Source organism: Streptococcus sp. 2022WUSS135 (genome assembly GCF_044427045.1).
GTDB classification, from domain to species: Bacteria; Bacillota; Bacilli; order Lactobacillales; family Streptococcaceae; genus Streptococcus; species Streptococcus hashimotonensis.
In genome coordinates, this window is the sequence record NZ_JAOTGL010000006.1 from 1 (window position 1) to 57,671 (window position 57,671).

A 57,671-nucleotide genomic window follows, 5' to 3' on the forward strand; every position below is an offset into this window, starting at 1 on the left:
AGAGGCTAGTGACGAGTCAAAAGCAGTGAGGCTTGAACAAAGTGAAAGCCAGCGTCTTTAGGCGCTGGCTGGTGATGTGGGCTTATAGCCCTTGTTCAAACCACCCGTTTGACGGGTGGTCATGATTGCTATAATCTATTTCTCAATTCATCAATATCTGCTTGACTAGTTGACCAGCTGGTCGCAAAGCGGATGATACTGTGGCTATCGTCGTATTTTTCCCAGAAGCCATAGGCAATTCCAGCTTCTGTCAATCTAGTCAATTCTTCATTCTTAACAATAACAAATTGCTGATTGGTTGGAGATTTGAGATAGAATTTAAAACCTTTCTCTTCCAAAATCTGGGTCAGTTGCTCTGCCATTGCGATAGCATGACGCCCCAATTCAAGATACAAGTCATCAGTAAATAAGCAATCAAACTGGACACCCGCCACTCTTCCTTTCGCCAACAAGGCACCATGGTGTTTGACGATCGATACGAAATTCTTAGGCTGGTTGTTCTTTGTAAATACCAAAGCTTCCCCCATCAAGGCACCGAGTTTTGTCCCACCAATGTAGAAAACATCTGTCAGCTCTGCAATTGTCTTCAAATCAAGATCCGTTTCACGAGCAGCAAGACCATAACCCAAACGAGCTCCATCTAAAAAAAGCGGGATGTTGTGATGACGACAAACTGTTGACAAGGCTTCTAACTCTGACTTGCTATAAAGTGTACCATACTCTGTTGGATGGGAAATATAGACCATACCAGGATGAACCATATGAGCATGATTAGCATCTGCGTAGAAATCGGAAATATAGTTCTCAACTGCATTTGCGACAAGTTTGCCATCCGTATGCGGTAAAGCCAACACTTTATGGCCTGTGAATTCAATTGCCCCCGCTTCATGAACTGCAATATGCCCAGTATCCGCCGCAATGACTCCTTCATAGGAAGCTAACATAGACGAAATGACAATTTGATTGGTCTGCGTGCCACCTGCTAAAAACGTAACTTGTGCATGAGGACAGTCCGTAGCAAGTCTGATTTTTTCGATAGCAGATTCAGTATATTTATCAGTGCCATATCCAGATAACCCTTCTTGGTTGCTTGCAACTAAGGCTTCTAGCAAGGTAGGATGGGCACCTTTATTATAGTCATTTTCAAAATGTAACATATCATGCCTCCTTGATATAATATAACAAAAAAGCCTGTTAATCCAGGCTTTTCAATTTAGTCCACCCTGAGGGAATCGAACCCCCATCTCAAGAACCGGAATCTTACGTGATATCCATTACACTAAGGGTGGAAAGGAAAAACTTGCACAAGGCAAGTTTTTATATGAATTACAATTCAATGTCACCGAAAAGGTCAGCCATTGAGAATCCAGATTGAGTTTCTGGCAATTCGTAATCACGTTTTTCTTCACGTTTTTGACGACGTGGACGTGGAGCACGTTTTTCAGCTTTTTCTTCACCTTCAACTGCTGCTGGACGCTCTTCCAAAGCTTTGATAGAAAGTGATACACGCTCATCAGCTGCGTTTACTTCAAGAACTTTAACAGTTACTTCTTGACCTACTGACAAAGCATCTTTTGGATTTTCAACACGTTTGTGTGAAATTTGTGAGATATGTACCAAACCATCGATACCTGGCAATACTTCAACGAAAGCACCGAAGTCAGTCAAGCGTTTTACTTTACCTTCGATTACATCGCCAGCTGCCAATTTTTGCTCAACGCCATCCCATGGACCAGGCTGTGTAGCTTTCAATGACAATGATACGCGACCTTCAACTTCGTCGATTGCAAGAACTTTAACTTCAACTTCTTCACCAACTGTTACAGCTGATTTAGGAGATACGTTACGCTCGTGTGACAATTCAGTCAAGTGTACCAAACCATCTACACCACCAAGGTCGATGAATGCACCAAAGCTTGTGATACGTGCAACTTTACCAGTCACAACTTCACCAACTGCCAATTTACCGAATACTTCAGCACGTGTAGCTGCAGCTTCTGCTTCAACAACGTCACGACGTGACAAGATGAAACGGTTCTCAGCAGGATCAACTTCTTTGATTTTAGCATCAAATTCTTGACCTACAAAACGCTCAGTGTTACGAGTGAAACGGCTGTCGATCATTGAAGCTGGGATGAAACCACGAAGACCTTCAAATTCAACTGCAAGACCACCTTTAACGGCACGAGTTACTTTAACTGTAACAACTTCTTCTTCACGACCAACAAGCTTGTCCCATGCTTTACGTGCTTCCAAACGTTTTTTAGATACAAGATAAGTAACAGTGTCTGTATCTTTACCAACAACTTGGCGAAGTACTAACAATTCAAGTGTTTCACCAACTTTTACAAGGTCGTTGATATCAGCATCACGGTCGTTAGTCAACTCACGAAGAGTCAATACGCCTTCAACACCAGTACCTGAGATAGCTACGTTTGCTTGACCAGCATCAACTGTCAATACTTCTGCAGTTACCACATCACCAGGTGTAACTTCGCTTACACTGTTCAACAAATCTTCAAATTCGTTCATTATAAAAAAACCTCCGACAATCAGGTCTTTCGACCCAACATAAAATATATTTTATTTAAGGCACACGCAAGGACAACAACAATTAGACATCTTTGACGAACTAGACTATATCTAGTACCTTTACTGGGGTAGCTGGATTCGAACCAACGCATGAGGGAGTCAAAGTCCCTTGCCTTACCGCTTGGCGATACCCCAAAACATTTTCTAAGATAGTATTCTGAAATGAACTCGGGCTAAACGCTGTGTAAAAAAGATAAGTCGCCTAGCAAATCAGGATTTGCAGTCAACTTCCTATTTTTACTATGCGTTTGACGCCCTTAGTATCTTAGACATGGAGAGAGAGGGATTCGAACCCCCGAACCCGAAGGAGCGGATTTACAGTCCGCCGCGTTTAGCCTCTTCGCTATCTCTCCGTGCACTAACAGTCACTATTCTAACATAAAATAGCGACTATTACAAGCCTTTTAGTGACTTAAATTATAATTTTCAATAATATTTCCGACTGCTTTTTCTAATTTTTTGTAAAAGCTTTCGGTATTTCCATTTTTAATAACTGCAAAGTTATTTTCAGCCAATTCTGCAATTTCTCCAATTACTTTTTTACCTATAACAAGGCGGTAGCCAGGGAACTCTTCTCTATTGACAAGAACTTTGCTATCTTCAATCTGAATTTCAATTTTTTTATCTTTTTTACTCATTTTCAAACCTCACTTTTACTATTCTACAAAAAAAGAGAAGAGCTTGCAAGTGCAAGCCTTCTGAAATTATTCTACTTCGACAATCCAGCCTTCTGGCGCTTCAATATCACCAAACTGGATACCTGTTAATTCGCCATATAATTTACGAGTGACAGGTCCTACTTCTGTTTCACTATGGAAAACATGGAGTTTGTCTGCAATCTGGATACCACCAATTGGTGAGATGACTGCAGCTGTTCCGCAAGCTCCTGCTTCGACAAACTGGTCTAATTCTTCGACAAGGACTTCTCGTTCCACTGCCTTCATTCCCAGACGATGCTCTGCCAAATACAAGAGAGAATACTTGGTAATGGACGGCAAGATTGATGGCGAAATCGGTGTAACAAACTCGTTATCAGCTGTAATACCAAAGAAATTAGCAGACCCTACTTCTTCAATCTTGGTGTGGGTAGCTGGGTCCAGATAGATGACGTCTGAGAAGCCCTGCTTTTTAGCATATTGGCCCGGCAAGAGCGATGCTGCATAGTTGCCACCAACCTTAGCCGCCCCTGTTCCATTTGGTGCCGCACGGTCGTACTTGTCCTGAATGAGGAAGTTGGTCGGAACCAAACCACCCTTGAAGTAGTTTCCGACCGGCATGGCAAAAATGGTGAAAATGTACTCTTCTGCTGGTTTTACGCCGATGATGTCGCCGACACCAATCAGGAGCGGGCGGAGATAGAGCGTGCCACCAGTTCCATAGGGAGGAACGTAATCTGCATTGGCTTTGACCACCTCTTTACAAGCCTTGATGAAAAGGTCAGTCGGTACAGGCTCCATGAGCAAGCGGTCAGCTGTTCGTTGCAGGCGCTCAGCGTTTTGGTCTGGACGAAAGAGCTGGAGTTTCCCCTCCTTGGTGCGATAGGCTTTAAGGCCCTCAAAGGCCTGCTGACCGTAGTGAAGGGCTGGTGAGCTTTCTGAAATGTGCAGTTCCGCATCTTCGGTCAATTGCCCTTCAGACCATTGGCCGTTTTTGAAATGAGCGATGAAGCGGTAAGGTAGTTTCATATAAGAAAAACCAAGGTTTTCCCAGTCGATTGTTACTGTCATAGGTATTCTCCAAAGGTATTTTTTACTATTTTACTACTTTTGAAAGTGATTTTCAATTAAAAATTCAGAAAATTTTGTGAATATAAGAAAAAGCCTGGTAAACCAGACTTTTACTCTTTAAAAACAAATTCTAGTTGAATTTCAGGTGAGATAGCATTAAATAAATTTTGATAGTAGTTTTTGGCTGACTCTTTTATGTCTTCCTGATAATCTGCTAGAAACGTTTCTTGTTCTGCTGACTGAAATTCATCGGTGATGAGTTGGGCAGTATCGATTTCTTCCGTCGCAAAACTCAGTATCTCGCCACTCTTATCGTATAAAGTATAAGGTTCTTCTGCATCTAATTCCAATCCAATAACTTCAAAGGCTGGAAGGGAAATTTTGTACCGATTTTCAGAAAGATGTTCAATGGATACAGGACTTTTGATACCAAATTTTGCCTTGTACTTGATAATTAAGAGGGCTGATTTTTCTGAGAAGGGCATTTCTTGACCAAATAAGACCGTGTAGTTCTTAGCGGTCACAATTTTCTGGACAGCTGTATTTAGAAATACCAATTCATTGACTTGCTCGACAGACTCAATAGCCGTATGGACACTCACTTCCTGCTGACTGCTCTTCTCACCAGAAATGTAGCCGTATCCCCATACACCACACAATAACAGAAGGAAGGACAGAACAAGCCATAGATAGACTTTTATACTGAAAAATAATTTGATAATTTTCATAATATGTACCTCCCCTACAGTATAGCAAAAAGACTGCTTTGCGAGCAATCTTTTCATCTTTTTAGTCTATCCAGGTTCTGAAGACTTCTTCATCGGAAATGGTATCCGAAATGAAGCTGCCGTTGCTAGTGCGTTCAGACAGGCTAAGCTGGGTCACATCAACCTCATAGAGTTTGCCCGTTTTAGACTGCACGTGAAGCACTTGACTTGTTGTTTCATCTTCATTTGCTGTACTAAAGAGGTCAAAATCTCCCTGATCCGTCAAGACTGGACCAGCCGCAAAGACACGGTGAGGCTTAGCCTTGAGTTCGCGAAGCACCTGCAAACCACGCTTGGCACGGCTGGTCACAGGGATTTCCTCCGCCGCCATCCGCTTCAAACTACCACGCTGGGTCAGGAGATAAACAGAGCTGGTATTGCTGATAAAGGCCGCAGCCACCACATCCCCATCCTTGAGGTTGACCGCCTTGACACCGGCCGCCTTGGCACCGATGATTGGCACTTCTTCAATGTTAAATCGCAGAGCGTAGCCCTTTTCTGTCATGAGCATGATGTCATCCAAGACTACAGGCGATACGGTAATGACCACATCATCCGCATCTTTGAGTTTGGCATACTTGGTTGACTTGGACTTATAAGTCCGCCATGGCGTGAACTCCTTCCGCTCCACACGCTTGATTTGACCGTATTTAGTTACCGCGAAATAAGTTCCCTCTTCAAAATTCTCAACCAGTTCAGCGAAGATAACCTCTTCATTGGTATCAAAGTTCATCAAGGTCTGACTCAGGTGTTCACCGATGTCTTTCCAACGAATATCTGTCAGTTCATGGACAGGTCGGTAGATAACATTTCCAAGATTGGTAAAGAGCAGGAGATGCTGAGTTGTCTTGGCATTTTGCAAGAATATCAGCTGATCATCATCTCGCTTGCCCATTTCTTCAAGGGTTGAGGCATTGAATGAACGAGGACTTGTCCGTTTGATATAGCCTGCCTTGGTCACGCTGACAAAAGTTTCTTCTTCGACAATCAAGCTGGCGGTGTCAATCTCAATCGTTTCTGCCTGATCCTGCAATTCACTCAAACGAGGATTGCCAAACTGCTTCTTAACCTCACGCAGTTCCTTCTTCATAAGATTGAACATGGTGCGCTCATCGCCGATAATAGCTGCCAAGGTCTGAATCTGCTCGCGTAAGCCTGCTTCTTCATTTTCCAAGGTCACAATGTCGGTATTGGTCAAGCGGTAGAGTTGCAAGGTCACGATTGCTTCTGCCTGTTCCTCGCTAAACTCATAGCTGACTTTCAAGTTTTCCTTAGCATCCGCCTTGTTTTCAGAGGCACGGATAAGGGCAATGACCTCGTCCAAAATAGAAATAACACGGATCAAGCCTTCTACGATATGGAGACGTTTCTCTGCTTTTTCCTTGTCAAACTTAGAACGAGCAATGATAATCTCACGGCGGTGGGCGATGTAGCTAGACAGAATCTTCTGCAAGCCGACCTGACGTGGTGTGAAATTGTCAATGGCCACCATGTTGAAGTTGTAATTGATTTGCAGGTCGGTGTATTTGTAGAGATAGTTGAGAATGGTTTGCTCATCGCTGTCTTTTTTCAGCTCAATGGCAATCCGCAGACCTGTACGGTCTGACTCATCACGCACCTCAGCAATACCAGGCACCTTGTTGTTGACACGGACATCATCAATCTTCTTGACCAGAACAGCCTTATTGACCTCGTACGGAATCTCGGTTATGACAATCTGTTTCTTACCTGCCTTGAGTTGCTCGATTTCACAACGGCTACGGACAACGACACGACCCTTACCAGTTTCATAGGCCTTCTTGATTTCGTCAGCCCCTTGGATAATGGCACCTGTTGGGAAGTCTGGCCCAGGCAGGAACTCCATTAGCTTTTCTAACTTAGCAGTCGGATGATCAATCATGTAAACAACGGCATCGATGACCTCCGCCAGATTATGCGGCGGGATGTCAGTCGCGTACCCAGCCGAAATTCCTGTCGCTCCATTGACCAAGAGATTTGGGAAGGCAGCTGGTAGCACCGTGGGTTCTTTTTCCGTATCGTCAAAGTTCCAGGCAAATGGCACCGTCTTTTTCTCGATGTCGGCCAAGAGATAGCCAGCCATTTCCGACAGGCGAGCCTCGGTGTAACGCATCGCTGCAGGCGGATCGCCGTCCATGGAACCGTTGTTTCCGTGCATCTCCACCAAAATCTCGCGGTTCTTCCAGTCCTGACTCATGCGGACCATGGCATCATAAATAGAGGAATCACCGTGCGGGTGGAAATTCCCCATGATATTCCCGACTGACTTGGCAGACTTACGGTAGCCCTTGTCAAAAGTGTTGCCGTCCTTATTCATGGAATAAAGAATCCGACGTTGCACGGGCTTGAGACCGTCACGAATGTCCGGCAAAGCCCGCTCCTGAATAATGTATTTGGAGTAGCGACCAAAGCGCTCTCCCATGATGTCCTCAAGGGACATGTTTTGAATGTTAGACATAAATTAAGATACAAAGGGACGATTCGGCTTGCCGAAAAATTCCGTAGGAAAATAGGAAATCGACCGACGATGAGAGACATCTAGGGAGATTTATCTTTTTCACTAGGAATTTAGTCCCGTGTTCAGTTAGATAAGCTAGCTGAACCTTCCTTTCTTTGTTTCTTGTCGAAAAATTTTCTTTTTTACTTTTTTTGATAATCGCCTTAAGTAGTGAGAACGGAAGAGACCTTACAATTTCTATTGCTATATCCTTAGCTAAACATTAGTTCTTTACCTAAGTTCTCTGATAAAAGAAAGCAATCATATCCCCTACTCTATCATAAAGATTATCATCAACATATGCTAATTTCTCAATTTCTAGTTCCTCATCATCAATCAAATTTTCTTGATAAGCTTGAGCATATTCACCACACGATTTTAGATAATCCATTATTAAAACTAACTCTTGCTTCTGTTGAGAAGAAAGGACTTTTCCTTTATAGAGAGTCTCCTTTATGAATCGACAGTAGTTTGAGTACTCTTCACACCAATTGACATTGCCATTTGCTTGAGCTTCCCAGCGAAGTTTTTCTAATTGTCGAAGTAATTCACCTTGTAAAGTAGAAGAAATCCCGTATTTAGGCACATCTGCTCGCCAAATTGAACGTAGATCCTCTGTATGCTGAGAAGCATACGGAACTTTCTTAAGTTGCTCGATAGTTGGCTTTTTTCTTAAAAACTTTATCATAGCTACTCTTCTGCCTTCCACTGGCTTGCTTGCCAGCTTCTAAAGTCATCGACATCTGTTTTGATTAATTTCAAACAGGCATTAAGGACAAAGGCATCGTCAAGTAGCCCTGCTCCAAGGATGAAATCTGGCAAGGCATCAATAGGACTGAAAAAATAAATCAAAGCACCTATAATTGCGAGGATTGTCCCTTTAGGTAACTTGCTGTAATCTCTACGGATATAGCTTCGCACCATGGAAATCAAGCCTGGAATAGCCGCAAACTTATCTCCACCAAAAGGCATACGAGACAGTTTCCGTTCCGTGCCATGTAAAAAATGTTCTAATTTTCCTTGCTCAGATAGCAAGTTTTCTGCATGTTGCCGAGTTTTGGAAGATTGCCAAATCTTCAATGCTTGGTCAAATTTCTCTTCCAACTCCTGTTTATTTTTAAATGGCTTGCGCTTTCGAGCCCATTCAGACAACCGTTTTTGAAAACGGTCAGTTAATTTTACTCTTAATGGCATAAAACACCTCACATAGTTTGTCTGTGCTAGATTTACAAATCCTCAGTACGATAAAGGTTATAACCCTCATAGTAATAAGAATGGTCGATGCCTTTGAAATATGTTGCTTGATCAAGATTCTCTGTTAATGCCTTCAATAATAAATATTTAAGCTCGCCTGTTGATACATGACTTCTAATCATGGCATTGAAATACTCATCTTTATCAATGCTATTCCAATCAACCACCTTGCCCAAACTATCCCGTAGCATACAATCCAACCAGATACGCATACTGCGTCCATTTCCTTCACGGAATGGATGTGCAATGTTCATATCCGCATATTTTTCAACGATTTCGTCAAAGGTTTCATGAGGTAGCTTGTCGATATAGACCAAAGACTGCTCAAGAAAAATCCGGGGAGCAAATTGAAAATTATCTTTGGCAATGTTGACATCACGAATTTTACCTGCAAAGTCGTAAATATCCTCAAATAAAGCCTGATGAATGTGTGCCAAACCTGCAAAAGTCCCAACTTCTATCTGGAACAGTTGACCAGTTTCAAATAAGAGGGCTGCTTTTTTCTTGCTGATTTGTTCTTCAAGACGAGCTAATTCAGCCGAATTTTCAATCCCCAATTTATTTTCTAAAACCATACTGCACCTCAACTTCCCTGAGATTATTTAGTAAAAGCTGTCGCTTCCTCCAAGGTAAACTTCACATTGTCTTCAATCCACTTGCGGCGTGGCTCGACCTTGTCGCCCATGAGGACGGATACACGGCGTTCAGCACGGGCTAGGTCTTCAATGGTGACACGGATGAGGGTACGGGTTTCAGGGTTCATGGTTGTTTCCCAGAGCTGATCGGCATTCATCTCACCAAGTCCCTTGTAGCGTTGGAGGATAAAGCCCTTGCCAAAATCCTTGCGGAGATCTTCTAATTCCCCGTCAGACCAGGCATAAGCAATCTTTTCTGTCTTGCCCTTGCCTTTTGACATCTTATAAAGGGGCGGAAGGGCGATGTAAACCCGGCCTGCTTCTACTAACGGTCGCATATAGCGATAGAAGAAGGTCAGCAAGAGGGTCTGAATGTGGGCACCGTCCGTATCCGCATCGGTCATGATAATAATCTTGTCATAGTTGACATCTTCGATAGTAAAATCTGACCCAACACCTGCACCAATGGTGTAAATCATGGTGTTGATTTCTTCGTTTTTAAGAATGTCCGCCATTTTTGCCTTGGCGGTATTGATAACCTTACCACGCAAAGGTAGGATGGCTTGAAACTTGCGGTCACGCCCCTGTTTGGCAGAGCCTCCGGCTGAATCTCCCTCGACCAGATAGAGTTCGTTTTTGGCTGGATTTTTGGACTGGGCTGGGGTTAATTTTCCTGACAGGAGGCCCTTGTCCTTCTTGTTTTTCTTACCGTTTCGGGATTCGTCACGCGCCTTACGAGCGGCCTCGCGGGCGTCACGAGCCTTAATAGCTTTACGAACTAGATTTGAAGCTAATTCCCCATTTTCCAAAAGGAAGAAGGTCAGCTTGTCCGATACAATGCCGTCCACCACAGGTCGAGCAAGCGGACTTCCCAACTTGTCCTTGGTCTGCCCTTCGAACTGCAAATGCTCTTCTGGTACAAGGATAGAAAGGACTGCAGACAAACCTTCACGGTAGTCAGAGCCTTCCAAGTTCTTGTCCTTTTCCTTGAGCAAGTTGGTCTTACGAGCATAGTCGTTCATGGCCTTGGTAATGGCTAGTTTGAGACCTGTTTCATGGGTACCGCCATCCTTAGTCCGAACGTTGTTAACGAAGGAGAGGATGTTGTCTGAATAGCCGTCGTTGTACTGCATGGCCACTTGGACCTGGAATCCTGCATCTTCTCCTTCAAAATAGAGGACAGGTGTCAGAGTTTCCTTGTCTTCGTTGAGGTAGGACACAAAGTCCTGGACGCCATTTTCATAATGATACTCTTCCTGCTCACCCGTCCGCTCATCTGTCAAGGTCATGGTGACTTGTTTGAGCAAGAAGGCTGATTCTTTCAGGCGTTCGGCAATGGTGTTGAACTTGAAATCAGTCGTTGAGAAGATGGTATCGTCAGGCATAAAGGTAACTTTTGTACCTGTTTTTGATTTTGGAGCGGTACCAATCTTCTCTAAAGTCGTAACTGGTTTTCCGCCCTGCTCAAACCGTTGCTTGTAAACAGCACCGTCGCGGGTAATCTCAACTTCCAACCAGCTGGACAGGGCATTGACCACCGAAGAACCAACCCCGTGGAGACCACCTGAAGTCTTGTAGCCACCTTGACCGAACTTACCACCTGCGTGGAGAACGGTGAAGATGACTTCAACGGTCGGCTTGCCTGTTGCGTGCATACCGACAGGCATTCCGCGCCCACGGTCGGAAACAGACAGGCTGCCGTCCTTGTTAATAGTCACGTCAATCCGATCACCAAAACCTGAAAGAGCCTCATCGACAGCGTTATCGACAATCTCCCAGACCATATGGTGCAAGCCATTTCCGTCTGTGGATCCGATGTACATACCAGGGCGTTTGCGAACGGCATCTAGGCCTTCCAATACCTGAATGGCATCATCATTGTAATTATTTATATCAATCTCTTTCTTAGCCAAAATTGACCTCCATACTTATCATCCTTTCTATATTACAAGTTTTTTAGCATTTTTGCAAAATATTTCTGCTACCTATCGGCTGAGACAGCTCACAAAATAAGATTTTGGACTAAATTAGATGAAAATATGCTATAATGAAAACATGTTAGTCAATCTTATTTTACTATTTATTGCATATTTATTGGGATCTATCCCGTCAGGACTTTGGATAGGTCAAACTTTTTTCAATATCAACATTCGTGAACATGGTTCGGGAAATACTGGAACAACCAACACATTCCGTATTTTAGGTCCAAAGGCTGGTACGATTGTATTTGTAATTGATTTTCTCAAGGGAACGTTGGCAGCCTTGCTTCCGCTGATCTTTCATGCCCAAGGAATTTCTCCGATTGTATTTGGGTTAATGGCTGTACTGGGACACACTTTCCCTATCTTTGCCCAATTCAAAGGTGGAAAGGCGGTTGCAACATCTGCTGGTATGCTTCTAGGCGTCGCACCTGCTTTCTGCCTCTATCTAGTCATCATTTTTGTGACTTCTCTTTACCTCACTTCGATGGTTTCCTTCTCCAGCGTATTGGCTGCTGCTTTAGCAATCTTAGGAGCTCTGCTATTTCCAGCAATAGGAATCGTCCTGCCAAGCTACGACTGGCTCTTTACAGTGATTATCGTCTTTTTGGGCCTATTTGTCATCGTTCGGCACAAGGAAAACATCCAACGAATTTTAAAAAAAGAAGAGAACCTTGTCCCATTCGGACTCAATCTAACCAAACAGAAAAAGCGAGTTTAACCACTCGCTTTTAATTTATAGTCTTTTAGTTTACTTTTAGTACTCGCTCCAAAGGTTCGGGGAACCTTTGGAGGTTGGAGATATAGCGAACAAAGTTCGCCTCAATAGCTGCAGACAGCTTGTACAGTCGAGTGACTGTGCAAGGTTGGAGATAGCACTTGCGGAGCAAGTTACCCCCTTCAGAGTACGGCAAAGCGAGTTCAAACAATCCAGTGGAATGTTTGAAGTTGGAAATAAGGAAACGGAGTTTCCTCTTGCGTCGAAGTAATAAAAGAAAAACTAAATGACTATATGTTGACTTCTACCACTTCAATCCTCTCCCCACCAAGCAAAATCAAATGACAGTCTACACGGTTTATCTTGTAGGCTTTTTTCAATGCCTCTGCATAGAGTTGCATTTGAGCTTGGTAACGTTGGCTGAGTTGGCTTGGTTGGTCATATTTGTCTGTCTTATAATCAAAGAGGACAATATGATCATCATATAGCAGGTAGCCATCGATAATCCCACGAAGGACAAATTGTTCCTGCGACAAAGAATCTGTCTGCAAACTTGCAAATGGAGCTTCTCGGTGGAGGTTGTCCGTATTGGCTAGAATTTCTCTTCCTAAGTCTGTATCAAAGAAATCCAAAATCATTTGAACATTGATTTTGTCTTTAACCGCTTGCTCAGTATGAACAGCTTCTAGGGCTTCTCTTACCGTATCTTCTGTCACCAACCAAGACAGATCTAAGCGTTGCATGAGTTCATGGACTGCTGAACCGACTTGGGCTCCAGTAATTTTTGGCTTCTTGGAGAAATCTGGCAAGTTGAATGTTTGTTTTGGCTGGTATTTTTCCATAACTTCCATGCCTTCTTGTTCCAAGATTGGTTCATAAAGTTTTTTTATCTGACTTGGAGTGCGTAAACTTGGTAATTCAATAGCAGCCTTATAGCGTTCGTTCAACTCTTGGACAGAAGATAATTGGTCCAAGGCCTGGGCAATGTCTTCTGATTGACGAATATCTTTAAGGCTAGCGTCTTCTAGCTTATTCTTCAATGTCAGTTTACCAATCTTCTCCTCTGTCAAATCCTCGTCCGTCACAAAGACTTTCTTGAAGTGCAAGTCTTCTCCTGAGAAGGCCTCATCAATGGCTAGAATCCAGTCTTGGAAGGTCGCCATACTTTCACGTGTTGATTGGGCAAGTACGCCATCTTCCTTCTTACCATCGTATTTTTCAGCTAACTTGTCAGCATTGCCCTTTCCAACCAGATACAGCTTCTTCTCTGCACGCGTTAGTGCAACATAAAGCAACCGCATTTGTTCTGAAAGATTGGCAATTTTTAGCTCTTGGAGATTATTTTGATAAGGAAGGGTGTTCATTAAGACTCGCACTTGAGGCAATGGGCTAGTTACCTTATCTTTCATATCCGCTAAATATTGGATACCCAGACCATTTTTCCGACTGATGATGACTGATTGATAATGGTCTTCCAAGTTGAATCGCTTATCGATGTTCATTAGGAAGACATACTTGAACTCCAAACCTTTTGACTTGTGGATGGTCATAAGCTGTACAGCATTTTGCGGTAGAAACTCTTGTACATCTGCCAAGTCCTTGTCATTTGCTAAGGCACGGTCAATCATGGCGATGAAGCGGGACAAGCCCTTGTAGCCTGTTTTTTCAAACTGGTTGGCACGCAGACCTAATGCATATAGATTGGCCTGACGCTTACTGCCATTTGGAAGAGCACCGACATAGTCATAGTAGAATTTTTCATTGAAAATCTTCCAAATCAAGTCATAAATAGAATGCAGTTTGGCATAGGCACGCCAGTTTTCCAAAATAGACAAGAAATCCGTGATTTTCTTCTTCAACTCTCCTGACATAAGTTCAGGATGTTGCCCACTTGCGTGCTGAGCTATTTCCATTTTCTGGTAAAAGAAACCTGTCCCAGCCTGCAAGGAAATCCGTGTCAGTTCATCTTCATCGAATCGGAACATGGGCGATTTAAGCAGGGCAACCAAGGCGTAGTCATTGAGTGGATTATTGATAACCCGCAAGGTATCCAGCATGATCATGACTTCTAAAGATTGCAGATAGGAGGCTGCTCCGCCATCTGCCACAATAGGAATCCCATGTTTTTCAAAAATGGACATAATGAGGTCATTGTGCGTCCGTTTTTGCACCAAGAGAGTGATGTCCTTGAAGTCTGCACCTTCTTCATTGTGAAGACGAATAATCTCCTTTGCAACGACCTCAATCTCACCTGCAGTAAGAAGAGCATCCTCCTCGGTATCCATTGAAGAATGTGCGCTCTCCTGCTGGTCGTAAATCAAGTATTCCATCTCATGCTTGGGCTGGGCAATTTTTTGACCAGGACTACCAGCCACTAGACTGTGGGTGTCGTCATACTTGATTTCCCCTACTTGACGGTCCATCAGGCGCGTGAAAATAGCATTTGTTGCCTCCAAGACCTCAATCTGACTACGGAAATTTTCCTTGAGCAAAATCAATTTCCCAGCCTGAGGATTTGCCTGATACAGTTCAAATTTCTCTTGGAAAATCATTGGATCTGCCTGACGGAATCGATAGATGGACTGCTTAATGTCACCCACCATAAAGCGATTATGCCCGTTAGACAGCAAGTCCAACATCCGCTCTTGGCTATGGTTGTTATCCTGGTACTCGTCCACCATGACTTCGTGGTATTTTTCTTGGAAAAACTGGCGGATGTCCGCATTTTCTTCTAAAATACGAATAGCGAAATGCCCAATATCGCCAAATTCAAAAGCCGCTTCCTTGATTTTGACATCCAGATAAGCCTGCGAAAAATCCAAGACAAAGTCACGTAATAATACAAGCAGTGGCAAAGCTTGAACCTGATAATCTTTCAGCAGGGTTAATTCATAAACTTCCTGACCCAACTCTCGTAGTCCTGAGATAATCTGGCTCTTGCCAGCATTGTATTCTTCTTTAAAAGCTATCAAATGCTCATCTTTTGGTCGATTGGCATTGGTCAGGCCCTTACCTCTGGACTGGTCATTGATGAGAAGGATTCTTTCAACCCGCTCCATCAAGTCCTTCTGGTCCAGACTATCTAAACCTGTCAACAAATCCAAGACTTCTTCCACATTGGCAAAATACTTGGCGGAACCAAAGTCATTTCTGCCCAATTCCACATGGTAGCGGAAGAAATCTGCTGCTTGATAGAGCTTGTCTAACACTTTTTCCTTAAAACCTTGCTCTAAGATCTGCTCTATACGCTCTTGACTGTACAAATCAGCTTGAACAGCCTGTTCTTTCAGCCATTTAGTTGGACTGCTAGTCGATTGGCTAAAATCATGCACCTGATAAACAACCTGACGAAAACTACTATTATCCTTACGGTTGCCCGAAAAATTGCGAACCAATCTACGGAATGCACCATTTCCATCCTGCTCAAGATAATCTGCAAAGAGCTGATCGAAGACCTCTTTTTTCAGACTCGCTTTTTCTGTCTCATCCTGTAAAATCCGAAACTGTGGAGAAATGCCAAGGCTATAACCGTAGGTTGTCACCAATTTCTGCGTAAAGGAGTCCATAGTCCCAATGTCCGCCTTGGTCAAATCCGCCAACTGGGCAGACAAATGTCGACGCAATTCCATATCGGTCGTCTCCGCAATGGTTTCATTGAGATTTTTCTCGATTCGCTCCTTCAACTCACCAGCTGCTTTGACTGTAAAGGTCGAGATAAAGAGCTGGTCGATTCCCACACCACGCTTCAACTTATCCAAAATCCGTTGAACCATAACGAAGGTCTTTCCTGACCCAGCCGATGCAGAGACCAGAACATTCTGACCGTGCGTGTAGATGGCTTCAATCTGCTCAGGTGTGCGTTTTTGTTGCTTATCAGAATTAGCTTCCGCCAGCTGCACAGCCTTGATCTCTTCCGCGCTTAAAAATTCTTCAAAAGCCATTAGTCCTGACCTCCTTTCATTCGTTCCATCCAATCTTGACGCTTGGCCTCTTTGACCAACCGCCGTGCCATGCCCATGTGCCGATCCGCCTCAAAACCAGTGATTGCCTTCAACTGCTCACCTGCCACCGAACGCCCATCTTTGGTATAAGGGTTAATAGCAAAGCGACCATCCAGGATGTCCTTGGCAGCTTGTTTGTAGAGTTCTTGGTTGTGGTTCAATAAAATCGCAAACTCATCTTCCGTGTAGAGTTGGTTACGAGTCTGATAAAAATGATTGAGCCCCAGACTTCCCTCCTTCAAGAAAAGCCCCTTGTAAACCAAGCTAGTATTGGCAGCTCCTTCTAGCTGTTCTAAATTCTTCGTATCTTTTAATTTGATAATCGGATCCTGCAAATGCAAATACATAGCTCCAAAAACAGGTTTATCCTTGGTTTCATCCAGCTCTTGTAAGGCTGCCAGGTAGGTCACCAACTGAGGTTTAAGACCATTGTAAAAATCCCCAACTGAAAAAGATTGGTCGCTGGACTTGTAATCCACAACACCGACAGCCTGATTGATTTGTAAGGTATCCAAGCGGTCAATGGTACCATTTACATGCACACTCTTGCCATTTTGAAGGTCAAAAACCAGCGCCTTATCCTGACGGAAACTCTTTTCCTGACCATCAATTTCCACCAAATCATTATCCCGCAAAATGGTTGCACTGGAACGAGCAATCTTATCCAGCACCTCCTCCGTATAGCGAGCATCCGCATCCTGGTTATAAAACATAGCAAATTCTGCCTCGTCACGCGTATGCAGGATGGCCTTGTCCACTTTTTGATCAAAATCTAGCTCAGATTGGTCCATGACCACTCGTTCAAAAATCCGATGCAAGAACAAACCATGCTGAAAGGCAGTCGGATGGATGGATTCCTGTTCCCGCAAGCGAAGAACATTACGAACAAAGTAAAGATATTGGTTATTGTAGAAATTGGTCAAGCTGGATGCAGAAAGATTGAGCGGCTTATCCTCTGGATAGAGAGCAGCCAAGGTATCAGCTGCAAGCTGTTTAGAAGTAATTTCGCCAGTAATGGTCGGAATTTCAACACCTTGCGACTCCAATTTTTTCTTCAAATGGCGAACCAAGACTGTCCAGAAGGCCGTCTGTCCTTCCCATTCTTCATTATCAAGAGACGGTCTTTCTGACTCAATCAAACGGGATAAGAGACTCTTGTAGTGACCGATGTCTTGTGGACTAAGTGTTTTAATCCGACCACGTTCTTCGGATTTCAGCCCCATTTTTTGGAGAATCTTGATATAAGGTGAGAGACTATCCTCGCCTTCATTATATATCTGAGGAGTTGAAATGACTAACTGTTCCGTCGCAGCATTAAGCAGAGACATCATGGCAGCATGGTTCTTCTTGATATTCTCTCGACTGACCAAATCGAAACGTGAAGAACTAGCCGAGACAAGATTGACTTTTTCCATCTCTTCTTCTGTCAAAAGACTGGTATTCTTGGCAACTTTTGGAAAATTGGACTGGCCCATTCCGATAGCATAAACATACTTAGCAGTGTGCGGCTCGATCAAATCATAGGATTTGACATTGACCACATCAACCGTTGCAGGAACGGTACGATAGTGACTAGCCTGCATGCCGGCCTGTAAAATAGCCAGAAAATCATCCATTTTCAATTTTTCTTTTCCGAAAATCTGATGAAAATTCTCTAGAATATGAGTAAAACTTTTCCAGACCTGCTCTTCTTTTTCTTGCTCTACTTCACTCAAATTTCGAGACATTTTTTCCATATTTTTAGGAAGCTCAATTGCCTCCAAAAATGCCATAAATTTCTCAAGCAAGGCAGTTCCAGATTGTGGTCCAGCCTTAAACAGCTGGTTCAAAGGCTCCATAATCTTAGCACGTAGGGGTTCCAAGACATTCAAATCATAGACAAGTCGCTTCTCCTTGACAGTCTCAACATCGTAATCCGCTCTGCCATTGACCGAAAAAGCCCTCGAAAAAGCAGCCTGCCCCTTCATATCCGCAAAAAGGATGTAAGACTCAAATAGGTCCAGCTCCTTTTGGGAAATGCTGGCGTACAAACCAGATTTGAGGAGATTGAGCAGGTCTTCCGCACGGAAACGATAGCGACGCAAGCGCTCCAAGGACTCCACAAAATGGACCAGGGGATGATGACTCATCTCCTCTGCCTTGCCGAAATAGTAAGGAATATCATACTTGTCAAAAATCTTACCAATCTGCAACTTGTAGCTATCTACATCACCCAAGAGCAACAAGATGTCTTTATAGCGAGCCCCTTGATGCACATGCTGACGAATCGCAGTCGCAACCTGCTCCACCTCTTCTTTTTGGTTAACAACCTCCCAGAGTTGGATTTTTTCTTGGTCAGCTGGAGTCAAGTCTATCATGGTCCCGCTGTAGTCATAATAGGCTTCCATATTCTTTGAAAATTTACCAATACTGTCCAAGACTGGCTCTTGACCAATATAAGTAGCCTTAGTCTGGAACTGCGCTGATAACTGACGTAAAAAATCAACGTTGGCTTGATAAACGTTCCCTTCCACATAGGTGGCTTGTACAGCTTTCTTGCTGGCATATACACCAATCAGGATTTCCGACACCTGTTCATTTAAAGCACTTACTAAAGCTTCTTCTTCTGCCGAAAAACGAGAAAATCCGTCTACCACCAGCACAATGTTCTTCAACTGCTCATCCAACTGACCAGTTTCCACCAAGCTAGTCAGCTGTGCTAACTTAGACTGATGCTCAAAGCCTTCTTTGGACAAAATGTCTGTTACAGCCAGAAAAATCTCTACCAAATCAGCCTGCTTATCTGGTGACTCCATGGCTTCCAAGTCCAAAACAGACATATTTGCCCGTTGCAATTCTTTGTATAAAGCAACTAGCTGGTTAATAAACCCAAAATCTGTCTGTAAACGACCATAGACTTTCAAGTCGCCGTCTTCAAATTGCGATAGAACACGAAAGAAAATCATGGCAAGACCAACATCATCCAGCGGTTGACCTGTTTCTTTCTTATCAATCATCAAATAGCGGACCAATTGCCCAAAACGGGTCACGATAATATCAAAAGTTGCCTGTTCAGGCAGGTATTCCAAGACCTTGCGCTCCATCTCAAAGGATAGAGAGTTTGGAGCAATGTAAAAAACACGCTTAGCTTCCTTAGCAAATTCTGCTGCGGTATCCGTTAAATACTGCGTCAGAGGATTGCGAATATCTGTATAGACTAATTTCATATCAAATTCTCATGCTTTCGTTGAATATACTATATCTAGTATATCAAAATAAGACAAAAATATGGAAGTGGAAAAGAACTCGACCGAACAAAAAAAGAGCTCGTCTCCCACCCCCACACAGCTCCAACAGTCAGAGTAGTGACTGTTGGAGGTTGGAAATGGAGCGAACTCTAAGATGTAGCTCTGGACTTTTTGCCCAGCCTCATTTTTTCGGAAAGGCAATCCTGCCTGTTACGTACAATTCTTATACTTTCTATATGGGGGAATAAAGTCTGTATAAAGAATTTTGACTAATCTTCGTTACGACGACGTTTTCTTGCAAACGCAAGTGTTGCGACAAGCATTGCTGTACCAAGCGCACCTGCCACAGATGAAGCCTCACCAGTATTTGGCAATTGAGCTTTACCTGAAGCGGTTTTACCTGCTTGAGGTTTTGCAGGAGTTTCCTTCTCAGGTGTTGTTGGTTTATTAGAAAGTTTGCGATAAATATGTGTCGTATTACCTTCTTCATCAACTACAGTACGCACATACTCGTAACCTGAAATTTGACGTTTTGGTGTTGACCCATCCTCTTTTGGTGCAACAGGGTTACCTTCTTCATCAACGTGGTTAGTCACGACTTTCTTAGCTGGTGTTTTCTTGTAGATGTGAGTTGTGTTGCCATCTTCGTCAGTAACAGTTTTACCTGTGAACTCGTAACCTGGGATTGATTTGTTTGGTTTTGTTCCCTCTTCTTGCGGTGCAACAGGGTTACCCTCTTCATCAACGTGGTTAGTTACGACTTTCTTAGCAGGTGTTTCAACTTTACGGTAAACGTAAGTCACAACTGTTTCACCTTCTACAACTTTACCATTTTCTGTACCATCAACACGAACCAATTCATACTCTTCATCTTTGAAAGTGATTGTCTTAGGTTTGTTGTCCGTAGTGTCGTATAGTGTACCCTCTGGGGAAGTCGGTGTATCTGTTACAGGAGCCTTGATAACTGTACCATCTTCTGTTACGTAGTTAACAACAACTGTACCGTTCTTAACTTCCGGAGTTTTCTTGTAGATATGAGTTGTATTGCCATCTTCGTCAGTAACAGTTTTACCTGTGAACTCGTAACCTGGGATTGATTTATTTGGTTTTGTTCCCTCTTCTTGCGGTGCAACAGGGTTACCCTCTTCATCAACGTGGTTGGTTACAACTTTCTTAGCAGGTGTTTCAACTTTACGGTAAACGTAAGTCACAACTGTTTCACCTTCTACAACTTTACCGTTTTCTGTACCATCAACACGAACCAATTCGTACTCTTCATCTTTGAAAGTAATTGTCTTAGGTTTGTTGTCTGTAGTGTCGTATGGTGTACCCTCTGGGGAAGTCGGTGTATCTGTTACAGAATCCTTGATAACTGTACCATCTTCTGTTACGTAGTTAACAACAACTGTACCATTCTTAACTTCCGGAGTTTTCTTGTAGATGTGAGTTGTATTACCATCTTCGTCAGTAACAGTTTTACCTGTGAACTCGTAACCTGGGATTGATTTGTTTGGTTTTGTTCCCTCTTCTTGCGGCGCAACAGGGTTACCCTCTTCATCAACGTGGTTAGTTACGACTTTCTTAACCGGAACATAAGGAATTGGTGTATCAACACCTGGATTTTCTGGTGTTGGTGGTACATATCCCTTACCTGGATCGTTTGGATCAACTGGTTCCAACGGTGTGCTGTCCTTAGGATCAACCGGTGTGTATCCTGGAACGTAAGGAATATTTGGAATCTCACCATTTGTTCCTGGTATCGTTGGATCGATTGGCTCATCTGGCTCTGTTGGGTCAAATGGGTAAGGTACTTTTGGACGCTCTGACTCTGGTACATTTGGAATCTCTGGAATCCAGTTTGCAACTTTCTGGTAAACATAAGTTACTGTGATTGTTCCTTCGATAACTTTACCATTTTCCTCACCATCTGTCTTAGATGGAACAAGGACATAGCGTGACCCATCTTTTGTGACGATTTCGTTTGGTTTCTTGTCAGTTGTAGTATAAGCATCTCCAACCGGTGCATCAGACACATCCGTTTCTGGATCTTTAATTACATTACCTTCTGTATCTTTGTAGTTTACAACTACAGAACCTGTCACTGCTTTATAGACATAGGTAACTTCTTTATTAACACCAGCTTCAATCTTACCTGTTGTTGGGTCAATACCTTTCGCAGTATTATTGCCAACTGCAATCAAGTTATTTCCCTTGCCAACTTTACCAACCGGATAATCACCAGCAGGAACAAGTTTGTACACCTTGCCTTCAAAAGTGATGGAAGCTAATTTCTGATCCAAGTCGGTATCATAATTATAACCAGGTTTCGCATCTTTTTCATCTGAAACAGGAGCTTTGATTACTTTACCATTGACATCAACAAAGTTAACATTAACGCTACCAGCTTTTTCGTAAACATAAGTCAATTGTTTGACTGTATCAGTCTTAATTGTTCCTGTTTCAGCATCAATTTTCTCATTTGAACGATAGTCTGTATCGGTAGTATCATTCACAACTGGGTGAAGATTTGCTGCTGTGGTATCAATTTGTTTGTAGTAGTAAACTGTACCGTCTGCAGCCGTGATAGTTGGGTAACGTACTGAAGCTGTATTGTAAGCTGAATCAGTGTCTCCGTGACCCACTATCGTTACCTTGTCTGCTACAGTTTTTCCATCAGAAATAGTGAAGTCAGTAAGAACCTTACCGTCCGAAGTGATGTAGTAAACCTCAACACCACCTTTTTCAGTATACCAATAGCGAGCATGTTGCTCATTTTTTGAGTTGTTGTTACGCATACCAAGTTCTAAACCACCAAGATCCCATCGAGAATCATCTGTAGCTCCTGGAATGACCCCTGTATCAACTAAACGTTTTTCTCCAGCAGCCGTCTTATAATTATATCCGAAATACCAAATTGCTTCAGGATATGAATTTGCATTCAAAGGCCCTGTAGAAATCGTTACCGAATCGACTCCAGCTTTTCCATCTTCATAAATACCAGGAACAAATTCATTAGCTGGTTTATATACATCCCAAAGAATTGGCGTGAGAACATTACCAGCAGCATCCACATAATTACCATTTGTATCTGTCTTATATACTTTATGGTAGTTAAGCAGATAGACAGTCTCGTCAGTACCTATTACACTTGAATCAGTTGCGCTAGCTACTGAAATTGTTGTACCAGTGTTTGTCGTAATAGTAGACTTGTCATCACTTAGGGTACCAAGAACATTACCATTTTCATCCAACACTTGGACAATGGTGTTCTCAAGTACCAATTTATCCGCTTCATAGAACTTCGCAGAAAATGTTCCTTCTTTGGTATTGTAAGCCCCTGGCTTAAGAACCTCAGAAGTAAACATTAATTTAAAGTAATCTTTCAAGTCAGAAAGAGTTGCTTTGTTCATGTTGGACTTATAAAATTTTGCCCAATCTGGATTATTTGGATCCAACATATAAAGTTGTTGTTGGACTGAACCATCAGCTCCTGTAATTGTTACCACACGCACTTCATTATTATTAGGTTGCAACTGAAGAATTTGAGTTCCGACAACATAATCAGATGCCAAAACACCCGAAGTTACGCTTGGTAACTCTGACTTAATAAGCTCATAATTGTCAAAGTCGATGACACCAGCAATAGTAAATTTATCACCAATCAGTCCACCCTTTTGAGCATACTTCGCTAACAATTCACGTGGTCGTCCAGTATCAGCATTTTCTTTTACAAAGTAAGAAGTGGTCTGTGTTGTTGAGCCTGTTACACCTACATCAGCGGTCGTAAAGGTTTCGCCAACACGTTTCGGTTCTAATTTACTATACAAAATGGTATTCTTATTACTACCATTACTATTTTTAGTAGAAATAGTTCTTGTTGTGCCACCATTTGCAGTCTGAACATTGTATACGAAACTGTAGGTAGTTTTATGAGTGGCATCTCCCTCTAACACTTTCAGTTCCTCAAAGTTATTTGCCACTCCTGGTGATAACTTAATAGTTCTAACAACATTATTCCCATTATCGGTTTTTTCAACCAATTTAGCATAAACAACATCCTCAGATGCACGTTCTGCTGCATCTGTAGACACAGAAAATGTTATGTAGTAATTATGGTTGACCCAATCATTGAAGTTCTGTCCATCGCCATAACCAGCAACCGTATCAAGGTTCAAAATAAGAAATGTATCACGGTTAGCATCTTGATCTCCAATGTAGCCATCTGGATACTTCCTATCAGCCTCTGTAATAGTTGCTTTCTGATCAGCAACTGGAAGCCCTGAATTGGCTGCTTTTGCTGGATTTGGAATTTCCCAAACGCCATTCTGAGCATAGTGAATAGAATTCGGGTTAGTAACATCAATAGTTGTTGCAGCTGGAGTTCCAGCAGCGGTATTCAATACTGCAGTGATTTCACCATCTGGATAGTACTTACGCAATTCTAGCACTAGAGCTTCTACGTTTGTACGAACTGCATTGATTTGAGCATTCACGGATTCAAGCGTTGCAGTTGAATCGTTCAATACCACTGTTGCTTCTGTTACAACCAATTTAGTTGCGGCAGCTGCTGTTTTCAATGCTTCATTTGTGCTATCTGCAGCAACCAAACGATTAGCTTCATTTGCCAATACTTCCGCTTCTGAAGTTACTTGCTCAAGAACTGTTTTAGCTTCTTCTACAGTTGCAGGTGTCGTAGGTGTAGTTGATGTAGCTGCTGTAGTTGTCGAACTAGCAGTTGCTACAGTTGTTGATGTTGTAGTTTGTGTGCTAACAGTTGCTGTAGCTTCTACTTTTTTGACAACTTTTACAGTTACAATATTTTCAGCATTTTCAGTCACTTCATACAAAACTGTTGCCGACTCACCAGATGCCAATTCATAACCTTCTGGTACAACCGCTGTTACTGTTGCTGTTGCTTTGGCAATTGCCTCTGTAGTTGTTGTTGGAACAGATTCTACCGAAGCACTTACGACTGAACCGTCCTCAAGGACATACTTAACAATGTAAGAAATATCAACCGTACGTTCAGAACTTGCAGCTGTTTCTGTTGGTAAAGCAACTGACTCTTTTGCATCTGCATTCAAGGAGTCAACCGATGTACTACTTGCAGTAGTCGCATCTGAGGATGCCGCAGTCTCTTCTGCTTTAACAGTTTGTGCACCTGCCCCCATCACCAATGACATACCAAGCAAAACACTTGCTGCACCAAAATGATACTTACGAATCGAAAATTGTTGTTTCGTGCCGTACCAGTCAAATGATTTTTTATTTGCTTTACGCATAAAAAATCCCCCATATAAATATTAATTTAATTACACAAATTTTCTACTCTTTGTATCAAAGCCTTGAAAACTCCTGCAATTATCTGAGGTATTATACTACAAATAACTTTAAATGCCAAGTAATATTATAAAATTCCTCAAAAAAACATTATGAATTCGCTTCAATTCGAGAAGAAACCAGTATATTCATAATTTTTTCATATTTTTTAAGAAATTTCACTTTTGAGAATTTCTATAAAATTACCGACACCGCAAAAATATTCGCGCCATATCTTGTATTCTTATACATATAGTCAATAATAAATAGTCAATAAATTTTAAAAAAAATCTGCCTGTTTTCTGATACAACAAGCAGATTTTGAATTTATTCCTTTTCTTGCTCTCTTGCCAAACGCTCACGTTCCAAACGGAATTTGCGATTGGGATTGAGCCTGTTAAAGAGTTCTTCTAATTTTTCAGCATTCCAAACATCGGCTGCTGAAACAAAATTCCCATCTTTATCCTTGAAGGATATTGGCTTATCACCCATACAGACCTCCAACTATTTTTTTTAGATTGCTCATAAACGACTGTCACCAACTGAACGAAATTTATAAAGCTATAGTCTGCTCTCGAATTTCTAAGTTCGTACTAGACTAACTTACCGGACAGGTTACGACATGGAGTACAGGCAGTCAATACTACTGCCTGTACGGAATAGTCCACCATAGCGGCTACCGTACTACATCAAGTCCTTTAGGACTTAAAGGTAGTTCCAACGTTACGACACGGAGCCCAAATGGTCGATACTACCATTTGGGTGAAGTTAGTAAGGTAGCTAGCCAAGGTCCCCTAGGACTTGGCGTAGTTTGACTAGAGGCTGGGCAAAAAGCCTAGCACCACTCTTCAGAGTTCGTGTCAACATCTCAGCACAGTGGTTGATTGGCAGATTTGTTCGTGTTTTACACTCCAAATCTGATCTAATCAACTGTGCGGGGGTGGGAAGACGAACTCTTTTTTAACTAGTCGAGTTCTTTCCCACTCCCAGTCAAACTGCTTACCTCGCTTGCGAGTTTTCAGGCTCGGGCTGAAAAAGTCCCCCAGACATGGTCGCTTTCGTATTTCAAGGCGACCAGCTGATACAGTTCCCCAAACTACCTCGCTTTCGAATTTTTAGGCTCGGGTTAAAACTGTCCCCCAGACAGTTTTAATCCACAAACTCAAATTCGAACTTACCAATACGGACGATGTCGCCGTCTTTGGCACCACGCGCACGGAGGGCTTCATCAACACCCATACCACGTAACTGGCGAGCAAATTTCATGACAGATTCGTCACGATCGAAGTTGGTCATGGTGAAGAGTTTTTCCAGCTTGTCACCAGATAGAATCCAACTTGCATCGTCTGCACGACTGATTGCAAATTCTGGTTCATCTGGATTAAAGCCATAGTAAGCCTCTTCTTCTTGGAAATCTGATTCGTCGTAGAGCAAGAATTCTGGCGTTTTCTCAAGCAACTCGGCTGTGGCTTCTAGTAGATTTTCCAGACCTTGGTGAGCAATACCAGAAATTGGGAAAATCTGTGGCAATTCTTCAAACTCATCATAGTTGGCTGCCAATTTTTTCTTGAACTCTTCCAGATGTTCTTCTGCCTCTGGCATGTCCATCTTGTTGGCAACGATAATCTGAGGACGCTCCATCAAACGAAGATTATAAGTTTCCAATTCATTGTTGATGGCTACATAGTCCTCATAAGGATCACGACCTTCACTTGCTGACATGTCCAAAACATGCAAGATAACACGTGTCCGCTCGATGTGACGGAGGAATTGAGTTCCAAGTCCCACGCCTTGACTAGCACCTTCAATCAAACCAGGCAAATCAGCCACTGCAAATGACTCGCCTGACTTGGTCCGCACCATTCCCAAGTTAGGAACAATGGTTGTAAAGTGATAGGCACCAATCTTTGGTTTAGCAGCTGTAATCACGCTAAGAAGCGTTGACTTACCAACTGACGGAAAACCAACAAGACCAACGTCAGCTAGTACTTTTAATTCCAATTCAAGGTTGCGCTCCTCACCTGGTTCACCATTTTCAGAAATCTCTGGCGCAGGATTCTTAGGTGTCGCAAAACGAATGTTTCCTCGACCACCACGACCACCATGAGCAATAACAAATTCCTGCCCATTCTCAACCAAGTCCGTAATGATTTTACCTGTATCAGCGTCACGCACAGTTGTTCCCTGCGGTACACGAACAATTAAATCTTCCGCTCCTCGACCGTGCATACCTTTGGTCATCCCTTTTTCACCATCATCAGCCTTAAAGCGACGGTTGTAACGGAAGTCCATCAAGGTCCGCAAGCCTTCATCTACAACGAAGACAACATTCCCACCATGACCACCATCACCGCCCCAAGGACCGCCGTTTGGTACATACTTTTCACGACGGAAGGCAACCATCCCATCGCCTCCCTTACCTGCCTTGACCTTAATCTTGGCGGTATCTAAAAACATACTCATAATTTACCTATTCTTTCCTAGAAAAAAACGCTTAAAAGCGTTTTAGACCTCTATTCACAAGCGAAGTGCTCATATATAAGCGAAGGTTTTTAGCTAATCAAGGTCGTTCTTTGAGAGAATACTGACTGTATTTTGAAAAAACTAACGATGAACAGCTTAAAAACCAACCTTAGATAAAAGTGCCGAACTGTCAATACAGGTTCTTAATTCATCAATGCATTAATAGCTGGTAAAATCAAGCCAGCCAATGTCGCGACAACCATCACGACAACGATTATTAAAGTCACTTTCTCAAATGTTGTTTTTTTGTGTTTTTCTTCACCAAAAGCCATTGCTTTCTCCTTATTTAGTCATTGATAGTTTATTCTAACACATTATGGGAATGTTTTCAAATCTCATCCTTTGAAGAAAGGCTTTCCTTGACCAACTCCGCCACCTTATACGGCACGCCAGCTTCTGCGATTTCTTGCAGGCTGGCCGACTGGATATTGCCAATAGACTTGAAATGCTTCATTAGAGCCTGTTTGCGTTTTGGTCCCAAGCCCTCTATGCCGTCCAATTTGGATGAGAAGGAATTTTTTGACCGAATCTGTCGATGAAACTCAATAGCAAAGCGGTGAACCTCATCTTGAATCCGATGCAGGAGGAAAAATTCCTGAGAATTACGGGGCAACTCAACTACTTCCAGCGGATTGCCAAAAAGCAACTCGTGCGTCTGGTGCTTGTCATTCTTCTGCAAACCTGCAATGGGAATGGACATACCCAACTCCTGCTCGATAACTTGCTTGGCGACATTGACCTGCCCCTGACCACCGTCAATGATAATCAAATCAGGCGGTGTCAAACCGTCCCGCAGCACCCGACTGTACCGCCGCTGCAAAACTTCCCGCATGGATGCATAATCATCTGGCCCTTCCACCGTCTTAATCTTGTACTTGCGGTATTCCTTTTTATTAGGCACCCCATTTTCAAAGACCACCATAGCCGACACAGGGCTGGTCCCCATGATGTTGGAGTTATCAAAAGCCTCAATTCGCACAGGCGTCGGAATCCCCAAAAGCTGACCGATATTCTCCACAGCACCGTAGGTCTTCTCCAGATTTTTCTCCAAAAGATTAAACTTCTGCTCCAGACTAACACGCGCATTCTTGGTCGCCAGATTGATGAGCTGCTTCTTCTCGCCACGCTGGGGCTTAAGCACCTTGGTAGCTACCAGAGCTTCTACGGCTTCTTGGTCAATATCCTGCGGTATTAAGACCTCCGACGGAATCAAATGTTGCTGGTCCCTGTAAAACTGACCGATGTAGGTCAAAAAATCTTCGTCCGCATCATTATAGTATGGAAACTGATTGACATTCCGCTCAATCAGTTTCCCCTGCCGAACAAAGAAAACCTGCACACACATCCAGCCCTTGTCCACATAGTAGCCAAAGACATCCCGATTCTGCAAGTCATGAGCCATCACACGTTGCTTGGTCCGCAGGGTGGAAATGGATTGCAGGACATCGCGATATTCCGCAGCCTTTTCAAATTCCAAATTGCCAGCAGCCACTTTCATCTTTTCCTGCACTTCCTTGACAATCTTATCATCATGTCCTGTCAAGAACTGGGCAACTTCCTTAGCCATCTTGTCATAGTCTGACAGGCTGGGCAGGTTTTCCCCATGGGCCAAACATTGCCCCAAATGATAGTAAAGACAATACTTGTTCACAGGCAATTTACATTTGCGGAAAGGATACAGACGCTCCAAGAGCTTGAGGGTCTGGTTGGCCGCACCCACATCTGGATAGGGTCCAAAATACTGACCGCCATCTTTTTTTATCTGCCGTGTAATCATCAACCGTGGATGACGTTCCTTGGTAATTTTGATAAAGGGATAAGACTTGTCATCCTTGAGCATGATGTTATAGCGAGGCTTGTTTTCCTGAATCAGATTGATTTCCAGTAAGAGGGCCTCGATATTGGAATCCGTCACGATAAATTCAAAGTCGGCAATTTCAGATACTAAGGCCTCTGTCTTGGTATCATGGGCACCACGAAAATAAGACCGCACCCGATTGCGCAGGTTTTTGGCCTTGCCCACATAGATAATTTTTCCGTACTTGTTTTTATGGAGGTAGCAACCCGGACTGTCCGGCAGCAACTCCAACTTATGCTTGATTAAATCGTTCATAGGTCTATTATAGCAAATTTTCTGATAATCGAGCTTATTGCATTCCTTTTTACACTCGACTTCTTGGAATATATCCGCATCCATACTACAAAAATATTGATAGAAACTATTGCTTTTGTACTAATTCAGCAGTATAATAAATGTAATTAATTGTATATATTATTCGAAGAACATTGGAATAAGGCTCGGAATACCTAGCAAGCTCCTACTTTTAGTTCACGAATAACAAGGAGGTTACTATGATACAATTTGACCATATCACAAAAACATACGGCGAAACAATCGCACTTGATGACCTAAATTTGACAATTGAAAGCGGCGAGATTTTCGGTTTAATTGGTCACAATGGGGCAGGAAAAACAACGACAATCAGTCTATTGACTTCGATAATCGAAGCCAGTTATGGAACTATCTCTGTTGATGGTTTAAACCTAGAGGAGAACCGCGATGAAGTCAAAAAACGGATAGCCTACGTTCCAGATTCGCCAGACATCTTCCTACACTTAACAGCTTTTGAATACTGGCACTTTATGGGCAAGGTCTATGGTGTAGAAAAAGATGCAGTTGATGACCGTATCGCTAAACTATCTAGTCTATTTGATATGACCGCGCGCCAGCATGAGCCTATTGATAGTTTTTCACACGGTATGCGTCAGAAAACCATTATTATTGGTGCATTGATCCCTAACCCTGATATTTGGATTTTGGATGAACCCCTAACTGGACTGGATCCTCAGGCCTCTTTCGACCTAAAACAAATGATGAAAGAACATGCTCAGTCTGGTCACACCGTTCTATTTTCTACACACGTCCTTTCAGTAGCTGAACAACTCTGTGACCGCATTGCTATTCTCCGAAAAGGGCAACTCATTTTCGTAGGAAGTCTAGATGAACTCAAATCACAGTATCCAGATAAAGATTTGGAGACCATCTATTTGGAATTAGCTGGACGCCAACAAGTGAAGGCAGGTGAGGAAGTATGAGTAAATCCATCATTTGGGAACTAGTAAAGATTAATATTCTTTATTCCAATCCTCAACTTCTAGCTTCTGTCAAGAAGAAACAAAGTAAGCGCAAAGACGCCTCCTTTTCAGCCTATAAAAGTGTCCTCTTGCAACAAGTATTTATGGTTTTGAGTTTCGGACTTCTCTATTCTGTCTTTTTCATGGGAGTAGATTATAGTCAGTCCATCGGTTTCTTTTCTCTGCAACTAGCGCTCTTTACCATTATTGCCATTGTCTACGGTTTTACAGGTTTCTTCTCCGTTTTCTACGATAGTAAGGATACAAAGTTGTATTTAGCACTTCCCCTGAAGCCACAAGAAGTCTTCCTCGCTAAAATCCTCTCTGCACAAGGGATGGTCTTACCCTTCCTCATGCCGTGTCTGTCTTTACTTCTAATCACTTACTGGCAAATTGGCGGTCCGCTCCTCGCCTTAGCTTCCATTCCTTCTTTTTTGATTCTCTGGATTTTAGCTAATTTAGTCAATCTGATTATCATGCACTTTGTTGGGGAGGTTCTAACAAAAAGCCCTCGTAAAACATTGATTTCTACAATCCTGATGACAGGTTCTTCCTTGCTGGCTTTTGCTGCACTCATGTTCCTGCAATCTCAGCAGACCGTTTCACTCGAAACTGGTGGCTTTGTTGATTTTCCTATCATACCTATATTTGCTGGATTCCATTACTTGGTCAGCCATACTATCTCACTAGAAACACTCCTTCATTTTGGACTTCCTCTCATTTTGATGATTGGACTTATTGTGTTTGCGTTTAAAACTGTCATTCCCAACTACTTTAATCAAGTTTTAGCGATTGAAAATGCTTCGACAAAACGGACCAATAATGCTAAATCTACCAAGATTCCTAGCAATCTCAATCAAGCTTTAGTGAAACACCACCTATCTACTCTTAAAGATAGCAACCTCATGGTCCAAACCATGATACAACCAATCATTATGGGAGTAGCGCTTTTTCCAAGTTTTAGCCGTTTCACAGAGAATGGTGGTCTGAGTTCAGTTGAATGGGATTTCTTTGGTATTGCTCTATTAGCTGGATTCTTGCTTGGCAGTCTATTTGCTGGTTCTACAACCTTCATCGGAGTGGCCATGTCATTGGAGAAGGAAAATTATCATTTCATTCGAACACTTCCTATAAGTTTCAAAAAATTTATCATCCAAAAATTCTGGGTATTGGCTGCCGTGCAATTTGCACTACCGACCCTACTTTACTTTGCTTTGGCACTAGGTTTCATGAAAGTCAAATTCATTCTAGCATTCTTCTTTACAGTCGGCATCATCATTTCAGCCCTGCTAACTGGTCAGATTTATTACTGGCGTGACCAACGACTCCTCATGCTCAACTGGCAAAATAGTAACCAGTTATTTGGTCGCGGAGCGGGTCAATGGTTGATTGCTGGATCAATCATAGGAACAATGTTTCTCGGAGCCATTATTCTAGTTTTCAGCATCATATTAGCTGGCACTATTGGTGCAGCTTATGTAAGCTCAGCCTTGATGACCTTACTGCTTATCCTATCAGCTACTCTTCAACTGTATATTTACAAAGCTTATTGGCAAAAACTAAAATAGATTGGACAATGTCCAATCTATTTTAGTTTTCTGCGTAATATTCCTGACCGTATCCTTCTACTTCAGCATTGATTTGCCAAGAGATACCAAACTTGTCTGTTACATTGCCATAGGCAGGAGACCACGGAACTGCTTGAAGTTCCATATTGATAGCAGTTGCATCTACGGATAACTTGCTATATAGTTCCTGCGCTGTTTCAGCATCATCTGTGATAAGCGCAACTGTAATATTGTCACCTACTGTATAAGGCATTTCTGGGTTGTTGTCTGACAACATAAACCGTTGACCATTCAAACGAAACTGTGCATTCATCACGTAATTTTCTAGTTCAGTAGGGCAGTCTGGTAAGAAATCTTTAAATAGATTTACTTGCTCAACTGTTGCCCCAAGAGCATTTTTATAAAACTCGATAGCTTCCAAACCATTACCATTAGTAACCAAGTATACTTCCATTGCTTTAAGCATGATGGACCTCCAAAGTTATGATGGTTTATTATATCACGAGTTAGTTATACGGACAAATTTTTCGACTTATTTCTGACCAAATGTAAAATTAGTAGTCTCCACCTGGTACACCAAAATATTCTTCCAAGGTCAAGCCTGAATTGTAAATATCTGTCGCTTCTTGACCAATATATCGCACATGCCAGGATTCTGCCATATAGCCTGTGCTAGACTCTTTTCCCGGAAGATAGCGGACAATAAAGCCATATAGATGCGCATTCGTAGCCAACCACTGAGAAGCATTGGGCTCTTCTAATAAATTACCACTTGTATCCAATAAATCAAAGGCTAATCCTGTCTGATGTTCACTATATCCAGCTCTTGCAGAATACCTATCTGCCGCTGCTTGTCCTTCCTGATTTACATAAGACTGGTAGAGGTTTGCCTGAGTTTCATAGGAACGAAATCCACTGTAGTTATTGGAGATACCAAATCCTAGCGCCTGCATATCTGCTATTAAACGTTGAAAAGCTGCTAAGGCTTCAGGATTTTCGCCCGGTGCATAATCAGCTGCAAGCGGATGCTTCTTATTGGCGATAATCACTTCGCCATATTTTCCTTGTACACTATAATAGGAACCGTTAAAATTTACCTGAGTCTTTGTGTTTGTTACTTCTTGATTCGTTTCCGCTGATGTAGAGCTGCTTGTTGACTGCTCCGAAGATGTTGAAGCAGACTGACTTGAAGTAGTCGAAACAACCATTGACGAATTTTTTGTAGTATTGGTCTGTTCCGTCTTTTGATGACATGCTGCTAGTAAAAACATAGCCGGCAAGCATAACAGAATAGTACGTTTCATTATTATCACTCCGTTCTCTTATAATTATGTCTATTGTAGCACAATCATAAGACCCCGTCTAATGGTGGCTTATGATTTTAACCATTAATATTTTAATGCACGTTGAACTTCTCTAGATTTGTTTTCTTTACAAGAATGCACATTTACCACTATTGCAAAAATGATAACATACATGTCATAAAAAGAAACACCGGCCTTTCGACTGGTGGACATATATGATGTTAAATACCTGTATTCACAAGTAAAGTGATTTATATACAAATAGTTTTTGAGGAAATACTGACTGTATTTTGAAAAATCAGTATTAGCTAGAGATACTGATACTCAATGAAAATCAAAATCAGACTAGGCGACGCAGATGCAGATAGAACTGAAGTTCATCAAATCAAGTCAACAACGTCTGATTTTGATTTTCGAAGAGTATGAACTGTAAGTACAGCTGAGATACCTCAGCAATAGTCCCTACCAAACATTATTTTTGATTTTTAGATGACATACCGTTTTTTATGATGTCTTCTACCTTCACATCCGGTTTATTATTTAGCACTCCTAAAAATACAAGAATACTGAGGATAATACAAATAGTCTGCTCGATTTGGTTTAAAGTACGACTACATTCAATATTGAAATAACAAACCAGGACATTATCAACGAGCATCAATACCAACGAAATTAGTCCAATCCAAAACATATGTTTTTTCAAACGATTCTTTATTTGTTTCATATCTATACTCCTTTTTGATGTATAAAAATACATTTTACCATAAATAAATCATTAATTCAAAAAATATAGAATAAAAATATGATAAAGCAATCGAAATTTGACTAATACTCAATGAAAATCAAAAGTAACCTAGGAAACGAAGCCGAAGATAGAACTGGAGTTCATCAAGGCAAGTTGACAACGGATAATTTTGATTTTCGAAGAGTATGAACAGATTAAGTATATCAGCACAATAAAACGGGTGATGATACCGAGTTGATAGAAACTACATATCATCATCCGTTTGTCAGCTGTAGAGAGAAAGAAATTTTATTCGATTAGCTTAATGTCCGTTCTCTGCATTGTTTACCCTGCAATAAACAATGAGAAGAAACTTGTACCAACCATATCCGCAAGAGCATGTCCTAAGAAATATGGCAATAAATTATCATTTTTCCTTGTATACATGTAGTAATAGAAAAGACCGAAGGCTACACCAATAACAAGAGCAGATACCATTCCTTGATAGGTATGGAAAGATATACGGACAATTGTTGAAAAGAGTAAGACCAGCGAACGCTTTTTCTTATCTGTACTCAACAATAAGCCTAAGAAAAAGAACTCTTCATAGAAGCCATTAAACAAGGAATAGATAACTGTACTGTAATCAACCGCTAGGAAACGGTTGAGCACTGTCATGATATTCCAGTCATAGTAAGGCAAGTATCCGAGAAAATTATACCCACCAGACAGACCTGGAATATATGAAAAAGCTGTAAATGCCAAATCGCTAATCAGACCAGCACCGATGAAAATCAGTGGTCCCCAGAGCAAAACTGTCCACTCTAATTTTACTTTTAGCTGCTTGAAATCATAATTCCGAATCAATAAATACACCAGGGCAAACAAGAATAGCTTTCCTTGATTGGCTAGAGCCCACCAATTGTCTGCTGCAGTAAAGGATTGGACTCCTGTTTCCACTACTTCTGTTGCAGAAAATGATGCTATCCATTGCATGGTTGAGGTATAAATAGCATTACCACATAAAATCGTTGTGATAATAAACAAATCTATCCAAGTGAGTTCTTTTAGGGGCTTGGTTGGACGAATGCGTCTCAATAATCTTTTCACCTTTTCCTCCTTATATTTTGGTACATATTCTTTCTGTACAATTATATACTAAAATCCTTATAAATTTCTTAAAATATCTTATAACAAATCTAATAATTCTTGATAGCTATGAATGGTATAGGTTGGAACTGCTTTACTGTTGTTTATCATATGAGTCGGATTGTACCAAACAGTATCCATGCCAGCATTATTGCCGCCTTGAATATCTGCTGTCAAACTGTCTCCAATCATTAAGGCTTGATCAAACTGAAAACCTGAAATCTGCTCTGCTATTTTTTCATAAAAATCAGCCGCAGGCTTTTGCGTCTCCATCTGCTCAGAAATAAATACTTCTTTGAAATACGATTGAATCGGTGAGTGAAGCAAGCGATTTTCCTGTATATAGGTCACGCCGTTGGTCGCCGCATAAATCTGGTAGCCTCGGTGTGTCAATTCCTGCAAAAGCTTATCTGCACCTGTAAAAATTTGTCCCTGCCGCCCAATAAATTCTTGATAGCGCAAAGCCATCTCCCTTCCATCAACCTGCCGACCAAAGTGGGCAAAGGTCCGTGAAAAGCGGGTATTGATCAGCTCTTTCTTTGTAATGTTCCCTTTTTCCAAATCCTTCCACATGCCCTGGTTGAGCGGTCGATAGACTTCTTTAAAGGCTTGAATATCTTCAACCTCCATAGCTATCAAAAACTGGGTTAAGGCTACTTCTTCTCCACGACTAAAATCAAGAAGAGTATGGTCAAGATCAAAGAGTAAGTGTTTGTATTGCAAGATGATAAGTCCTTTCTAAGCAGAAATTACTGAAGCGATGTCAGGCAGTATGTCTAAAGTATACCACAGTTTCTAAAAAAATAGCTCTGTGACCTCGGCTCTATTATACTGTTTTTTAGATTTCATACTCTTTAAAAATCAAAATTATCCGTTGTCAACTTGCCTCGATGAGTGAAAAGCTCCTGTGGAGCTTTTTAGCCTGTTGCCTTGAAATAAGAAAGCAACAGAGTTCTATCATCGGCTTCGTTTCCTAGGCTACTTTTGATTTTTATTGAGTATCATCAGCCCTGGATACACCCATTTCCTCATTTTCATTGATCAATAAGCTATAATATACAAGTTTATAATTTATTTTAATACACTTGATTCTATAATTTTAACATCCCCAAGATTGTCAAACGAATAGCGTTGAGTCCCCTTTTCAAACCAAGTCTTGAGAACGACATCATTCAAAACGTAGGATGATTTTTCCCTTAACCAAGCAGCATCTATACCATACGTTTTCAAATAATTTAATACTTCTTCTTTTTCAGTTAATTGCAAAGAAGGGAGGCCTTTGGAGGAAGAAAACCAATAGGTACTCTCCAAATATTCTTGCAAATTGACCGTTTCACCTCTTTTTTTATCTATCCAATAACCTGATTCTGCCCACGCCAATGAATCATCTGAATTGGAAATTTCAATAGTCTCCTTTAGTTTACGTTCTCTATAGTTATAACAAATGTATAGGTAAACATTTTCTGATATTAATCGCCGGTATTCAACAATAAATGTTTCATTTATACCAACAATTACTTGTAAACTTTCATTATCAAATAAGTCCCCGTCTATCCCTAGTCCAATTATTTGATCCGGTTCTCTAAATGATTGCGAACTTCCTAAAACAGTACTCAAATCTGGTAAGCCTTTCAAGGACCCACTATATACCTCGGCATAGTTCATCTCTAAGAATACACTCTCTAAGGAATTATATTTTGTCTTTTGACTATAGTAATTAAAAACTTTAAAAATCAGAAATGAGCTCGTGACAATTATAAAAAAATATTTTGAAAATTTATGATTCATATATATCTCCACATCATCCCACATCATTGGCTCAAATCTTGAATAAATTGATGAGCGACTTGACAGTTTCCACCTGATATTTTGTTATCAAAGATTTACACATTTATTCTACCACATCAAAAAGAAATCACCTAGAAAAGTCTAGATGATTTCAAGTCGATAAAATTATTGATAGCATTTCAAATGTTAAAACTAATCCGACTGCCCCTCATCAATACTTTAGCATAAGCTAATAAGTACTTAATCTGTAAGATAATTATTGTATATTGTAAAACAGGAAGGCATCGTAGGTGTCCGCAACAACCTAACCTACTAGTTATATTTTACATTTTTAGAAAACGATACTGAAGTATTTGATATATTCTCAACTACAATTGAAAAATCTTTAGGAGAATTTATTGAAAAACGATATTGATTTGGTAGCTTTATAACAAGTCCTTTTGAATCTATATATATACTTTGTGAAGTATCATTTGGTAAAATAGTCAATTCTGATACCCCGTCGTTATCTGTATCTATCCATTTTTCAATTTGCTGTTTTTCAATATTATAAATAATGTGGGAGTCTATATCTGCCAAAATATTTCTACCTGATAGTCGTATCTTTCCATTTTTCGACTCACTAGCAATCTCAAACGTCATATATGCATCAAGATTATCATAGTTTCCCTTAATATTTAATTCAATTCTCCCTTCAGCATCTAAATAATACACATTGTTTGAAAAAACTCTTGAGCAAGTAATAGTAATAAATAGTACTAGAAAGATTGCAAGAGCACACAGAAAGTAGTTCTTCTTATTTTTTATTAAATTCATTACAGTTTCCACCTGATATTTTGTTATCAAAGATTTACACATTTATTCTACCACACCAAAAAGAAATCACCTAGAAGAGTCTAGATGATTTCAGAGATTGTTCCCCTTTTACAAATAGGAAAATTTTATCTGCCTTACTGATATTTCTTCAACACTTCAAAGAACTCAAGGTAAATCGTTACATGAGTATAGAGATATTTGACAGAGCGATGGTATCGTAGCTAAAACGACAAACTAGGGTTTCCTCACCCAAGGATATTTGATTTGACAATCTGAATATTCCCTATGTTATCAAAGGAATATCGGTGGCTACCTTTTTCAAACCAGACCGACAGCAACAATGTCTCCCAGACATAGGTTGATTGTCTAATAAGCCATGTACTATCAAGGTCATCATCTCTCAACAAGTCTAATATCTCTTCTCGAGTCTTTTTTTCGCTACCGTCATTCTCAATTGCAACAATAGACTGTGTGACATTCTCAACGCCATCATATATATAATTTATCTGTAATTTCCTACCATTTTTGAAGTCATGCTGGTACGAGAAAATGAAACCTTTTGTATCGTCCATATACACTGTTACTGTTTCTTCTGGTTTGAGTAACTCGCGCAAATTATAGTGTAGAGTCACAAATCCTGTATTATCAGAAAAATCATAACTGGTATCACTTTTTATAAGCTGATTATACGATTTTATCGGAATAACTTTTATACTTGTCATCTCTGAATAAATAATTTCATCTATTGGATTATGTAATTGATGGTAACTATAGGTTAGATAAACTACAACGACACCTAGAACAAGGACTAAGGCTTTAATTGTACGTTTTATCATTTCGCTCCCTCCTCTAATTTCAATATGAAATCATAAGCTACAGAATTCTTGCCTTTTAACTGATTCATATTAGTAACTTTTTCAGCGCTATATATCTCTTTTTTTACATAATCAATACCCACGGATATATCAAATACTTTCTCCCTAGTAATTCCTGAATTATTTAACATATAGTATATTCCTGCTAGTCAGAAACTGAAATATTAGCAAAAGTTTAAATTCTACTAATCCGATATATTTTCAGCAACAATCTCTATATTTCCCCAATTATTCTTAGAGAAACGACTAGGATAGACTCGAAGCCAGTCAGGAATAATCTTATTCCGTAACAATTCTTCGCTTCTTCTAATGTATGGAGAAAGACTAATTTTTTTCTCTTGCACATACTCCATAATCTGCTTGTACTCTGTTAACCTTTTTTCGCTAATAATCTCTATAGACTGTACCAATTTATCAGAATTATATTTATACACATAGTATATGTCTATAATTTCTCCATTGCTATGCATGAAACGAAAGTTTATGGACATGTCGCCCCCCTCTGATTTATCATCCGGGAAGTTAAAGCTGTATGAAATATTCTCAACCCCTAAAGGTAAAACTTCTGAGCGATACTGTTCTGAAATATAACCGTAAAATAAACCACTTGATTTATTTTCTTCCATATCTGGAAGCTTATTTAAAGTAGAATTCGTATGTAAAAAAGAATTTGTAGCATGATGATACTCGTCTTGATAAATTTCTTCAAAAACATTGCTATATCGAGGCTTTGAAAACATTAAAAAGAGCGGCAATAGTATGATTGCGAATACTGCTATAGATAGAGCATAAATCATTTTTTTATTCATATATAATGACCTCATTATGGTTGATTAATGTATATTTTCTCCTCAACTGTTTATTTAATTTACTGCAATCTTTTGTCTTTGAGAAACTGAACATATGATAAATGAAATTACGAAGCTCTTCCTAATCAAAACTTAATTCCAATCTATCAATTACAAACGCTACATATTGACCAATAAGGTCGGGAGTATCTTCTAAAACTTCACTTGTTATATGTATACCCACATCAGCATGACCATCACTAACTAATAGTCCGTTAGCTTTGTAACTGTAATTTTTCATATGTAAAAGTTGTTTACAGCTTGATTCTGATTGTTCAGTTTCATAATTATTAAAATTAGTATAACTAAAGTTCCCTCTGTATTTTTTTCCGACCTCAATTACATAGGGTGCACTACTAATCATTGCATCTAATATTAATCCATTAACTCTCACCTTTATAAAATACTCGTCAAGATCTGAAAGTTCTAAAATTTCTATTATTTCACTCACTTCGAATCCTCCTTACTCTACTGGCGTAATATTCTATCTTCGCCTTTTCAATCACTGTCAATCCATACTTATTGGCTTCTTCAATCTTGTGGACATCCGCAACGCTGATATTTGGCTTGTTTCGGGTACCTGAGTCCTTACCTTTCGTAGTCTGAGGATTACATACGTGTTTAAGAGTTTTTAGCTTTTGCGAAAATAGCAGAGCTATCTAGACAGTTTCTACCTGATATTCTGTCCTCAAAGAGCTACATATTTATTCTATCACACCAAAAAGAAATCACCTAGAAAAGTCTAGATGATTTCGTGAACTTTTTTGATATATTATCTTAGCCGCTTTAACTTTCTCCACAATGTGGAAGTACGGATTACTACTCCTCAATGTCAATTAACATCCATAAACCTTCTAATTCTCCTGCGTCATTAATAGCTGCAATACAACATGGGAAAAATTTTATATATGATACATTAAAAGATAATTGGGGTTTACCAAAATAGATATATTTTGTTTTATCCGAATAGACTGATATCCAGTCTCCCGTCTGCTTCAAACAGAGACTATCTCCCGCTTCCAGTCCGTACTTTTCTGAATTCAGTAACAAAACTCCTTTTTGAGCATTAGGTATGGAAAATTCTCTTCTTTCACTAAACTGGAACTGAGGAAAAAAACCAAATATCTGAGTACAAGCGTTACTGACAGAGTCGAAACCAATCTGTAAGTAATCGATTAATATACATATATCCGAATTCCTTACAGGGATTGTATCTATACTGTACTCTGACTTTCTATATATCAATCTCTGTCCATCTAATTCATTTGTAGCAATAAATTTAAACATTATAATTACCTCGTAAAATTGAAATGAGTAATTCTATTTTGATCTAAATCAATAACTAATTCAAAAATTCCTTCACTTCTTCCATTAAATGACCCTGGTACATCCCACCGCCAACCATTTGGTAAATACTTATCTTTTGTAGGAATCCCACTATTAATAATCTCCTGAATCAACAGACCAGTTCCATTTGAATCAATATAAGGTCGATTATATTTACCTTTAGTTGCAATATCGTAAGCATGATTCTTAACAGTCTGCGTCATATCTAAGTTATTAAATTTAATCGGTTCACATTTCCCTTATCCAAACCTGCCCCGTCAATTTGATCTAAATCTGTTATACTCATATTTACAACCTTATCATCACATCGCTAATTCCCTAGTAACAACATCTAAAAGAAAATCGCCAAAACTATCATATACTACATCATAGTCGTTACTATTAGAGGTAAACGATACAATTGTGGGTTCACCATTAGAATTCAACTTGCTGTAATCGAAGCAAAATAGTTCTCCATTCCCTAATGCATAAATTATTACTAAGTACTCAGGAAGCTTCGTCTCTTTTCTTTCTAAAAGTGTTAGCCAAACTGAATCAGGTACACCCGAGTTTAAAAAATCCTCTCTAAAAACACCATAAATTTCCGAAGTTCCAAAATTACCAGCTCCAAAATTATAAACAAAATCACGATAATCCCTTGGATATTTTATCCCTAACGTTTCTTCTGCTAAATCTATAATATAATTAGGACAATTACCAAAATAATCCATCATATCTATATTCTCAAGTATCAATAATTTTGCTTTCTCATAATTAGTCATTTTCTTTCCCTCTCTAAGATGAGGTTATAACCAAAATTCATGGCTACAGTTTGACCTGTAACGGCGTTACCTGTCGCTAAGTCAAGACCTGTATCAACCGCAGTCTCAACGCCTGCTTCAATACCAGCTTTCACAACATGGCGAACTGCTTGATTGCGGATATTTTGCGTTGCACTTGTTGCGATGCCAGCTCCAGCGCCCATTAGATGTCCACCGACAAATCCTGTCAGGGCACCAACTCCAACTCCCTGACCAATAGCGCCTACTAATTCCCAGCCACGCTTACCAGAAGTATAGCCATCGTAGCCTGAAATGATAGCGCCTGTAGCCGCTCCACCGATGGCCATAGCGGCTGGTGCTCCGAGACCTCCCGTCGCTACCGTAAGTGCAATACCAACTCCAATAGCACCAACGGTAACTCCGACCTTCTTCCAATCCACATTTTTAAGGAATTTGACACCTGAATCAACCCATCGTTTGGCTGTCTTACATACGTGTGTATACATGGAGCTCAGACTCGGTGTAGTTGGCTGGATTGTTCTGCAAATAAGTGTAGAGGTTGTGCTTTTTTTGAAAAATAGCAGAGCTATCTAGACAGGTTCCATCTGATATTCTGTTCTCAAAGATCTACACATTTATTCTACCATACCAAAAAGAAATCACCTAGAAAAGTCTAGATGATTTCGTATAACCACTCCATTATTTGTGGTATACCTATTTGCATTAAAAAGGACATATAATCATAGTCACAAACTCCAAGAAAGAAAGTAAGTCAATCAACTAAATAGACATTAAATAATTTCTTCTTACCATCAACAACATATTTTTCAACATCTCCTGACCACCATTCGACGTTATTTGAAAGAATAGACAATACAATATTTCTAAATTCTGGACTATCAGAGAACATCAATTGATAATTGTTCAAAAATACATAAATCACATCATTAGTTATGCAATCAGAATCGCCTAAAACATCATTAAGAGCGTCCCAATTACTGATATTTCTATCAATTAAGAAAGCTTCACAAATACAATTGATTGAATTTTCTTTTTCTTGTAATACTTTTCCATCTAAATAGACTATTTTTGCCTCTTTTGGAATAGTGGAAATGAGTTCATCTTGCTCATTTTTACTAATTATTTTTAACGTATCCATATTACTCCACCTTTACAAAACTATCATAATGATTCCACGTATAATATACACTGCCATCGCTACCTCTAACAAACCTCTGGTTGTCACGTTTACCTACATCTGCGATATAATTATTTACATCATATTCCTTATAAGATATCTTATTACCAGAAGAATCAACTTTAGGTAGATATGACTGAAGATTATCAAACTTCTTCCCTGCTGCCGTTTTTGGGGTTTGCCCTTTATAATTCCCTTGCCAGCTAACCCCATCATAGCCCTTATAGGCATCCTGTACATTCTGTGGAAGCTCGCTTAGAGATTAGGTCTTTTATTTTTTTAGAAAATAGCAGAGCTATCTAGACAGTTTCCATCTGATATTCCGTTCTCAAAGGTCTACACATTTATTCTACCACACCAAAAAGAAATCACCTAGAAAAGTCTAGATGATTTCGTATAGCCACAGTCCTCTCCTATAACTGAATACTCCATCTACTAATGTGATAATACTTCAAAACAAAAATAGCCATAGGGTATTGATTCCTTATCAAAGTCGTACATATCGTATAGCCACGCCATCATTTGTGGTATACCTCTTTGCATTAAAAAGGACATATAAGCATGAATACTTTTTTTAAAATCCAAAATATCTGCTTTTTCTACCAAAAAATACATCTGTTTCATATCATCTAAATTAATGTATTTATCTAGTATTTTATAATCAGATTCGGGTGTCAGCCAAAACATGTTTTTTTTTGCAAACTCTTCTTTTTCAATTAATGTTACATTTTCTTTGGTCTCTATATAAAGATGTGCAATATCAAATTCCTCTTGAAAATTTAACATGTCATTTACATAAAATGGTGTAACATGAAGCGAAGAAGTCGTCTCATCCGCTTTTAAAATCTCATCTAACAATATAAATAATTGTATAAGATTCGGATAGATTCTATTTTGGGATTCACTATCAGTTGTATGGAAATATACAATCTCATTGATTCTACCTTTTGGTTTTTCAATCATTATCTAGGTCCTTTCCAGTTAGGATTATTTAAGTCCGAAATTTGAATAACCTTCTTTGTGCTATCGTCGACTGCAACATAATGTATTTCATCAATATAATAGTTAGTTACACTACTATTAGTATATTTGTTATATCCAGAGGTCGTTTTAACGGGATTATTAATAGTGTCTGCGATTTTTTGATTATTCCAGCCTCTGTCTAAAACTTGACTAGAATAATTACTCTTCGAAAATTTATCACTAAAAATGATATCGTCTGCCGTGAGTGTTTTAGCAACATCACCAACATCCTCAACATCATCCAACTTATCTGTAGTTTTTGCAACATCACTAACATAATCAAACGTATCAACTATATCATCAGTTGCATCTAGAATCTTACCTAATTTGGTAATTTTTCCAGCTTTCAAAACTGGTAGTAGATTACTTGCTAAATCCAGAGAGAGTTCTCCTGCTGCAAACCAGCGATTCGCTTGTTCACCTGTTGTCGGATCAACCCCATCTTTCAGACGCTGAATGTTATTCCATCCGCTTAACTCTGCAACAAACGTTGGGAATACGTCTTTTCTTGCTTCTGTATAGGAAGCAAATTTAACCTGACGAGCATATAGTATTTCTTCCGCTGTCATTTGCGGAGATTGAAGATACTGATCCAGTGTCATTTTATCAATGCGCTCTTTTTGAGCCACTGTCAATCCATACTTATTGGCTTCTTCAATCTTGCGGAAATCCGCAACGCTGATATTTGGCTTGTTTCGGGTACCTGAGTCCTTACCTTTCGTAGTCTGAGGATTACATACGTGTTTAAGAGTTTCCTCCAGCGCCTTGCCCCAGTTCTTAATGAGATTCTGGACCTCCCTCAACTTAGCCTTCCCTTTGGAACCTGTAGCCCTGCTATACTCATTTCTGATGTTTTGCTGGCGACGTTGTTCGACGCGTACTTGCTCTCTTGCTCGGTCACGTTGTGCCTGCGCCTGCTCATAACTGGTTGGTTTGATGATTGGGGTATTGCTGTACACCTTCGGTGTATAGACGTATGAGTAGTTTCCTGTTTGTTTCTGACGGATTTGATGGGCTTTGTGTTGAGGTGTGCTCGGTGCGTAAAGCGTGCCATCATCTGTGTTAATCAGTGGTCTTGGACTATCATAGACCTTGCCACCAAATCGGTCATCCAACATGGCATGCGGTGAGCGGATATGCCCACTCGGGTCGGTGTAGTTGGCTGGGTTGTTCTGCACATAGGCATAGAGGTTTTGACTGAGCGGGTCTGTTTGGCTACCTGGATAGCTGTCAGCCGTCAGGAAGGTGCCTGCTTGGCTATCGTAGTATCGTGCACGGAGGTAGTCCAGACCTGTCACATCCCGTGCTTCGCCTTTGTAGGCAAATGGGTTGCCTGTGGTATCTGTAGTCTGCTTGGTTGCTCCGTAAAGGGCATAGCTTGAACTTGCGACTGCCTGTCCATTCTGAGTCAGACCTGTCACAGAGCCAGACTGGCTGGTCAGGTAGTGATAGCTGTCGCCAGTGCTCTCGTTAGTATAGGTAGCTCTGCCATTGCCATAGACATAGGTCTCCGGTTTCTGGAGCTGGTCGTCATAGGTTTGCAGGACTTGGGTGTGGTGCTGATTAACATCGTTGACATAGTTTCGGGTCTCGTAATAGTTGTAGGTGTCTTCCTTGGTCGTGTAAGGGATGAGGACATCCTGCACCTGACTCCTGTAGAGCACCTCGTCTTCACCCGGTAGATTGTCCTCGCTCGGCGGATTGACCACAAGCCCTTCTTCCGTTGCTCGGTCCTTGGCTACCTTCTGATGATAGGCAGTTGAGACGGTATCGAAAGTCTCGATCCAGTCATAGCCCTCGCTAGTCGTGAAGCTCGAGAAGAACTGGACGACATTCTGCGTGAAGCCATACCAGAAGAGACTGTTGGCTTCGCCATCTGGTGCAGTATACGGAGACTTGCGCTTCTTATCCGCTGGCTTGCGCTTGAAGAGCTGGTAGGTGTTGGTCGCTTGGGTCCTGCTGGCAGTGAAGACACGGTTATCATCCCCATCATAGAGGGCAGCGAAAAGCAGACCTTCCTTATCCTTGACCGCCAAGAGACGATTTTCCGTGTCATAGATATAGTCCAGCTTGGCATCACCAGCACCAGATGATGTGCGGTTGCCATTCTTATCATAGGTGTAGGTGATGGTCTTGTCGCCAGACTTCATTTCAAGCAGGCGGTTCTCGGCGTCATAGCTAAACTCTGTCTTGCTTTCCTTACCGTCCACCGTCTCCGTGCTGGTCAGCTTGTTTCCTGCATGGTCGTAGGTGTAGCTAAACTGACTTAGTTCCTTGCCATCCTTACTTGAAACGGTCATCTGGACGATTTGCCCTAGACTGTCGTAGGTGTAAGTTTGGACCAGAGTTTCCCCATCTTGCGTGATGGTTTCCTTGGCGATGTAGTTGCCATCGTCGTACTCGTAGGCATAGCTGGAAATCAGCTTACCTTTCTTGTCACGATGAACAATCTCTGTCACACGATGGGCTGCGTCGTAGGTCAGAGCACTTGTCGTGCCGTCTCCACGCTCAATCTTGGTCATGTCACCAGCCTTATCATAGGCGTAGGTGGTCGCCTTGCCGTCACGGTCGGTCACCTTGGTCAGGCGGTCGAGCTCGTCATAGCTATAGGCTACCTCGCTACCATCTGGATAGACCATCTTGGTGATATTGCCATAGTCGTCGTAGGTGTAGGTAATCAGACTGCCATCACCCTGACGAACACCGGTCAATTCACCCTCTTCATTATAAGCGTAGCGGGTCTGACCCGTCAAGTCACTCATCGCCACTCTACGACCATCCGCATCATAGCTGTAGAGGACCTGCCCTTCTGACTCGGTAGAAGTCTTCTTGGTCAGCAGTTGGTCCAGCTTGTTGTAGTCATAGCTAATGGTTTGACCATCAGCCTTGGTAATCTTGGCTAGTTGGTTGTTGACATCGTAGGTGTAGGTCTCGCTGTCTCCCAGCGCATTCATCTTTTCGATGACATTTCCTAGCTGGTCATAGCTATACTTCGTCACCTGACCATTGCCATTGGTGATGGAGGTGAGATTGTCCACACTATCATAGGTGTAGCTGCTGGTTGATGCTTCATCTCCACTTCCCTTGGTTGCGGTCAGCAGTTGGTCTTCTTGGTCGTAGGTGTAGCTAGAAAGGCGCTTGCTTCCTGAGAGAACACTGGTTAGATTGCCATTGCTATCATAGGTGAGGCTACTACTTGCGCCTGTAGGACTGGATACCTTGGTTAGGCGGTTATCCTTGTCATAGCTATAGAGGCTGGTCTGACCTGCGGTATTGGTCTCGGCTGTCAGACGATTGCCTGCGTCGTAGGTCCGCTTGGTCACCTGACCAAGTGGATTGACTTCCTCTAGGAGATTACCATTCGGGTCATAGGCATAGGTTGTCTCTCTCTTACCATTGATGACTCGCTTGGTCACTTGCCCCACAGGATCATAGCTCAGCTCCGTCTCACGGCCTGTCGGACTGGTGATCGTTTTAAGCTGATCCAGCTTCGTATAGAACAGACTGGTCTTAGCACCGCTCGGACTGGTGATGCTGGTCAGATTGCCCATCTCATCGTAGACGTAGGTCTTTTCTAGATCCAGAGCATTCTTCTCCACCAAGAGACGACCGGCAACATCGTAGGTGTAGCTAGTCGCTCGATCCGACTGGTCTACTTCCTTGATAAGATTACCAGCTACATCGTAAGTATAGGTCTTGGACAAGCCTTGTGGCGCTGTCTGTTTCTCCAGACGACCAAGAGCATCATAACTATAGTTGAAAGTCGCCTGATTTGGAAGAGTTCGACTAGTCGCACGACCGTAGAGGTCATTGACATAGCTTGTCACATCCCCACTCGGGTCTGTCTCTGTCGAGAGACTACCAGTTTGGTCATAGGTATAGCTTGTCTTACCGCCAGTTGGCTTGGTTAGGCTAAGCAGACGGTTGAGACTGTCATAGGTATAGCTAGTGGTATTTCCCTCGCCTGTTGTTTCAGACAGACGATTGCCCACTGCGTCGTAGGTGTAGGTCTGGCTGGCACCTGTAGGAGCCACTGTCTCCAGTAAACGACCGAGTGGGTCGTATTTCAGGACGGTTTCCTGTCCCTTTGGATCTTTGTATAGAACCAGGCGTTCATTAGCATCATATCCGTAGGTAGATTGGTGTCCGTTGGCATCTGTGACACTTGCGACATTCCCCAGCACATCGTACTCGTAGTTGGTCTCATGCCCCTCAGGGTCCGTTTCTGTCACGACACGGTTGAGTTGGTCATAACTGTAGCAGGTTTCACGTCCAAGATGGTCTACCTTCTTCTGTAAATTTCCATTTTCATCATAATGGTAGCTAGTCTCATGTCCTTCTACATCCGTCTTAGTCGCTAGATTACCTGATAAATCATAGGTGTAGCTTTCACTACTTCCATCTGCATAAGTGACCTTGGTCAACTGATTGTAGCTGTCATAGGTCATGCTTGTGGTCTGACCAAGGCTGTTGGTTGTCGTCAGGCGATTGCCTGCTGCGTCATAGGTGTAACTTTCATTTAGAGATTGATTATCCTTCGCAGCTATCAGACGATTGGCAGCATCATAGCTATACTCAGTAATGAGACCGCTAGACTGCGTCTGCTTAATGAGGCGATCAAGAGCATCGTATTCATTGACAATACTACTACCATCTGCCTGGATAACTTCTTTAACCTGAGCCGTTGGGGTATAGCTCAACTGAGTTGCATGACCATTTGGATTGGTCACTTGGGTCAGGTAGCCAAGTTCATTATACTGATAGCTTGTTTTTCCACCTAGAGCATCAATTTCCTCACGAAGTTGCTCCATTTGGTTGTAGCTAAAGTGAGTTGTATGACCAAGTGCATCGGTGACTTGACCAACTTGGTTTTGCCCTGTATAGCGTGTGCTGGCAGTATTTCCTGCCGCATCGGTCAAGCTGATTTGATTTCCGTTCGCATCATAGGTCATCGTGGTTATTTGACCAAGAGCATTTGTCGTACTGCTCAAACGACCAGCGGCAGTATAGTCATACTGAGTGGATATGCCCTTGGCATCTGTCTGTTCGAGAACATTTCCCATGCTATCATATCGGTAGGAAACGCTCGTCTTATCTGGATAGATGACCTTGGTCACATTGCCAAGTGCATCGTAGCTATAGCTGGTCGTACGTTCATCCAGGCTTTCGGTCAGTTTATTTCCTAGCGCATCGTAGGTATAGCTAACCGTGCGGCCTGCTTGGTCTTGGTAGCTGAGACGACGACCTAAAGCATCGTAAGTGCTGGTCGTACTCGTACCAATTGGGTAGGTGACTTGAGTCACATTCCCTGCCTTGTCATAGCTATAGCTGGTCACCTGCCCTAAAGCATCTGTAATGCTTGCGATTTGGTTGACTGTCTCATCATAGGTATATGATGTTGTCTGACCAGCTTCATTGGTCCGTTCCAGGACACGACCGATTGCGTCACGTTTGTAATGCACCGTTTGTCCGGCAGCATCCGTCTCTGTCAGGAGACGACCTCTGCTATCATAACTATAGCTCGTCGTACGACCTTCGGCATCTGTCAAACGAAGGAGGTTCCCAACACCATCATACTCGTAGCTATACTGACCACCTTCACCATTACTTGCCGCAATCTTGCGTCCAAAGGCATCGTAAGTAAAACTGCTAGTATTCCCATTTCCTTCGGTCACTGCAATCACTTGCCCTGCTGGGTCAAATGTCTGACTTGTACCGACACCATCCGCATCTTTTTCACTTAGTTTACGACCTTCAGCATCGTAGGTCATCGTTGTCACACCACCACGAGGGTTGGTGATGGAGGTGACTTGATTATGAGCGTTATAGGTAAGAGTGGTCACTCCACCAGCTGCATTGGTCACTTTGACCAAATTAGCCCCATCATAGGATAACTGGACTGTGTTTCCTAGAGCATCGGTGGTTGAAAGAATGCGTCCTTGCTCATCAACTGTGTGGGTAATGCTAGTACCATCTGCCAAACTTGTAGAAAGAAGGTTTCCTTTCGCATCATAAGTATGGCTAGTAGTCTGTCCTGCAAAATCTGTTACAGAAAGGAGATGGTTGTTTTGGTCATAAGTAGATGTTTTGACCGCTCCGTCAAAACGAGTTTCCGTGAGAATATTTCCCTGACTATCGTGAGTGTAGCTAGTCGTTTGACCCAATTCATTGGTCTCACTCACTAAGCGGTTATTATCGTCATAAGCCTTACGAATACTGCTTCCATCAGGATAAGTAATGGCTGTTGTACGATAATGTTTGTCATAGGTATAAGTCGTCACTTGACCATTAGCATCTGTCGTTACTGTCTGTCCATCACTATAGGAAAGAGTGGAGACTGCTCCTGTTCCGTCGGTCTGCTGGATGACACGATGCTGTTCATCATAGACATTCTCGATAATCTTGGTCCCATTGGCATCATACCAAGCTATCATCCGCCCTTGTTCGTCATAGTCGTAACGTGTCTTAGCTCCTGCTGCGTCCGTGTAAGAAATAAGATTTCCTGCTTCATCATAGTCATAAGCTAATGTCGAACCGTTCGGTAACTGGATCGCTCCGATATAGCCTGAATCATTTTGGGTCACACCATATACAAGACCTGTCGGTGATGTAATCTTAGTCAGTTGAGCCTGTTCGTTATAGGAAAGGCTAGTTTTATTCCCTTTTTCATCTGTCTGACTGGTCAAGAGCCCATGGAAATTGAAGAATTTTTCCTGCTGATTGCTATCGGTAATGTGGTATTCCTTGACAGCGTAATCCTCTTCGCCATTCCCAAAATCAGCTTTTTTAGTCTCTATTTCCTTTACCGTCAAGGTTAGATCATAGCCCTCTGGCGCCTTATAGATATCACCTTCTTTGATAAAGGTCAAAATAGAACCATCTGTACGGATATAGTTAATATTGCCCTCGTCATCAAGTGAAAGTTGTTCGTTGAAGGCAAAAGACCATCCTCGACCAAATAGACTATTGATACCTGCTGCTTTGGAGTTATAATTGCGGACAATCGCAAAGTCTCCACCTAGGTCTGAGATAGATACATCTGTTCGTTCTAAGTAGAAATTACCTGTATTAAGATTTATCGGTTCAAAACCAAATTCACAGTGTAAACCACGCCCCATCAACAGCATATCCACGTCTGCTTTGACCTTATCAGTCAGAGCAGGTGGGTTATAAGGCTTGTTCGCATTTTTACTTGGATTGCGGATAAAGAGAGTGTTGTTTTTAACCAGAAGCATATCTTGAATCCGGTTGTCAAAGGCAATCTGTTTTAGCGGTACGCCATAGTAGCTGGCTATCTTAGGAAGAGTATCATATTGAGTTACCTTGTAAATGATGAAAGAGTCACTACTCTTCTTCCCACTCATTTGACCATCTTTCTGGCTTTCCGCATCGATAGTGTAGAGCGTATTTAATTCCGGCTCTGTAAACGGCACGAGCGTTTGCCAGTTAGACAATTTATCTTTGTATTGTGTCGTTCCTTTTTCAAATGCTGAAATAAAGGAAGCCGTGTCAGGGTATTTGTATGAAAAGCTGGCTGTACTCTGACCAGTATAATTCTTAGCAGGGTCACTGAGCTGGTAGCCAACCTGTGCAGCAGGGCTAGTCAGACCATCCGCAAAAACTCCTTGGAATTGGAGTTTACCAGACTTATCTGTCTTCACCATTGTCCGGAGATTGATAGTCGTATCACCGATAGCATAATTGATATCTACTGGATCTGGGACGGACCAATTAATCGTAATACTTGGCGCTTTTTCAGGAGTAAAGCCAATTTGACCAGCATTGGAGGCTGTGGCTTCAGTCGTATAAAAGGCGCCGCCATCTGCTCCCTCATCTGTTGCAGCGACAACTAAACCATAGTTTGGATAGATTCCTTGCACCCAGCCGTTGACCGCATCACGAATATCAAAGTTGTGCATCCCAACCTTTTTCTCGGAAATGGCATTTTCACCTGCAATTTCTCGACCTAGATTGACGGATGAATTCCAAGTCACCGTGTTGATATTAAAATCTTCTGTTAAACGATAGGCAGCAAACTGTGTTCCTTGATTTCCAGGAGCAGTGTACTCATAGAGATTGAGTGTTGCGCTATCAATTTTAGCTTCTGAAGGAATATTCTGCTTAAAGTCATAGTTGACCTTAAAATACATACGACTCCGACCGATGTCCTTAACGTCTGCGAATCTTTTCATTCCTATGGATTCGACCGTCATATATCCAATATAACCATAAGCATATCCCTGATATTGACCGTGAACCGAACTCGTTACAGAATCTAGTATATTTTCTCGTGGGACAGTAATGGTTGGGTCGATACGAACAGGATATTGACGTGCTTTATCTGCCAACCATTCTTTCCCTGCGACGACAGTAATATGGTAGTGTCCATCTTTTTCAGCCAGTTCCAATTTTATATCTTGACTGGTTTCTCCTGCAGCATCCACCATAAGAGGAGCATTTAAGACAAAAAGTATTTCTTTTTTACCTTTTTGGCGAACCAAGATTTGATTGGTTTCAAGACTTACATCATAATTTCCTGCCTCTAAAACGTAAGTAAAACGGTTCTTTTCTTCCCATTTACTCAGAACGATTTCTTCTTTAACGCCGTTTGACTGTACTGTGTATTGGACATCTGTCGCACCGTCAACGTTATTATAAAGGATAGCATTGTCCTCTACAGTCGCATGCTCGTAGGTTTTATCCAAAGGATAGAGCGATATTTTATCTTCCTGACTGATAACATCAATCGGCGTAGTCTCGGTCACCTTAGCGGGAAGCACTACATCAACAGGAGATTCTTTCGGTAGATAATAATGCGTGCCATCTGCATGATAGGAATACAGATCAAGGTCAATCGGAACTTCCCGCCCCTCGTGGTCAATATAGGTCTTAGCCTGGCTACCGATATAGGTCACAAAGCGTGTCTCGTCTACCTTGTAAAGTTGTTCTTGACCACTTTCGAGAACTGGTTCTCCATACTGCGCCCGTAAAGCTGACTCTTCTGCATTTTGCCCTTCTTCAGTGATTTTAGGCTGCTGAATGGCATCTCCGCCATCAGTGGCACTTGCTGCGGTCGTCTGGTCGGAGTTTGATGCATTGGTTGTATTTGCATTATCACCTCCGACAGTCGTCTCACGCGCTTCCTCCACTGCTTCTTCATAATAAGCCTGACTTTGCGAAGTTTCAACAATTTCTTGAATTTCCTGCGCATAGACCAGGGGACTATTGGCCAATAAAATAGTCGAAAGCATCAGCCAACTAACAATTTTTCTTCTCTTTTTCATATATATCATCCTAATTATTTTTCAAGTAAATAATACACTGTCCCTAAAATAACAATCATATCTGTAAGTCCCAACAAGATGTCTGATATGGCAGACCATATCAATCCTATGTTGACTGCTATAAGAATTCCCAGTAAGACAATGGCAATTATTCTTCGGAAGTTCTCCTTCTTCCAAGAAAAATTACTATCTTTATAAAAGCAGTAAAGGTTAAAGATGACCGTTACTTTGATAAATGTCTGAAATAGGCTCGTCACTAGCCAGATGGCATTTTTTACTTCTTGATAGCCAAATGAACTGTAATCATAGATTAGCTGCCCTAATCCTCCAAGCAGCAAGCCTCCAATCATGCTAACTGCTAATGCTAGACCAACAACTTTCGCTACTCGTTGCTCCTGATTGAACTCCCTTAGAAACCAAATGGCTAATTTTCCAATAAAAAATAATCCAATCCCAAACAAGGAAAGTCCTACCAGCCCTAGCCACAAAAGGACCGGAGCATTTTCAGACCAGGTTTTCAATAGACCGACTCCCATCAATTTTTGCCCTATACCCACAAAAATATATCCAATCGCAAACTCAAAAAATTTTCTATTCTCTTTAAAAAGAACCATGTTAGCTTCCTCCTTTTCTGACGGCATGAACTACAAACCGTCTCTCATTTCCTGCCACGTCACAAGTAGATAAAATCAATAACTTATCCCGAGTAACATCAAAGTCAAACGAGCGATAGAATCCACCATATTCATTTGCCCTGGCTTCTAACAGAGAGACATATGACTCCACCTGCTTCGTATCGCCTAGTCCAAAGGTGTGATACAGGTGATCATCAGTAAAGGAATATGCTGCAACAATCTGGTACAGAAAGTCTTTCCCGTCTTTGGTAATAGTTACTGTCTGGATTGATTCAAATGTAGAAAGCTCCGCTAAATAGTCTAGGCTACCAAACATGGAATCATCACGCATGGCATGTCCATAGATAATCGTCACAGGATCCTCAAAACTAGTCTGATTTACCTTTTCAGTAAAAATAGCACCATACTGAGTCTCATTTCCTTCTGCATCATGGGTTAAATAGTAGGTGTCATCTGTCGGATGTTGCAGAACAGGGTAGTTAATTTTCGTTCCTTCCACCCGAATCCAAGCATAGGCATCTGAGTTTTTTTGAAACATTTGTTCAAGATTTTTACTCTGTATGCGTCGTTCTTCAGTCTTTTCCAAATCACCTATCCCGTACAGGAATAGGAACACAGTACTTATAAGAAGTCCTAGTCCAAATAATTGTCTAAATCTTTTCACAATATCTCCTTTTCCATAATATTTTACCACAAGTTTATCGGTTAATGTGACTCTTTTGAAAAAAATTACAAATCTACAGACGTATCACCAAGTAACAAATGATACTCAATGAAAATCAAAAGTAGCCTAGGAAACGAAGCCGAAGATAGAACTGGAGTTCATCAAGGCAAGTTGACAACGGATAATTTTGATTTTCGAAGACTATAAATAAAAAAATACAACACATTTAATGCATTGTATTTTAAGCACTATCTATATTTCCAGAAAATTAGCCACCGCTTCTTTTTTCCTAGGAATGGATAGCATACGATCACTAAGTCCACTCTGTAACAAGGGTGTACACTTCTTAATGTATTCCTTTTCTTTATTTCTTCTGACTCCCATCGCTTCTTCAAGCTCTAGAATTTCAAACATTAAGATAAGGTTTTGATCACGAAGGATTTCAGTGGTCATCCCTAAATACTCTGGGTATTTTCTTAACTGATATAAATGTTGTGCACATCTTATCAGCATAGAAAATGATTCACCGATATACAAGACACGCCGTTCACCACCAACTTTCTGAAGTGAAATTTGATATACTCCTCCCTTGATGGCTTTTATAACATCATTTTGAAAAAATTGTACCTGAAGATTCATCCCTACTCTTCCTTACTAATCGGTGCTAAGCTTGCCAAGACTTTCTTAAGTCCCATTTCTGGGAAATTGATTTTGAGTTCTTGATTGCTGCCTGAGCCTGATACTTCAAGGACTGTTCCGCGGCCCCATTTCTTGTGGACTGCGATGTCACCAACTGACCAGTTGGTGCCTGAGCCAGACGATTTGTTACTTGATGCGAAAGGCATACTGCCTCCGAGCTTGGCAGATGGTTGTACAGCTGCTTTTCGGCTTTGTAGGGCTTGTTGCAAGCTCATGCCTTGTCCAAACTGTGTCGCTCTGCCATTGACATAAGAAGCCTTGAAGCTAGTATTAGCTGGACGAGCGAGCCCTTGGTAGTCAAGCAGATCACTGGAAATTTCTCGGATAAAGCGGCTTGGTTGGTTGTAGTTGGTGCGACCGAAAAGGAGTCGAGAATTGGCATTGGTCAGGTAGAGAGTCTGCTCAGCACGGGTGATGCCTACGTAAGCCAAACGACGTTCTTCTTCCAATTCGTCCTCTTCTTCTGCTGCACGACTGAGTGGGAAGACATTTTCCTCCATACCAATCAGGAATACGACTGGAAATTCCAGCCCCTTGGCCGCATGGAGAGTCATGAGAGTCACTTCTGAAGATTCTGTATCGCCATCATCTGTATCAGCAATCAGTGCTAAATCAAGCAGGAAGCGTGTCAACCGATCCAGACCTGTCTCTTCTTCCTCAGCATCCTTTTCATCAAAGTTTTTGGTAACAGAAAGGAATTCCTGGATGTTTTCAATGCGAGCATTAGCTTCCAGCGTATTTTGTGCTGCAAGGGCATCGATGTAGCCTGTTTGGTTCAATACTGCCTCGACTACTTGTGTAACCGTCAAGTTGTCTAATTGATTGCGAAGATTATAGAGGAGATTGGCTAGGTCAAAGACTGCCTGTGCTGCCTTCCCTTTAATCGACGACAACATAATATCCTGAGAAGCTTCTAGCAAGGACATGCTGTGGCTGGTCGCAAAATCACGGAGTTTGTCAACCGTCCCAGGTCCAACGCCACGTTTTGGCTCATTGATAATGCGTTCATAGGAGATATTGTCCGATGGATTTGCGATGATATTCAAATAAGAAATCACATCTCGGATTTCCTTACGGCTGTAGAACTTGGTGCCCCCAACCATGGTATAAGGGATATTAGATTTGAGCAGGGCTTCTTCAATGGTACGGGATTGAGCATTGGTCCGATAGAGAACTGCAAAATCCTTATAAGGCTTGCCTTCTCGGTGCAACTGGTCAATCTGCCCTGCGACAAAAATCGCCTCGTCATTCTCATCTATGGCACGATAGTAGGTAATCAAATCCCCTTGGGCATTCTGGGTCCAAAGTTTTTTGGGACGGCGATTGCGGTTGTTTTCGATGACCTCATTGGCAGCCTGCAAGATATTCTTGGTGGAGCGGTAGTTTTCCTCCAAAAGGACAACCTTGCTTTCTGGATAATCCTTTTCAAAGTCCAGGATATTTTGCATATCCGCACCACGCCAACCATAGATAGACTGGTCCGCATCTCCGACCACGCAGATATTCTTGAAACGTGATGCCAGGAGCTTGACCAATTGGTACTGGGCATGGTTGGTATCCTGATACTCATCGACATGGATATACTGGAATTTCTGCTGGTAATAGGTCAGGACCTCTGGATTTTGGTCAAAAAGGCGGAGCGTCAACATGATCAAGTCATCAAAGTCAACGGCCTCTGACTGTCTTAGTTCCTTTTGATAAGCCGTGTAGCATTTAGCAACAATCTGCGTGTATAGGTCGCCTGCCTGGGCTTCAAATGCCTTGTCATCAATCAAGTCGTTTTTGGCATTGGAAATGGTTCCCAAGATTGAGCGTTCACTCCACTTTTTCGGGTCTAAATTAAGATTTTTCAAAATCCGTTTCATGAGACTGCGTTGCTCACCTGGATTGACAATCGTAAAATTGCGATTGTAACCAATATGGTCAGCATCCCGACGCAAAATCCGCACACACATGGAGTGGAAGGTAGCAATCAAACAGTCTTGCGTAGCAGGATTGAGGGCGTAGGCCCGCTCCTTCATCTCACGCGCCGCTTTGTTGGTAAAGGTAATGGCTAAGATATTCCAAGGATTGACCATTTTTTCATCAATCAAATATGCGATTCGGTGGGTCAGAACTCGCGTCTTACCCGAACCAGCCCCTGCCATAATCAAAAGCGGTCCTTCTGTCGTCTGTACCGCTTCTGCCTGTCTGTCATTCATTCCGTTTAATAATGGGTTCATTGTCTCATACTTTCTAAAAAATCATTCTCTCCATTATACCAAAAAATCATTTTTAGGGCAGGTGGTAAATTAGAAAGATCAACAAATCGTTGAGTGATGAATTTCCAAATTTGGAGGATCATTAGTAGCAAGCACCAAAAAAGCCCAGAGTTATCTCTGAGCTTTTGCATTCAATTAATTATTCAGCACCCAAGGCAGCTACTGTGATGTAGTTGTATGGTTTGTTGAAGTGTGGCAAGAAGAACAAGTCTGTCAAGGCCAATTTTTCGATTGTTACACCCTCTTGGATTGCCAATGAGAAGAGGTGGATACCCAATGAGATGTCTTCACGAGCAGCCATTTGCGCACCAAGGATACGACGTGAATCTTTATCG

43 protein-coding genes, 3 tRNA genes and 1 pseudogene (1 of these 47 running past the window's edge) are annotated in these 57,671 nt (G+C 41.5%); 3 read left to right on the plus strand and 44 right to left on the minus strand.

Annotation, left to right across the window (positions count from 1 at the left end):
* Window positions 1-128 precede the first annotated feature (128 nt).
* From ODU45_RS03175 to parE, 13 genes are all read right to left on the minus strand, one after another.
* Window positions 129-1,157, minus strand: coding sequence for a threonine aldolase family protein (locus ODU45_RS03175; protein ID WP_398580754.1), 1,029 nt, complete (start codon window positions 1,155-1,157; stop codon window positions 129-131).
* A gap of 60 nt (window positions 1,158-1,217) precedes the next feature.
* Window positions 1,218-1,289, minus strand: a tRNA-Arg gene (locus ODU45_RS03180).
* 37 nt (window positions 1,290-1,326) lie between these two features.
* Window positions 1,327-2,532: a 30S ribosomal protein S1 gene (gene rpsA / locus ODU45_RS03185; RefSeq protein WP_398580755.1), complete on the minus strand. Its 1,206-nt coding sequence runs from the start codon at window positions 2,530-2,532 to the stop codon at window positions 1,327-1,329.
* Window positions 2,533-2,655: 123 nt separating this feature from the next.
* Window positions 2,656-2,727, minus strand: a tRNA-Gln gene (locus ODU45_RS03190).
* A 137-nt stretch (window positions 2,728-2,864) separates the two neighbouring features.
* Window positions 2,865-2,945: transfer RNA gene (locus ODU45_RS03195), tRNA-Tyr, on the minus strand.
* A 51-nt stretch (window positions 2,946-2,996) separates the two neighbouring features.
* Window positions 2,997-3,230: a DUF2969 domain-containing protein gene (locus ODU45_RS03200; RefSeq protein WP_012775068.1), complete on the minus strand. Its 234-nt coding sequence runs from the start codon at window positions 3,228-3,230 to the stop codon at window positions 2,997-2,999.
* Window positions 3,231-3,296: 66 nt separating this feature from the next.
* A complete protein-coding gene (locus ODU45_RS03205) occupies window positions 3,297-4,319 on the minus strand; it encodes a branched-chain amino acid aminotransferase (RefSeq protein ID WP_398580756.1) in 1,023 nt (340 codons plus the stop codon).
* Window positions 4,320-4,429: 110 nt separating this feature from the next.
* Window positions 4,430-5,047: a DUF4230 domain-containing protein gene (locus ODU45_RS03210; protein WP_398580757.1), complete on the minus strand. Its 618-nt coding sequence runs from the start codon at window positions 5,045-5,047 to the stop codon at window positions 4,430-4,432.
* Window positions 5,048-5,108: 61 nt separating this feature from the next.
* Window positions 5,109-7,562 (minus strand): DNA topoisomerase IV subunit A, encoded by a 2,454-nt coding sequence (parC, locus tag ODU45_RS03215; protein WP_398580758.1) that lies wholly within the window; start codon window positions 7,560-7,562, stop codon window positions 5,109-5,111.
* A 274-nt stretch (window positions 7,563-7,836) separates the two neighbouring features.
* Complete coding sequence (locus tag ODU45_RS03220) at window positions 7,837-8,289, minus strand: hypothetical protein (RefSeq protein WP_398580759.1); 453 nt, start codon at window positions 8,287-8,289, stop codon at window positions 7,837-7,839.
* A 2-nt stretch (window positions 8,290-8,291) separates the two neighbouring features.
* Entirely contained in the window at window positions 8,292-8,795 is a 504-nt protein-coding gene (locus ODU45_RS03225) for a YkvA family protein (protein WP_398580760.1), read from the minus strand.
* Window positions 8,796-8,827: 32 nt separating this feature from the next.
* On the minus strand, window positions 8,828-9,430 hold the full coding sequence (gene fic, locus ODU45_RS03230; protein ID WP_398580761.1) for a protein adenylyltransferase Fic: 603 nt from the start codon (window positions 9,428-9,430) through the stop codon (window positions 8,828-8,830).
* Between the two features lie 23 nt (window positions 9,431-9,453).
* Entirely contained in the window at window positions 9,454-11,403 is a 1,950-nt protein-coding gene (gene parE, locus ODU45_RS03235; RefSeq protein ID WP_024376060.1) for a DNA topoisomerase IV subunit B, read from the minus strand.
* A gap of 142 nt (window positions 11,404-11,545) precedes the next feature.
* On the opposite strand from parE, the gene plsY reads away from it, so the two are divergent.
* Complete coding sequence (gene plsY, locus ODU45_RS03240; protein ID WP_398580762.1) at window positions 11,546-12,190, plus strand: glycerol-3-phosphate 1-O-acyltransferase PlsY; 645 nt, start codon at window positions 11,546-11,548, stop codon at window positions 12,188-12,190.
* A 287-nt stretch (window positions 12,191-12,477) separates the two neighbouring features.
* On the opposite strand, the gene addA is transcribed toward plsY, so the two are convergent.
* The 7 genes from addA to uvrC all read right to left on the minus strand — a co-directional run bounded on the left by addA (window position 12,478) and on the right by uvrC (window position 29,370).
* A complete protein-coding gene (addA, locus tag ODU45_RS03245) occupies window positions 12,478-16,128 on the minus strand; it encodes a helicase-exonuclease AddAB subunit AddA (protein WP_398580763.1) in 3,651 nt (1,216 codons plus the stop codon).
* Complete coding sequence (gene rexB / locus ODU45_RS03250) at window positions 16,128-19,394, minus strand: ATP-dependent nuclease subunit B (RefSeq protein ID WP_398580764.1); 3,267 nt, start codon at window positions 19,392-19,394, stop codon at window positions 16,128-16,130. The genes addA and rexB overlap by 1 nt, the downstream gene beginning before the upstream one ends.
* Before the next feature lie 290 nt (window positions 19,395-19,684).
* Complete coding sequence (locus ODU45_RS03255; protein ID WP_398580765.1) at window positions 19,685-24,697, minus strand: MucBP domain-containing protein; 5,013 nt, start codon at window positions 24,695-24,697, stop codon at window positions 19,685-19,687.
* A 364-nt stretch (window positions 24,698-25,061) separates the two neighbouring features.
* On the minus strand, window positions 25,062-25,226 hold the full coding sequence (locus ODU45_RS03260) for a hypothetical protein (protein WP_024393955.1): 165 nt from the start codon (window positions 25,224-25,226) through the stop codon (window positions 25,062-25,064).
* 657 nt (window positions 25,227-25,883) lie between these two features.
* A complete protein-coding gene (gene obgE / locus ODU45_RS03265) occupies window positions 25,884-27,197 on the minus strand; it encodes a GTPase ObgE (protein ID WP_105179441.1) in 1,314 nt (437 codons plus the stop codon).
* Between the two features lie 203 nt (window positions 27,198-27,400).
* Window positions 27,401-27,529, minus strand: coding sequence for a DUF4044 domain-containing protein (locus ODU45_RS03270; protein WP_024412289.1), 129 nt, complete (start codon window positions 27,527-27,529; stop codon window positions 27,401-27,403).
* A gap of 56 nt (window positions 27,530-27,585) precedes the next feature.
* Window positions 27,586-29,370: an excinuclease ABC subunit UvrC gene (uvrC, locus tag ODU45_RS03275; RefSeq protein ID WP_398580766.1), complete on the minus strand. Its 1,785-nt coding sequence runs from the start codon at window positions 29,368-29,370 to the stop codon at window positions 27,586-27,588.
* 239 nt (window positions 29,371-29,609) lie between these two features.
* Here uvrC and ODU45_RS03280 point away from each other — a divergent pair, with 239 nt between their 5' ends.
* Window positions 29,610-30,353, plus strand: coding sequence for an ABC transporter ATP-binding protein (locus ODU45_RS03280; RefSeq protein WP_024407052.1), 744 nt, complete (start codon window positions 29,610-29,612; stop codon window positions 30,351-30,353).
* Window positions 30,350-31,960, plus strand: a complete 1,611-nt coding sequence (locus tag ODU45_RS03285) for a permease (RefSeq protein WP_398580767.1) — start codon at window positions 30,350-30,352, stop codon at window positions 31,958-31,960. Before ODU45_RS03280 ends, ODU45_RS03285 begins: the two co-directional genes overlap by 4 nt.
* Before the next feature lie 22 nt (window positions 31,961-31,982).
* On the opposite strand, the gene ODU45_RS03290 is transcribed toward ODU45_RS03285, so the two are convergent.
* The 24 genes and pseudogenes from ODU45_RS03290 to nox all read right to left on the minus strand — a co-directional run.
* Window positions 31,983-32,426, minus strand: a complete 444-nt coding sequence (locus ODU45_RS03290; protein ID WP_029743634.1) for a VOC family protein — start codon at window positions 32,424-32,426, stop codon at window positions 31,983-31,985.
* 88 nt (window positions 32,427-32,514) lie between these two features.
* On the minus strand, window positions 32,515-33,270 hold the full coding sequence (gene ldcB / locus ODU45_RS03295; protein ID WP_398580783.1) for an LD-carboxypeptidase LdcB/DacB: 756 nt from the start codon (window positions 33,268-33,270) through the stop codon (window positions 32,515-32,517).
* 466 nt (window positions 33,271-33,736) lie between these two features.
* Window positions 33,737-33,988, minus strand: a complete 252-nt coding sequence (locus tag ODU45_RS03300) for a phage holin (protein ID WP_024414993.1) — start codon at window positions 33,986-33,988, stop codon at window positions 33,737-33,739.
* A gap of 345 nt (window positions 33,989-34,333) precedes the next feature.
* Window positions 34,334-35,098: a CPBP family intramembrane glutamic endopeptidase gene (locus tag ODU45_RS03305; RefSeq protein WP_105148504.1), complete on the minus strand. Its 765-nt coding sequence runs from the start codon at window positions 35,096-35,098 to the stop codon at window positions 34,334-34,336.
* Between the two features lie 78 nt (window positions 35,099-35,176).
* The gene (locus tag ODU45_RS03310) at window positions 35,177-35,860 is read right to left on the minus strand and encodes a YjjG family noncanonical pyrimidine nucleotidase (protein WP_398580768.1); all 684 of its coding nucleotides are present in this window, start codon (window positions 35,858-35,860) and stop codon (window positions 35,177-35,179) included.
* A 348-nt stretch (window positions 35,861-36,208) separates the two neighbouring features.
* The gene (locus ODU45_RS03315) at window positions 36,209-36,925 is read right to left on the minus strand and encodes a TipC family immunity protein (protein WP_398580769.1); all 717 of its coding nucleotides are present in this window, start codon (window positions 36,923-36,925) and stop codon (window positions 36,209-36,211) included.
* A gap of 312 nt (window positions 36,926-37,237) precedes the next feature.
* A complete protein-coding gene (locus ODU45_RS03320) occupies window positions 37,238-37,741 on the minus strand; it encodes a hypothetical protein (RefSeq protein ID WP_136671618.1) in 504 nt (167 codons plus the stop codon).
* 245 nt (window positions 37,742-37,986) lie between these two features.
* On the minus strand, window positions 37,987-38,577 hold the full coding sequence (locus ODU45_RS03325) for a TipC family immunity protein (protein ID WP_024414998.1): 591 nt from the start codon (window positions 38,575-38,577) through the stop codon (window positions 37,987-37,989).
* Window positions 38,574-38,747: a hypothetical protein gene (locus tag ODU45_RS03330; RefSeq protein WP_153308791.1), complete on the minus strand. Its 174-nt coding sequence runs from the start codon at window positions 38,745-38,747 to the stop codon at window positions 38,574-38,576. The genes ODU45_RS03325 and ODU45_RS03330 overlap by 4 nt, the downstream gene beginning before the upstream one ends.
* Window positions 38,748-38,801: 54 nt before the next feature.
* Window positions 38,802-39,425 carry a TipC family immunity protein gene (locus tag ODU45_RS03335; RefSeq protein ID WP_398580770.1) on the minus strand — a complete coding sequence of 208 codons (624 nt, stop codon included), beginning with the start codon at window positions 39,423-39,425 and terminating at the stop codon, window positions 38,802-38,804.
* A gap of 121 nt (window positions 39,426-39,546) precedes the next feature.
* The gene (locus ODU45_RS03340; RefSeq protein ID WP_136671617.1) at window positions 39,547-39,915 is read right to left on the minus strand and encodes a hypothetical protein; all 369 of its coding nucleotides are present in this window, start codon (window positions 39,913-39,915) and stop codon (window positions 39,547-39,549) included.
* A gap of 368 nt (window positions 39,916-40,283) precedes the next feature.
* Window positions 40,284-40,751 carry a hypothetical protein gene (locus ODU45_RS03345; protein WP_136671616.1) on the minus strand — a complete coding sequence of 156 codons (468 nt, stop codon included), beginning with the start codon at window positions 40,749-40,751 and terminating at the stop codon, window positions 40,284-40,286.
* Between the two features lie 5 nt (window positions 40,752-40,756).
* On the minus strand, window positions 40,757-41,014 hold the full coding sequence (locus tag ODU45_RS03350; RefSeq protein ID WP_136671615.1) for a hypothetical protein: 258 nt from the start codon (window positions 41,012-41,014) through the stop codon (window positions 40,757-40,759).
* Between the two features lie 99 nt (window positions 41,015-41,113).
* Window positions 41,114-41,572: an SMI1/KNR4 family protein gene (locus ODU45_RS03355; RefSeq protein ID WP_136671614.1), complete on the minus strand. Its 459-nt coding sequence runs from the start codon at window positions 41,570-41,572 to the stop codon at window positions 41,114-41,116.
* Window positions 41,569-42,078, minus strand: a complete 510-nt coding sequence (locus ODU45_RS03360) for a hypothetical protein (protein WP_136671613.1) — start codon at window positions 42,076-42,078, stop codon at window positions 41,569-41,571. The genes ODU45_RS03355 and ODU45_RS03360 overlap by 4 nt, the downstream gene beginning before the upstream one ends.
* A gap of 266 nt (window positions 42,079-42,344) precedes the next feature.
* A complete protein-coding gene (locus ODU45_RS03365) occupies window positions 42,345-42,731 on the minus strand; it encodes a barstar family protein (protein ID WP_044763556.1) in 387 nt (128 codons plus the stop codon).
* A 1-nt stretch (window position 42,732) separates the two neighbouring features.
* A pseudogene (locus ODU45_RS03370) lies at window positions 42,733-43,014 on the minus strand (ribonuclease domain-containing protein); the annotation flags it as partial.
* Window positions 43,015-43,205: 191 nt separating this feature from the next.
* Window positions 43,206-43,733, minus strand: a complete 528-nt coding sequence (locus ODU45_RS03375) for a hypothetical protein (protein WP_136671612.1) — start codon at window positions 43,731-43,733, stop codon at window positions 43,206-43,208.
* The gene (locus ODU45_RS03380; protein WP_398580771.1) at window positions 43,733-53,077 is read right to left on the minus strand and encodes a DNRLRE domain-containing protein; all 9,345 of its coding nucleotides are present in this window, start codon (window positions 53,075-53,077) and stop codon (window positions 43,733-43,735) included. Before ODU45_RS03380 ends, ODU45_RS03375 begins: the two co-directional genes overlap by 1 nt.
* A gap of 14 nt (window positions 53,078-53,091) precedes the next feature.
* Window positions 53,092-53,691, minus strand: a complete 600-nt coding sequence (locus tag ODU45_RS03385) for a hypothetical protein (RefSeq protein WP_248021479.1) — start codon at window positions 53,689-53,691, stop codon at window positions 53,092-53,094.
* A 1-nt stretch (window position 53,692) separates the two neighbouring features.
* Window positions 53,693-54,250: a class B sortase gene (locus tag ODU45_RS03390; RefSeq protein ID WP_148115777.1), complete on the minus strand. Its 558-nt coding sequence runs from the start codon at window positions 54,248-54,250 to the stop codon at window positions 53,693-53,695.
* A gap of 378 nt (window positions 54,251-54,628) precedes the next feature.
* Window positions 54,629-55,015 (minus strand): hypothetical protein, encoded by a 387-nt coding sequence (locus tag ODU45_RS03395; protein WP_105139610.1) that lies wholly within the window; start codon window positions 55,013-55,015, stop codon window positions 54,629-54,631.
* A 2-nt stretch (window positions 55,016-55,017) separates the two neighbouring features.
* Window positions 55,018-57,297, minus strand: a complete 2,280-nt coding sequence (gene pcrA / locus ODU45_RS03400) for a DNA helicase PcrA (protein WP_398580772.1) — start codon at window positions 57,295-57,297, stop codon at window positions 55,018-55,020.
* A 178-nt stretch (window positions 57,298-57,475) separates the two neighbouring features.
* Window positions 57,476-57,671, minus strand: the final stretch of a protein-coding gene (gene nox / locus ODU45_RS03405; protein ID WP_105159885.1) for a H2O-forming NADH oxidase. Its footprint extends 1,172 nt past the window's final position; the window shows 196 of its 1,368 coding nt (coding positions 1,173-1,368); the start codon falls outside the window, past its right edge; its stop codon occupies window positions 57,476-57,478.

What these genes read in the sequence shown, in the direction of transcription:
- ODU45_RS03175 (WP_398580754.1), bottom strand. Translation starts at nt 1,157, where the DNA reads ATGTTACATTTTGAAAATGACTATAATAAAGGTGCCCATCCTACCTTG.
- rpsA (WP_398580755.1), bottom strand. Translation starts at nt 2,532, where the DNA reads ATGAACGAATTTGAAGATTTGTTGAACAGTGTAAGCGAAGTTACACCT.
- ODU45_RS03200 (WP_012775068.1), bottom strand. Translation starts at nt 3,230, where the DNA reads ATGAGTAAAAAAGATAAAAAAATTGAAATTCAGATTGAAGATAGCAAA.
- ODU45_RS03205 (WP_398580756.1), bottom strand. Translation starts at nt 4,319, where the DNA reads ATGACAGTAACAATCGACTGGGAAAACCTTGGTTTTTCTTATATGAAA.
- ODU45_RS03210 (WP_398580757.1), bottom strand. Translation starts at nt 5,047, where the DNA reads ATGAAAATTATCAAATTATTTTTCAGTATAAAAGTCTATCTATGGCTT.
- parC (WP_398580758.1), bottom strand. Translation starts at nt 7,562, where the DNA reads ATGTCTAACATTCAAAACATGTCCCTTGAGGACATCATGGGAGAGCGC.
- ODU45_RS03220 (WP_398580759.1), bottom strand. Translation starts at nt 8,289, where the DNA reads ATGATAAAGTTTTTAAGAAAAAAGCCAACTATCGAGCAACTTAAGAAA.
- ODU45_RS03225 (WP_398580760.1), bottom strand. Translation starts at nt 8,795, where the DNA reads ATGCCATTAAGAGTAAAATTAACTGACCGTTTTCAAAAACGGTTGTCT.
- fic (WP_398580761.1), bottom strand. Translation starts at nt 9,430, where the DNA reads ATGGTTTTAGAAAATAAATTGGGGATTGAAAATTCGGCTGAATTAGCT.
- plsY (WP_398580762.1), top strand. Translation starts at nt 11,546, where the DNA reads ATGTTAGTCAATCTTATTTTACTATTTATTGCATATTTATTGGGATCT.
- addA (WP_398580763.1), bottom strand. Translation starts at nt 16,128, where the DNA reads ATGGCTTTTGAAGAATTTTTAAGCGCGGAAGAGATCAAGGCTGTGCAG.
- rexB (WP_398580764.1), bottom strand. Translation starts at nt 19,394, where the DNA reads ATGAAATTAGTCTATACAGATATTCGCAATCCTCTGACGCAGTATTTA.
- ODU45_RS03255 (WP_398580765.1), bottom strand. Translation starts at nt 24,697, where the DNA reads ATGCGTAAAGCAAATAAAAAATCATTTGACTGGTACGGCACGAAACAA.
- ODU45_RS03260 (WP_024393955.1), bottom strand. Translation starts at nt 25,226, where the DNA reads ATGGGTGATAAGCCAATATCCTTCAAGGATAAAGATGGGAATTTTGTT.
- obgE (WP_105179441.1), bottom strand. Translation starts at nt 27,197, where the DNA reads ATGAGTATGTTTTTAGATACCGCCAAGATTAAGGTCAAGGCAGGTAAG.
- ODU45_RS03270 (WP_024412289.1), bottom strand. Translation starts at nt 27,529, where the DNA reads ATGGCTTTTGGTGAAGAAAAACACAAAAAAACAACATTTGAGAAAGTG.
- uvrC (WP_398580766.1), bottom strand. Translation starts at nt 29,370, where the DNA reads ATGAACGATTTAATCAAGCATAAGTTGGAGTTGCTGCCGGACAGTCCG.
- ODU45_RS03280 (WP_024407052.1), top strand. Translation starts at nt 29,610, where the DNA reads ATGATACAATTTGACCATATCACAAAAACATACGGCGAAACAATCGCA.
- ODU45_RS03285 (WP_398580767.1), top strand. Translation starts at nt 30,350, where the DNA reads ATGAGTAAATCCATCATTTGGGAACTAGTAAAGATTAATATTCTTTAT.
- ODU45_RS03290 (WP_029743634.1), bottom strand. Translation starts at nt 32,426, where the DNA reads ATGCTTAAAGCAATGGAAGTATACTTGGTTACTAATGGTAATGGTTTG.
- ODU45_RS03300 (WP_024414993.1), bottom strand. Translation starts at nt 33,988, where the DNA reads ATGAAACAAATAAAGAATCGTTTGAAAAAACATATGTTTTGGATTGGA.
- ODU45_RS03315 (WP_398580769.1), bottom strand. Translation starts at nt 36,925, where the DNA reads ATGAATCATAAATTTTCAAAATATTTTTTTATAATTGTCACGAGCTCA.
- ODU45_RS03320 (WP_136671618.1), bottom strand. Translation starts at nt 37,741, where the DNA reads ATGAATTTAATAAAAAATAAGAAGAACTACTTTCTGTGTGCTCTTGCA.
- ODU45_RS03325 (WP_024414998.1), bottom strand. Translation starts at nt 38,577, where the DNA reads ATGATAAAACGTACAATTAAAGCCTTAGTCCTTGTTCTAGGTGTCGTT.
- ODU45_RS03330 (WP_153308791.1), bottom strand. Translation starts at nt 38,747, where the DNA reads ATGTTAAATAATTCAGGAATTACTAGGGAGAAAGTATTTGATATATCC.
- ODU45_RS03335 (WP_398580770.1), bottom strand. Translation starts at nt 39,425, where the DNA reads ATGAATAAAAAAATGATTTATGCTCTATCTATAGCAGTATTCGCAATC.
- ODU45_RS03345 (WP_136671616.1), bottom strand. Translation starts at nt 40,751, where the DNA reads ATGTTTAAATTTATTGCTACAAATGAATTAGATGGACAGAGATTGATA.
- ODU45_RS03350 (WP_136671615.1), bottom strand. Translation starts at nt 41,014, where the DNA reads ATGACGCAGACTGTTAAGAATCATGCTTACGATATTGCAACTAAAGGT.
- ODU45_RS03355 (WP_136671614.1), bottom strand. Translation starts at nt 41,572, where the DNA reads ATGACTAATTATGAGAAAGCAAAATTATTGATACTTGAGAATATAGAT.
- ODU45_RS03360 (WP_136671613.1), bottom strand. Translation starts at nt 42,078, where the DNA reads ATGTATACACACGTATGTAAGACAGCCAAACGATGGGTTGATTCAGGT.
- ODU45_RS03365 (WP_044763556.1), bottom strand. Translation starts at nt 42,731, where the DNA reads ATGGATACGTTAAAAATAATTAGTAAAAATGAGCAAGATGAACTCATT.
- ODU45_RS03375 (WP_136671612.1), bottom strand. Translation starts at nt 43,733, where the DNA reads ATGATTGAAAAACCAAAAGGTAGAATCAATGAGATTGTATATTTCCAT.
- ODU45_RS03380 (WP_398580771.1), bottom strand. Translation starts at nt 53,077, where the DNA reads ATGAAAAAGAGAAGAAAAATTGTTAGTTGGCTGATGCTTTCGACTATT.
- ODU45_RS03385 (WP_248021479.1), bottom strand. Translation starts at nt 53,691, where the DNA reads ATGGTTCTTTTTAAAGAGAATAGAAAATTTTTTGAGTTTGCGATTGGA.
- ODU45_RS03390 (WP_148115777.1), bottom strand. Translation starts at nt 54,250, where the DNA reads ATGTTTCAAAAAAACTCAGATGCCTATGCTTGGATTCGGGTGGAAGGA.
- ODU45_RS03395 (WP_105139610.1), bottom strand. Translation starts at nt 55,015, where the DNA reads ATGAATCTTCAGGTACAATTTTTTCAAAATGATGTTATAAAAGCCATC.
- pcrA (WP_398580772.1), bottom strand. Translation starts at nt 57,297, where the DNA reads ATGAACCCATTATTAAACGGAATGAATGACAGACAGGCAGAAGCGGTA.